This window comes from Nonomuraea sp. NPDC049607, from assembly GCF_040675375.1.
Lineage (GTDB): Bacteria > Actinomycetota > Actinomycetes > Streptosporangiales > Streptosporangiaceae > Nonomuraea.
In genome coordinates this window covers 112373-168374 of record NZ_JBFAOV010000019.1, presented here as the reverse complement: position 1 = coordinate 168374, position 56002 = coordinate 112373, and the positions used below count along the sequence as shown (strand labels likewise).

The following is a 56002-nucleotide window of genomic DNA, read 5'->3' as shown; positions in this document are numbered from 1 at the left end:
TCGGGGACGTGGCGTCCGCCGGGGCCATGTCCGCCTTGCGGAAGATGGAGCGGATACGGGCCGTGGCGTACTGCATGTAGGGGCCGGTGTTGCCGGTGAAGCCCAGCATGCGGTCGTAGTCGAAGACGTATTCGCTGTCGTGGCTGACCGACAGGTCGGCGTACTTCACCGCGCCCATGCCGACGGAGAGGGCGATCTCGTTCCGGGTGGCCTCGTCGTAGCCGCGTTCGGCGATGGCCGCCGTGGCCCGCTCGACGCCCTCCTGGAGGAGGTCCATCAGCTTGATGGACTCGCCCGACCTGGTCTTGAAGCGGCGGCCGTCCTTGCCCAGCATCATGCCGATCTGGACGTGTTCGGCCGAGACCGTGTCGGGCAGCCAGCCGGCCATCTGCGCGGAGGCGAAGACCATGCGGAAGTGCAGGGCCTGGTCGGCGCCCACGACGTAGAGGATGCGGTCGGCCTTCAGGTCGTGGACGCGGTAGCGGATCGCCGCCATGTCGGTGGAGGCGTAGCCGTAGCCGCCGTCGCTCTTCCTGATGATGAGCGGCAGGGGCTTGTCGTCGGAGCCGGTGAAGCCGGGCGGGAACAGGCAGAGCGCACCCTCGCTGTGGACGGCCACGCCCGACGACTCAAGATCGTCGCAGGTCCTCTCCAGCATGGGGTTGTACATGCTCTCGCCCGCCAGGTCGGCGTCGGTCAGCGTGACGCCGAGCAGGGAGTAGACCTTGTTGAAGTAGCGGACGGTGGCGTCCATGAAGACGTGCCACAGGCGCATGGTGGCGGGGTCGCCCGACTGGAGGGTGGTGACCCGGACCCGGGCACGCTGCTTGAAGCCCTCGTCGGCGTCGAACTTGGCCCGCGCCGCCTGGTAGAACTCGGTGCCCATGCCCGCTTCGAGCTGGGCGACCGCGGCCGGCTCGCCGATGTCGAGCAGGTGCTCGATGAGCATGCCGAACGGGGTGCCCCAGTCGCCGAGGTGGTTCTGCCTGATCACCTTGTTGCCGAGGTGTTCGTGCAGGCGGGCCAGCGAGTCGCCGACGATGGTGGTGCGCAGGTGGCCGACGTGCATCTCCTTGGCCGCGTTGGGCGCGGAGTAGTCGATCACCACCGTCTGCGCGGGCGTGATCGTGCCGACGCCGAGGCGACTGTCGTCGCGCATGCCCGCGGTCTGGGACTCGATCCAGGAGTCGGCGAGCGTGATGTTGAGGAAGCCGGGGCCGCTGACCTCGACCGTGCCGGGGAAGTCGGACAACTCTGCTCTGATCGCCTCGGCGACCTCCCGCGGGGCCCGTCGCAGGCGCTTGGCCAGGCTCAACGCGACGTTCGCCTGGAAGTCGGCGAACTGTGAGGGCCGGATCAGCGGGTCTGCGTCGGCGTGCTCGGCACCGAACGCGTTGGCCAGCGCCTGCTGGACGCGCTCGGTGAGCACTATCTGCGGGTCGGTCATGTTCTAAGGGTACCGGCGACCTTGACCGCGATGCTGATCGCCGCGGCAGCCACCAGGGCGATGCCGACGGCCGTCAGGTCGTTGCTTATGTCGCCGGGCGCGAGGGCGAAGAACTCCCTGACGGGAGGCAGCGCGAGGGCGAGTGCGAAGAGCCCCGCCATGGACGCCAGCAGCGCGATCCGCCACCAGTTGAGCGGCCTGGTGATCAGCACGAGCACCCACCACGTGGTGAGGAAGAGCGTGATCACCGCGGACGTCTGGTCCTCGGTCAGGGTGGAGGTGCCGCTGTGCGCGGCCCAGAACGACAGCAGCACCGCGACCGCGCACAACACCCCCGCCGGTACGGCGAAGCGCAGCACCCGCCGGACGAACCCCGGCCGCGCCCGTTCGAGCGTGGGCGCGAGCGCCAGGAAGAACGCCGGGATGCCGATGGTCAGCGCGTTGGTGAGGGTCGAGTGGCGGGGCGCGAACGGGAACATCACCCCGGCCACGCCGACGGCCAGCGACAGCACGATCGCGTAGAAGGTCTTGGTGAGGAAGAGGTTGGAGACGCGTTCGATGTTGGCCAGCACCCGGCGGCCCTCGCCGACGACGTGCGGGAGCGTGGCGAACCTGTTGTCCAGCAGCACCACCTGGGCCACCGCCTTGGTGGCCGGGCTGCCCGCGCCCATGGCGATGCCGAGGTCGGCGTCCTTGAGCGCGAGGACGTCGTTGACGCCGTCGCCGGTCATGGCCACGGTGTGCCCGCGGGCCTGCAGCGCGCCGACGAACTGCCGTTTCTGCTGCGGGCTGACCCGGCCGAACACGGTGTGGGAGTCGAGCAGCTCGCCGAGCTTGGCGGGGTCGTCCTGGGGGAGCGTCCTGGCGTCGACGGAACGGTCGCCGTCCGGGATCTTCAGGCTCATGGCGATGGCGGAGACCGCCTCGGGGTTGTCGCCGGAGATCACCTTGACGGTGACGCCCTGCTTGGCGAAGTAGCCGAGGGTCTTGAGGGCGTCGGGCCTGATCTTCTGCGCGAGGGTGACCAGCGCGACGGGCTCGACGGCCTCGCCGTTCTCGGCGGCCCGCAGGTCGTGCGTACGGCACAGGACGAGGACGCGGGTGCCGGTGGCGGCCAGCTCGGCGGCCTTGTCGTAGCCGTCGCCGTCGTGCAGCAGGACGTCGGGCGCGCCCAGCAGCCAGGCGCCGTGCCGGCCGAAGTCGGCGCCGCTCCACTTGCGGGCCGAGGAGAAGGGCACGGCCGAGGCCGCCGTCCAGCCGTCGGAGGGTGCGGGGTAGCGGGCCCGGATGGCCTGGGCGGTGGCGTTGGGGTGGGCGTCGAGGTGGGCCAGGGCGGCCAGCGCGGGCTCGACGGGGTGGCCGTCGCGCAGCGGGAGCACCTGGTCGAGGTCCATGCCGCCGGCGGTGAGGGTGCCGGTCTTGTCCAGGCAGAGCACGTCCACCCTGGCCAGCCCCTCGATCGCGGGCAGCTCCTGGACCAGGCACTTGCGCCGGCCGAGACGGATGACGCCGACGGCGAACGCGATCGAGGTCATCAGCACCAGGCCCTCGGGGATCATGGTGACGATGCCGGCGACCGCGCCGGTGATGGCGGTGCGGAAGTCGGCGGAGTTGTGCAGCTGGCTGTAGATCAGCAGGGCGCCGATCGGGATGACCAGCCAGGTGATGTACTTGATGAAGTTGGCCACGCCCTCGCGCAGCTCGGAGTGGGCCAGGTGGAATTTGCTGGCCTCCTCCGCCAGCCGCACGGCGTAGGCGTCGGTGCCGACGCGGGTGGCGACGTACGCGCCGGAGCCGGCCACCGCGAAGCTGCCCGACAGCACCTCGTCGCCGGGCTTCTTGTGCACCGGGTCGGCCTCGCCGGTCAGCAGCGACTCGTCGATCTCCAGGCCGTCGGAGGCGACGACCTCGCCGTCGACCAGGATTCGGTCGCCCGAGCCGAGCAGGATCAGGTCGCCGAGGACGATCCGGCGCGGCTCGACCTGCTGCTCCCGGCCGTCGCGGCGGACGCGGACCGGCGCCTCGTTGATCACGGCCAGCTTGTCGAGGGTGCGTTTGGCGCGCAGCTCCTGGACGATGCCGATCAGCGCGTTGGCCACGATCACCAGCCCGAACAGGCCGTCCTGCCACTCGCCGAAGATCAGGATCAGCGCCCAGAGCACGCCGATGACCAGGTTGAACAGGGTGAACACGTTCGCCCTGATGATCGCGCTGAGCGATCTGCTCGACCGCCGCGGCACCTCGTTGGTCTTCGCCCCCGCGACCTGTGCTGAGGTGAGGCCGTCCACATTTCCCCCGTTCCTGTGGATCGGTCTCACACACTACGGCGTCACCAGAGCCTGTGTGAGCGATGTGTGGCGGCGATCCTGTCGCCGATCCTGGAGACGATGCCGCCCGCGGAGAGGTCGGCGGCGACCTGGCAGGCGGCGCTGATCGCGGGCGCCCTGGAGGAGCCGTGGGCGATCACCACCGTCCCGTTCAGCCCGAGCAGGACGGCGCCGCCGTGGGCCTCGGCGTCGAGGCGTCTGCGCAGCTCGCGGAGGCGGCCGCGTTGCATGAGCGCGCCGAACTTGGCGATCCGGCTCTCGCCGATGGTCTCGGCCAGCTCGCCGAACGCGTACCGGACCGCGCCTTCCATGGTCTTGAGTGCCACGTTGCCGGTGAAGCCGTCCGTGGTGATGACGTCCACCTTGCCGGTGAGGAGGTCGGTGCCTTCGACGTTGCCGGTGAAGCGGATGCCGGGGGAGGCCTGGAGCAGCTCGTGGGCGCGTTTGACGAGCTTGTTGCCCTTCTCCGGCTCGCTGCCGATGGTGAGCAGGCCGATCCTGGGCTCGGGGATGTCGTAGGCCAGCTCGGCATAGGCCGCGCCGAGGTGGGCGAACTGCACCAGCATCTCCGGTTTGACCTCGGCGTTGGCGCCGGCGTCCACGAGCAGGGTGGGGGTGGGGAGCGTCGGGAGCGCCACGGCGATGGCCGGGCGCAGGACGCCCTGCTGGGCCTTGAGCCGCAGCCGGCCGGTGGCGACGATGCCCGCGGTCGAGCCGGCCGACACCACGGCCGAGGCGTCGCCGCGGCGGACGAGGTGGCAGGCGATGGCGATGCTGGACCTCGGGCGGCGCAGGCTGGCCAGGGCGCCTTCGTCCATGGCCAGGGCCTCCTCCGCCCGGACGATGGGGACCTCTTTGGTGGCGTCGTGGTCGGCCAGGGCCTCGTACAGGATGCGGGGTGAGCCGACGAGCACGACGGGGAGCCCGCGCTCCCGTACGGCGTGGACCGCGCCGGCCACGATCTCGTGGGGGGCGTGGTCGCCTCCCATGGCGTCGAGCGCGATGGGCCTGCTGTCGGACAATGGTCACCTCGTGGGGCAGGCGAGCCCGCCGTCGCCGGCCGGGCCGGTGCGCGGGCTCGTGTATGTCCGCATCGTAGGCAGGCCGGAGGTCACGTCAACCGGCGGGTGGACCTCCCTGCTTCCCCGGCGTGGCGCTTCCATTCACGGGGACGCCCGTCAGTGGAGGTTCCAGTCGTCCAGGCCGCGGGTCACGATGACCTTGGAGAACTTCGACGAGCCGGTGACCCGGATCAGCGGGCCGTCGCCGGCCGAGCCGCCGCTCACGTTCCGTTTGCCGAAGACGGAGCTGCCCTCGTCGATCACGTGGGCGTTCTCCGGCACCCGGACGATCATCTTGCTGAACTTGGCGTCGGTCTCGATCGTGATCTCCCGCCCGGGGAGCACGGCGTCGGACAGGTCGATGACGAGGGCGCCGAAGCGGGCCGACAGCTTGGTGCGCCGGGACGCGACCCAGCGCCCCTTACGCACGATCTTGCTGAACTTCGAGCTGATCACCTGGTGCTCGATGGCCTCGGGCAGGGCGGACGGGGTGGACACCTGGGGCAGGTCCCTGGTGAGGGGGACGAGCTCGCCGATCGTCTTCGCCGTGTAGGCGATCTCCAGACGGTCGGCATGCTCGACGCTGGTCAGTCTTCCGGTGGCGAGCGCGTCGCCCAGCAGGGCCGCCACGCGGTCGCGGTCGGCGTCGGAGGCGCGCAGGTCGAGATCCTCGGTCACGATAAATCAGTGTATGCGGGATCGCGATATGTCGCGAGTGTCGCGAACCTGCAAGGAAACTTGGAGCCCAGCGGAACCGGGGACGCGGCGCGTCGCGTCCGGATATTAAGGACCGTAGACGCGCGACAGGGTCGTGAGGTTTACCGGCGATCGAACAAAAAAGATGGGAAAGGCCTAGTGATCTTGAACCAGGCAGGCACCCGACGCTTCAAGGCGTACACGTCCAAGCACCTCGACGAGCTCCTGCGACGTGCGGGGCTGGACGACGAGGCGCGGCTGAAGGTCCGGGCCGTGGCCACGGTGCTGCCCTTCCGGACGAACGCCTACGTCGTGGATGAACTCATAGATTGGTCGGCGGCGCCCGACGATCCCATCTACCGCCTCGTCTTCCCGCAGGAGGACATGCTGCCCGCCGCGGACGTGGCCAGGCTGGCCGATCTGCTCAAGGCCGAGGCGCCCAACAGCGAGGTCCAGGCCGAGGCCAACCGCGTACGCGCCCAGCTCAACCCGCATCCCGCCGGTCAGAAGGAGCTCAACGTCCCGAGGATCGGCGACGAGCCCGTGCCGGGCATGCAGCACAAATATCCAGAGACAGTGCTCTTCTTCCCTAAACAGGGGCAGACCTGTCACGCCTACTGCACCTACTGCTTCCGGTGGGCGCAGTTCATCGGGGACGCGGACCTGAAGTTCGCCTCCGACGACATCGACCGGATGGTGTCCTACATCCGCCGGCATCCCGAGGTCACCAGCGTCCTGATCACCGGCGGCGACGCCATGATCATGGGCGAGCCGGTCATCCGGCGCTACATCGAGCCGCTGCTCGGCCTCGACCAGCTCGAATCGATCAGGATCGGCACCAAGGCGCTGGCCTACTGGCCGCAGCGCTTCACCACCGATCCCGACGCCGACGCCACGCTCGGCCTGTTCCAGGAGGTGGTGAAGGCCGGCAAGAACCTGGCGTTCATGGCCCACTTCTCGCATCCGCGGGAGCTGGAGTCGCCGCTGGTGGAGTCGGCGGTCGAACGCATCCTCGGCAGCGGGGCCACGATCAGGACCCAGGCGCCGCTGATCAGGTCCATCAACGACGATCCCGCCGTGTGGTCGTCGATGTGGCGGCGGCAGCTGCGGATGGGGCTGATTCCCTACTACATGTTCGTCGAGCGCGACACCGGGCCGCAGGACTACTTCGCGGTCCCGCTGGCCCGCGCGTACGAGATCTTCAGGGACGCGTACTCGACCGTCTCCGGGCTCTGCCGTACGGTCCGGGGGCCGTCCATGTCGGCCACGCCGGGCAAGGTGTGCGTGGACGGCGTCACCGAGATCGCCGGTGAGCGCGTCTTCGTGCTCCACCTCATCCAGGCCCGCGACCCCGAGCTGGTCGGGCGGCCGTTCTTCGCCCGGTACGACCCGTCGGCGGTCTGGCTGTCGGATCTGCGGCCGGCGTTCGCCGAGCGTTTTCCGTTCGAGCCGGCCGAAGCGCTGCTGCCCATCTGAGTGGTCGCGTTGTCGTACCACCACCGCTGAATTGTGCGCCCCCGGCCCGTGACATTTGTTAATGCGACCACTTGTTCGCGGGCCGTGCGGGCGCACGCCGTCGTCGCGGACCTGATCACGATCGGGTCCGCGCAGAATCCAAATCAAAACCGGGGTATTTCCCGTTTTGTCTCTCCGCTCAACGCTCCCCCTTTACTCGGTAACCGGGCTGCAAACCCTGCTACATGGGCTTTCCGGTCGCCTGCGGGCCATCACGGTGAGTGATACAACTGCTTCCGTAGCTCAGCCGTGACGGCACGCTTCGTGTGGTGCCCATAGCGTGTACGCCACGGCATTCGGGGGTTATCGATTCGCATTTCCACCGCATTCGAGAGCGATCGATCACGAGCCGGGAAGGCAATCATGAATCGAGTAGTCAAGGCGGCCGTTGCCGTCACAGCATTCGGCTTGGCGGCGGCTTTGGCCGTGCCAGCTCAAGCAGAAGTTCAATTCACTCACACCGCCAAGATCGTCCCGCTGGACGGCCTGGGCGGGGGCACCAGCGGAGGCCCGCTCGACCTGATCGGCGGCCTGCTCGGCGGCGGGCTGCTCAGCAGCCTGGGCGGCGGCCTCGGCGGTCTGACCGGCGGCAACAAGCCCAAGTCGGACGCCGCCGCCGAAGCGCACGCACGCGACATCGCCGACGAGAACCGGCGCGCCAGCCTGGCGATGACGCCGAACGCGGCCGAGGACGTCACCCGCTTCAGCGGCCCGCTGCCCGAGCTGTCGCCCATCCTCGGCGGCGCGTCGGTCGGCGGCGGCGGCAAGGGCCTGGCCAAGTCGCTGCCGCTGCTCGGCGGCGCCCGCATGGCGCAGCCGCTGGTCAAGGGCGCGCCGCAGAGCAACGGACAGCTCACCGGCGCGAGCGCCCCGCTGCGCGGCGCCATGGACACGATGACCGCCCTGGCCGGAGCCTCGGTCGGCGGCGCGATGGGCAAGGTGGGCGGCGGCGCGCTGCTGCCCGGCACGGGCGCCGGCACCGCCGGTACCACCGCCACGACGATGGCGGGCACCACCAAGGGGCTGCGCGACCTGTCCAGCGAGTCCGGCATGGGCGGGCTGACCCGTGCCGCCAGGATGGCCCTGCCGCACGCTTCGAGCGCCGAGCTGGCCCCGATGGTCGGGCACGTCGCCCCCGTCGAGGCCGCGCCGGTCGTCGAGGCGCTGCCGGGCACCACCCAGACCGCCTCCGTCGACGAGATCACCCCGCTCATGCAGGACACCGCGGGCTTCGTCTCGTCCAACGGCTCCAAGGCCGCCGGCTCCTACAGCGACATGATGTCCGCCCTGGGCTGGAGCACCGAGGCGCTGACGAGCTCGGTGCACGGCTCCGGGGTGCGCAACTGACGCGAGCGCGGCGCGTACCGGACGTGTTCAGGATGTGACCCGCGCGGGTGCGTCCCGGACATGCCGTGACGATGCGCGGACGCGGCCCGCCGAGGGCCGGTGCGACGGTTCGCCGGCGTCATAAGGTGCCGATGCTCGCGAACCGGCCGTGACGGCCGTGCGGCAGCCCGCGTTCATGCGCCAGGTGGTTGTTCACGACGGCGCGTTCCCGCTCTCCCCGGCGTCAGTGGACGCCCGCGGGACGAGGGGGCGCCGTCGCCCCGATGCGACAGGCCGATGGTGTGCGCTCACAAGGTGCCGAGCGCCCCGACGGCACTGCCGCGCGTCGGTCGCGGGTCCGCCGCCACGGGCGGACGGGCCCGCCACGGGTCTGGGCGGACGTGCCTCAGCCCGGGGTTCGCACACGCGTCCCGCCGCTGACTGCAGGGCAGCGGCGCCGCGCCGAGCCCGCCGCCGGCCCCGATCCGGGGTCGGCGGCCTTCTCTTTTCCCCACCCTCGTACGGCTCCGCGCCCGACCGGGCCGGCTAGGGCAGCCGGACGCCGGTGCGGCGGGCTATCTGGGCCTGCAGCCGGGCCATCTGCCAGTGAAGGTCGAGCAGCTGCTCGGCGAGCTGCATTCTGGGCATCTCGGCCACGTCCTCGATGGCCAGGTGGTCGATCGCGGCCGAAAGCTCTCCCATCGCGCGCCCCCACTCCATCAGCGTTCCTTGGTTCGAATCCGCGTTCGAATTCTATCGGAACGCCCGTCACGCTGTCAGCGTTTCGGCGCGCGAGTCACCCGCGTTTCGCACGGGTGATCGAAACGGGCTCAGCCCTTGTTGTAGGCGGAGATGACTTCCTTGGGGTCGCCGTCCATCCGGATCTTGCCCTTGTGCAGCCAGATGACCCGGTTGCAGGTCTCCTCGATGACCTTGAGGTCGTGGGCGACCAGGAAGACCGTGCCGGCCGACTCGCGGATCTGCCGGATGCGGGCCTCGCTCTTCTTGCGGAACTCGCGGTCACCCGTGGCCAGGGCCTCGTCGATGAGCAGGACGTCGTGGGTCTTGGCCGAGGAGATGGCGAAGCGCAACCGCGCGCCCATGCCCGACGAGTACGTGGACATGGGCAGCTGGACGAACTCGTCGATGCCGGAGAAGTCGACGATCTCCTGGTACTTCTCCTTGACCTCGGCCGGCGTCATGCCCATGGCGTAGCAGCCGAGGACGATGTTGCGCTCACCGGTCAGCTCGCGCATGAGCGCGGCGTTGACGCCGAGCAGCGAGGGCTGGCCGTCGGTGTAGACCGCGCCCTCGTGCGGCGGCAGGAGGCCGGCGATGGCGCGCAGCAACGTGGACTTGCCCGACCCGTTGCGGCCCACGATGCCGATGGCGTCGCCGTGGTAGGCCACGAAGGTCACGCCCTTGACGGCGTGGACCTCCTTCATCTGCGGACGGCCCTGGCGCTTCAGCAGGCGCGTGAGGGCGTTGACCGCGTTGCCCTTCTCGTTGTCGGTGGCCGTGCCGTAGACGCGGTAGACGATGTGCAGGTCGTCGACGATGACGGTCGGGGTGCCCGTGGGAACGTCGAGCGGACGCTTGCCCTGGGGCTCCGGGTTGGGGTGCACCCTCACGTCCTTGCCGGGGACGGCGGGCTCCTCGCCCTTCACCTGTGACAGCTCCTCGGTCAGTTCAGCCACGCCCGTACCTCTCCTCGGACCGCCAGAAGTACCAGAAGCCGAAGCCGAGTGAGAACACTGCCCAGAATACGCAAGACACCAACACCATAGTCGGGGGGTTGTGTCCGTTTTGAGTGTGGTGGGTCTTGATGAGGATGTCGCGCATCCACTCGATGTAGGAGGCCGTCGGATTCAGGTACATCACGTCGGCGACCCACTGCGGAAGCTTGGCGGAGCCGACCACCTTGTCCTGGATCGAGAAGAAGACGCCCGAGGCGTAGAGCCAGGTGCGGGTGATGAACGGCAGCAACTGGTTGAGGTCGCGCATCTGGGCGCCCAGTCGCGCGATCACCAGGCTGGCCCCGATGTTGAACATCGTCTGGAGCGCCAGCACCACCGGGATCATGAGCCAGAACCAGGTGGGCCACTCGCCGGTGGCCGTCACGATGACGAGGAGCACGCCCATGGAGATGGCGAGCTGCTGCAGCTCCTGGATCGTGTACGCCAGCGGCAGCGAGGCGCGCGGGAAGTGCAGGGCGCGGATCATCGACAGGTTGCCGGAGATCGACTTGGCGCCCGCGGTCACCACGCGCTGGGTGTAGGTGAAGACGAACATCCCGGTCAGCAGGAAGGCCGGGTAGTTCTCGATGCCGCCCCGGCCGCCCAGGATGACGCCGAACATCACGTAGTAGATGCCGGCGTTGAGGAGGGGGGTCAGCACCTGCCACAGCTGGCCCAGGGCCGAGCTGGAGTACTTCGAGACGTTGCGGGACGTCGCGTACGTCAGGATGAAGTGTCGCCGCTCCCAGAGCTGGCGCAGATAGACAGGGAACCTCGGCCGCGCGATGGCACGACGAAGTCCGTATCTCTCGGCGAGCTTGGCCAGCGGCTCCTGCCCGCTTCGGCCGCCCGCCTGGGCGTCCGCGACAGCGGATTCCGGCTGGCTCATGGCAAGGACTCTATTGGATCCCGGTCGGTGGGGTGCCTGCCGCGAGGGACGCGGCAGATGCTTGGACGGAGTCTTGGGGCGCCAGGTTCCAAGGTGCCGTCAAGACTCGCTCAACCGTAGCCCAGCGGGGCACGCCATGGCGGGAAGGGCGCGACCACGGTCCTGTAGGGGGTAATTTTCATCCGCTGTTCACGTCGAAGCTTGACCTGTTTGAGCATCCCTGGGCGGTTTGTATCCTTACGGGTGGAATGTCTGTGACGCTGGATTGGCGCACGTGTGACCGAACTGCAACGCGCCAGAGACTCGCTGGTGGCAAGTAGTAAGAGATAGTCGCGATCGACTGGCAGGGCGTCGGCTGGTTTGACCATGTCAGCCAAATCCGGGGGATACCAGGAACCCCCCGTCAGGCTGCTTACCATCACCGCAGCTCAGCGCTGTCGCCCACCTGTAGAGGGAGGATTTTTTTCACCATGCGTGTTACTAAGGGCGCACAGATCGTCGCCGGTACCGCGCTGCTCGCCCTCGCGGTTGCCGCGTGTGGCGGCGGTGCCTCGGACGGCGGCACTGCCGCGGGCGGCGGCGAAACGCCGGTCCGCATGGAGATCGGTGAGCCTCAGGAGCTCCTCAACCCGCTGAACACCACCGAGACCGAGGGCTCCGAAGTCCTCGCCGCGGTGTTCTCGCCGCTCGTCAAGTACGACGAGAACAAGCAGCCGGTTGAAGAGGCCGCTGAGTCGATCACCACCCAGGACAGCAAGGTCTGGACGATCAAGCTCAAGTCGGGCTACACCTGGCACGACGGCAAGCCGGTCACCGCGGCTGACTACGCGCGGGCCTGGAACTATGGCGCCAACCAGGACAACGCCATGAGCTCCTCCGCCTTCTTCTCCCGCATCGACGGCTTCGCCGACGTCCACCCGGGCGAGGGCAAGACGCCGACGTCCAAGGAGATGAAGGGCCTCAAGGCTGTCGACGACAGCACCCTTGAGGTGACGCTGTCCGCACCGTTCTCGCAGTTCAAGACGATGCTCGGGTACACCGCCTTCTACCCGCTGCCGGCCTCCGCGCTCGGCGCCGACGGCAAGGTGACCCAGGCCTACGGCGAGCAGCCGATCGGCCAGGGCCTCTTCAAGGTCGACAAGCCCTACAAGAAGGGCGGCGCGCAGACCATCGACATGACGGTCTACGACAAGTTCCCCGGCACCAAGCCGAAGAACTGGACCAAGCTGCAGTTCAAGATCTACAGCTCGGCCGAGACCGCCTTCCAGGACCTCCAGGCCGAGAACCTGGACGTGGACGACTCGCTGCCCGCCTCGGCGATCGCGACCGCCAAGTCCGTCCTCGGCGACCGTTACTTCGACGAGCCCGACGCCTCTGTGGGTTACATCGGCGTCCCGCTGAAGTACAACCCCGAGTTCAAGAACCCGGACGTGCGCAAGGCCATCTCCATGGCCATCGACCGCAAGACCATCACCGAGACGGTCTTCGCGGGCACCCGCGCCCCGGCCGACGACTTCATCAACCCGGCCATCCCCGGTTACCGTCAGGGCGCCTGCACGGCCTGCACGTACAACCCGGCCGAGGCGAAGAAGCTCTACGCCGACGCCAAGGGCCCGGCCAAGCTCGAACTCGGCTACAACGGCGACGGCGGCCACAAGGAGTGGATCGAGGCCGTCGCCAACAACCTCCGCGCCAACCTGGGCATCGAGGTCACGCCGAAGCCGTTCGAGAACTTCAAGGCCATCCTGGACGACCTGGACGCCAAGAAGTACAAGGGCCTGTTCCGTATGGGCTGGTCGATCGACTACCCGTCGGCCGAGAACTACCTGACGCCGATCTTCGGCACCCAGGCCATCTCGACCGGCTCCAACTACGGCGGCTACGAGAACAAGGAGTTCGACGACATCGTCGCCAAGGGTGACCAGGCCGCCGACGCTGCCGAGGGCCTCAAGCTCTACCAGCAGGCCGACGACATCCTGATCAAGGACATGCCGTACATCCCGGTGTACTTCTACCGGAGCAACTTCGGACACTCCCCCAAGGTCAAGGGCGTCAAGCTGAACCTGCTCAACCAGGTTCAGTGGGCCGACATCGAGAAGGCCTGACGTCATTCGCCGGGCGGACGGCTCTTGCCGTCCGCCCCTCGGAGGACTGAGCTTGGAGGCAGTCACTTGGGGCCGGGCAAACCGCGGCTACGAAGGTGACTGCCTCCACGCATGTACCGGAGGGCTTGAATGGGCCGTTATGTCATCAGGCGACTGCTGCAGGCGATACCCGTCCTGCTCGGCGCCACGCTACTCATCTTCGCGATCGTCTTCGCCCTGCCCGGCGACCCCATCCAGGCACTGGCGGGCGAGAAGCGCCTGGACCCGGCGGTGGCCGAGGTCCTGCGCGACCAATACCACCTGAATGACCCGCTGCTGCTGCAGTACTGGTACTACCTCAGCGGCGTGCTCCTGCACGGAGACTTCGGAACCACCTTCTCCAGGATCCCGGTCTCGCAGCTCATGGCCGGCAAGTTCCAGGTCACGCTGAACCTCGCGCTGACGGCTCTCGTCATGGAGGCCATCATCGGCGTCGGCCTCGGCCTGTGGGCGGCTCTGCGCCGCGGCAAGGCCTCCGACACCGCCATCCTCGCCTCGACGCTGCTGCTGATCTCCGTCCCCACTCTGGTGACGGGCTTCGTGCTCCAGCTCGTGCTCGGAGTCAAGCTCAAGCTGTGGACGGGGAGCGACATCTTCCCCGTGGCGGGCATCTCGGCCGGGTTCCGCAGCTATCTGCTGCCCGGTTTCGTGCTCGCCGGCACGTCGATCGCCTATCTCACCAGGTTGACGCGGACGAGCCTGGTGGAGACACTGCGCGCCGACTACATCCGCACGGCGACCGCCAAGGGCCTGTCCAAACGCCGCGTCATCGGCAGGCACGGACTCCGCAACGCGCTGATCCCGCTGGTCACCTACCTCGGCGCCGACCTCGGGAACCTGATGGGCGGCGCGGTCATCACGGAGACGATCTTCAACTTGCCGGGCATCGGCAACCAGCTGTTCCAATCGATCCTGCTGCGAGAACAACCGGTCGTCGTGGGCATCGTGACCGTGCTGGTGCTGATCTACATCCTGGCCAACCTGGTCGTCGACATGTTGTACGCAGTGCTCGACCCGAGGATCCGCTATGAGTAACGAAGCAAACGTCGGGCCCATGCTGCCGGAAGCGAAGTCGCTGGTCACGGAGGTCCCGGCGCCGCCGTCCCCCGAGAAGCAGGGCAGGCGCGGGAAGCAGAAGCAGGAGAAGCCCGCCAGCCTGTGGACCGACGCCTGGTACGACCTGCGTCGCCGGCCGATGTTCATCATCTCCGCGGTGCTGATCGCGATCCTGCTGGTCATGGCGTTCTGGCCGTCGTTGTTCACCTCGATCGACCCGACCAACGCCCAGACCTGCGACCTGTCCACCGCCCGGCAGCTCCCCAGCGTGGGACACCCGTTCGGCAAGGACAGCCAGGGCTGTGACGTGTTCGCCAGGACGATCTACGGCGCCCGCAACTCCATCGTGATCGGCGTGACGACCACGATCCTCACCATGATCGTGGGCGGTCTGCTCGGCCTCTTCGCCGGCTTCCGCGCCGGCGTGATCGACTCGGTCTCCTCCCGGGTCACCGAGATCTTCTTCGCCATCCCGCCGATCCTGGGCGCCCTGCTGATCGCCGCCACCTTCCGTGACAGTGGCATCAACAGCATCCTGCTGGTCATCGCGGCCCTGGCGGTGCTCGGATGGCCGATGGTGTTCCGCATCATGCGGGCCTCGGTGATCACGGCCAAGAGCCAGGACTTCGTGGTCGCCGCGCGGGCGGTGGGCGCGGGCCAGTGGCGGATCATGTTCAAGCACCTGCTGCCGAACTCGCTGGCGCCGGTGATCGTGGTCAGCACGATCAACCTCGGCGGCTACATCGCGGCGGAGGCGGCGCTGTCGTTCCTCGGGGTCGGCGTGCAGTCGCCGGACATCTCGTGGGGCCTCATGATCGCCGACGCCCGGCCGCGGTTCCTCGACGCGTCGCTGCCGCTGTTCTTCCCGGCCCTGTTCCTGAGCGTCACGGTGCTGGCGTTCATCATGCTGGGCGACGCCGTGCGCGACGCTCTCGATCCGAAGCTCAGGTAGAAGGGGGGATCAAGTGAAGAAGACGTCGACAGACGTGTTGCCCGCCGAGGGAGGGCTGGGCAACGAGCCGCTGCTCGCGGTGGACAACCTGCACGTGGAGTTCCGTACGCGTCAGGGCGTCGTGCGCGCGGTGAACGGCGTGAGCTACACGGTCAACCCCGGTGAGACGCTGGCGGTGCTCGGCGAGTCCGGTTCGGGCAAGTCCGTGACCGCTCAGGCGATCATGGGCATCCTGGACATGCCGCCGGCCGTCATCCCCAAGGGCGAGATCCGCTTCAAGGGCACCGACCTGCTCAAGCTCTCGGACGACGCCCGCACCCAGGTGCGCGGCCAGCGCATCGCGATGGTCTTCCAGGACGCCCTCTCGGCGCTCAACCCGGTGTTCACCGTGGGCTGGCAGATCAGCGAGATGTTCCGGGTCCACCGCGGCATGTCCAAGCGTGACGGCCTGAACAAGGCCGTCGAGCTGATGGACAAAGTCCGCATCCCGGCCGCCCGGCAGCGCGTCAACGACTATCCGCACCAGTTCTCGGGCGGCATGCGGCAGCGCATCATGATCGCGATGTCGATCGCACTCGACCCCGAGGTCCTGATCGCGGACGAGCCGACCACCGCGCTGGACGTGACGGTCCAGGCGCAGATCATGGAACTGCTGGCCGAGCTGCAGCGCGAGAGCCAGATGGGCATGATCCTGATCACCCACGACCTGGGGGTCGTGGCGGACGTGGCCGACAAGATCTCGGTCATGTACGCCGGCCGGATCGTGGAGAACGCCCCTGTGCACGACATCTACCGGGCGCCGGGGCACCCGTACACGAAGGGTCTGCTGGAGTCCATCCCCCGGGTTGACCTCAAGGGCCAGGAGCTGTACGCGATCAAGGGTCTGCCGCCCAACCTGCTCGACCTGCCGAGCGGATGCGCGTTCAACCCGCGGTGCCCGTACCGGCAGGACAACTGCGTGACCAGCGCCCCCCAGCTCTACGAGATCAGCGGCACGCGTGGCAGCGCCTGCCACTACTGGAGGGAGGTCCTCGATGGCGAGCAGCAGTGAGCGCATCCTCGAGGTTCGCGACCTGGTCAAGCACTTCCCCCTGACCCAGGGCATCGTCCTCAAGAAGCAGATCGGCGCGATCAAGGCCGTCGACGGCGTGTCGTTCGATCTGAACAGGGGCGAGACCCTGGGCATCGTGGGCGAGTCGGGCTGCGGCAAGTCCACGCTGGCCAAGGTGCTGATGGCGTTGGAGCGGCCGACCTCCGGGTCGGTGAAGATCAACGGCAAGGACATCGCCAAGGCCAGGGGCGGCGACCTGAAGCGCATGCGCCGCAACATCCAGATGGTGATGCAGGACCCGTACACCTCGCTGAACCCCCGGATGACCGTCGGTGACATCATCGGCGAGCCGTACGAGATCCACACGGAGGTGGCGCCCAAGGGCGACCGCCGCCGCAAGGTGCAGGAGCTGCTGGAGGTCGTCGGCCTCAACCCCGACCACATCAACCGCTACCCGCACCAGTTCTCGGGCGGCCAGCGGCAGCGCATCGGCATCGCCCGCGGCCTGGCGCTGCAGCCGGAGATCATCGTCTGCGACGAGCCCGTCTCGGCGCTGGACGTGTCGATCCAGGCCCAGGTGATCAACCTGCTGGAGCGGCTGCAGAACGAGTTCAACCTGGCCTACATCTTCATCGCCCACGACCTGTCGGTGGTCCGCCACATCTCCGACCGGGTGGGCGTGATGTACCTGGGCAAGTTCGTGGAGCTCGGCAAGGACGTCGAGATCTACGACAAGCCCGCTCATCCGTACACGCAGGCGCTGCTGTCGGCGGTGCCGGTTCCCGACCCCGAGGGCCGGGAGCAGCGTGAGCGGATCATCCTGCAGGGCGACCCGCCCTCGCCCGCCAACCCGCCGTCGGGGTGCCGCTTCCGCACCCGCTGCTGGAAGGCGCAGGAGATCTGCGCGGAGGAGGAGCCGTTGCTGCAGATCCGGACGGGGACCGGGCACGAGAGCGCCTGTCACTTCGCCGAGACGCACGACGTGGTCCACGCGGGATGACCTGAAGACCCTCCGGGAAAGCTCCCGGAGGGTCTTCTCACGTCGTGGCCACGATGGCCGAGCCGTGGCCGAACAACCCCTGGTTGACCGCGAGGCCGACGCGCGCGCCGGGCACCTGGCGCGCGCCCGCCGCCCCGCGCAGCTGGTTCGTCAGCTCGCAGAGTTGCGCGATCGCCTGGGCCGGGATCGCCTCGCCGAAGGAGGCCAGGCCGCCCGACGGATTGACCGGCACCCGGCCGCCGAGCGCGGTCTCGCCCGCCCGCAGGAGCTTGTCCGCCTCGCCCGGCGGGCACAGGCCGACGTCCTCGACCCAGTCCAGCTCCAGGGCGGTGGACAGGTCGTACACCTCGGCGAAGGAGACGTCCTCGGGGCCCAGACCGGCCTCCTCGTAGGCCGCGTGCGCGATCGCGGCCCTGAACGGCCTCTCCGGCGCGGGGACGGCGGCGCAGGAGTCGGTGGCGAAGTTCGGCAGCTCCAGGACAGCGTTGGGGAAGGTCGGCGTCACCGTGGAGACGGCCGCCAGGCGCACCGGGGCCGTCGCGCCGAGACGCCTGGCGTACGCCTCCGAGGCCAGGACGACCGCGGCGCCGCCGTCGGAGGTGGCGCAGATGTCCATCAGGCGCAGCGGGTCGGCCACCATGGGTGAGGCGAGCACCTCCTCCGCCGTGACCCGGGCGCGGTAGCGGGCCATGGGGTTGAGCGAGCCGGCGAGCGCGTTCTTGACCTTGACGGCGGCGAAGTCGTCGCTGGTGGAGCCGTACAGGGCCATGCGCCGGCGGGCGTAGAGGCCGAAGTAGGCGGGGTTGGCGGCGCCGAGGAGGCGGAAGCGCAACCAGTCGGGGTCGTCGTGCCGGTCGCCGCCGACGGGTTTGAAGAAGCCCTTGGGGGTGGAGTCGGCGCCCACCACGAGCGCCACGTCGCACAGCCCGGCCAGGATCCTGGTACGCGCGATGTCCACCGCCTGGGCCCCCGACGCGCAGGCCGCGTAGCAGGAGGCGATCCTGGCGCCCGTCCAGCCGAGCGCCTGGGCGTAGGTCGCGCCGGAGACGAAGCCCGGATAGCCGTTCCTGATCGTGTCGGCCCCCACAACGTACTGGACGTCGGTCCAGGCCACCCCGGCGTCGCGGAGGGCGGCGCGGGCCGCGGCGACGCCGTACTCGACGAAGGGGCGTCCCCACTTGCCCCATGGGTGCATGCCCGCGCCGAGCACCACCACCGCGCTCACGAGGCCCGCCCCCACATCCACACCAGCGGGCCGTCGGCCAGCGGCCCGTGGACGAGCTCCAGCTCCATGCCCACCTCCAGGTCGTTCACCGTGAGGTCCCTGACCTGGCCGAGCACCACCAGCCCCGCGCCGTCGAGCTCGACGGCGGCCAGCGTGACCGGCCGGTACGGCCGCGCCGCCACGTACGGCTCCGGCGGCGGGTAGCAGGCGTCGGTGTAGGACCAGACCCGCCCGCGCCGCGGCAGCCGGGTCTCGGCCGTCTCCTCGCCCTCGCAGCGCGGGTTGCGGCACAGGCCCCGCTGCGGCGGGAAGGCGACGGTCCCGCAGGTCAGGCAGGTGGTGCCGATGAGGTGGGTGGCGCCGTCCCCGTCGATGGCGAACCAGCCGTCGATCGCTAAGGTCATAGCCAGGAGTATCACACAAGCGCTTGCTAGGGTGAATCCCTCCGACGCCTCCGCCGGGTCGTGACCACCCGTGCCGACATGGCCGCCGCCAGCACCACCATCCCGGCCACCACCGGCGCCCTGGAGGCGGGCGGCGCGGCCGGCCCCCGCCCGAAGTACGGGCCGGGCCGGGCGGCCGGTGAGAGCGTCCCGTGCGCCAGCCGCCGGGCCTCCCGCAGGGCGAGCGGCGCGTCGGCCACCCCGTGCCCGTAGGCGCGGCTGTGGCCGCTCGTGGGCCGCCTCCTGGCGCCGCGCTCGATGGCCATGCGCACGTGGTACGGCGACAGCCCCGGATGGGCCGACCGCACCAGGGCCGCCACGCCCGCGACCATGGCCGCCGCCGAGCTCGTGCCGTCGCCCGCCACGTACCCCTCGGCGCCGTCGGCCGTGACGATGTCGGTGCCCGGCGCGACCACCGACAGATAGTCCTGGCGGTTGGAGAAGGGGGCCACCCTCAGCCGCCGGTCCACCGCGCCCACCGCGATGACGCCCGGGTAGGCGGCCGGGAAGTTCTTCCTGTTGGTCGTGTCGCCGTCGTTCCCGGCCGAGGCCACCAGGACCACGCCGCGGGCGATCGCGTACTGCACGGCCTCCTCCTCGGCCGCCGAGCCCTCCCACGCGCCGCTGCCGCCGCCGAGGGACATGCTGATCACGTCCGCGCCGTGGTCGACCGCGTACCTGATGCCCGCGGCCAGGGCGTCGCGGCGGCCGGCACGCCGTTCGGCGCGCAGCGGGTCGGTGTTCTCCAGCGTGACCCTGATCGACAGCACCCGCGCCGCGGGGGCGACGCCGACCACGCCCTCGGTGCGTCCCTCGCCGTGCCCGCGGCCGGCGATCAGGCCGGCCATGGCGGTGCCGTGGTGCCCCCACAGGCGCTTGGGCGCGCCGGTCAGGTCGGGGCCCTGGGTCACGACGCCCCGCAGGTCGGGGTGGCGGCCGTTCACCCCGGTGTCCAGCACGGCCACCAGCACGCCCGCGCCCCTGCTCTCCCGCCACGCCTCGGGCAGGCGCAGCGCCCGGAGCTGCCACTGCCGGGCCCGCGCGGCGGCGCCCACGCCGCCGGGGAGGCTCGGCGAGGCCGCCGTCCGCACGTCGTCGGTGGCGCTGGACGCCACGCCCGCGACCCCGGCCGCCAGGATCAGAGCCGGCAGCAGGGACGCGAGCACCCTCATCGGGTCAGCGCCCGGTGCAACGCCACGGCGAGCTGCCGCGCGGCGCCCCGCAGCCGCGGCGCGGCGCGTCCGCCCGGCCGGTACGCCCGCCCGTCGGCGTACCCCACGGCCGTCGCCACCAGGTAGGGGTCGCCGGAGCCGGCCAGCGCCCCGGCGAAGTACTGCCGCTCGCCGAACCGCTCGGCCGGGCCGCCGGGGAAGGCGACGGGCCGCACGGTGGCCGGGCGCACCCCGCCGTACGGGCGTGGGCACGGGCGTGGGCAGGGCGCGTCGAGCACGGCGATCCCGACGGTGGCCACGTACGTCTGGGTGCTGTCGGCGTACGTGGCCCGCAGCGCGGTCAGGCAGCCGGGCCGCACCGCGGCGGGCTGGAACGCCACCCGGCACGGCGCCTCGGGGGCCACCCCCGTCAGCACGTACGTCACCCTGGCCCCCGACGGGCTGACGCCGGGAACGGCCAGAGGGAAGATCCGCGCCACCGGCCAGGCGTGCCAGCGCTCCGGCACGGGCGCGTCTGCCTGCGGCCAGAACACGGACAGGATGGAGAGCAGCACAACGGACAGTTGGTACACGTCAACCTCGAACGGGAGAGGAGGGACGCCCGATCTGCCGTGCATTCTGGCACGTGGCCGGCGAGTCGTTCCGACGCTTCGGTAAACAGCCCGATACGCGGAGTAATTGTAGTTATGCGGTCATTCGCCCTGCGGTGTGGGCGAAAGTCGGACATGTGCCCCAGGGGGGAGCCCCAGCCGCTGCGCCGCGTCCCCGAAGTTGACCGCGATGGCGATCAGCCCCGCCGAGTCCGTGAACGCCACCAGCTCGCCCGGCGGCACCGCCGCGAACGACGTGCGGAAGGGCATCGCGAGCCGCCGCCGCCCGAGCCACACCCCCAGCGTGTCGCCCACCTGGACGCCCAGCGCGTCCAGGTCGCCCGCCGCGATCGACAACTGCGTGTTGCCGTGGCGGTCCACCGAGACGACCTCGCCCTCGACCGAGCCCTCCCGCAGCAGCGAGGTCGGCGCGGGCAGCGAGACCAGCCGCTCGACCGGCACCGGGGGGCCCAGCTCGGCCGGGTCCAGGCCGCCCGCCAGCCGCCCGGCGACCGGCGAGAAGACGTCCCGGCCGTGGAAGGTCGGCGACACCGGCCGCAGGAAGAGCTCCTCGTTGCTGAGCGCGTACGCGGCCCGCGCGCCGCCGCTGGCGTGCACCGCCCAGGACAGCAGGCCGTTGTCGGGGCCGACGAACACCCGGCCGCCCGCCTCGACCGCCACCGACCGCCGCGCGCCGCCCACGCCGGGGTCGACCGCGCCGATGTGCACGCCCGCCGGGAGGTAGGGGATGGTCTGGGCGAGGATGGCCGCGCCACGCCGTACGTCGCCGGACGGGACCAGGTGGCTCACGTCGATCACCCGCGCCTGGGGCGCGATCCCGGCGATCACTCCGTGGCAGGCGGCCACGAAGCCGTCTTCGAGCCCGTAGTCCGTGAGGAGCGTGATGACTGGGGTCACATTTCGTGACTGTACGTCCGGCAATCCGCCGTGAACAGCCGCACATCGCACATTACGATTGGCCACGGGCCGCGACGCGTGCGATGTGATCGTCGCACGCCCCTTCCCGAGGAGGACATCATGGGAGCACCGCTCAGCGGTGACAGTGCTGCCCAGGAACCGTCCAGACCACCCCTCACCGACCGCGATCTCGAACTCCTCGCCTTCGAACGCCAATGGTGGCGTCACGCGGGCGCCAAGGAGCAGGCCATCAAGGAGACCTTCGGGTTCTCGGCCACCCGCTACTACCAGTTGCTCGGCGAGCTGATCGACAGACCGGAGGCGCTGGAGCAGGACCCGATGCTGGTCAAACGGTTGCGAAGGTTGCGCTCCACCCGTCAGCGTGACCGTGCGGCGAGACGGCTCGGCATGCGCCCCTGACCGGCTGGGTACGGCAGCCGCGTGAGGAACATCCCTGGAATGGAAGCGATCCTTAAAGATCCGTCCGGCGCCGTGATCGGGCTCGACTTCGACGGAACCCTGTCGCCGATCGTGCCCGATCCCGCCTCCGCCCGGATCCACCCCGAGGCCCCCGCCGTACTCGCCGAGCTGGGCGCCCACGTCGGCGCCGTGGCCATCGTGACCGGCAGGCCGGCGGCCACCGCGCTCGAACTCGGGCCCGGCCTGGCCGACGTGCCCGGTCTCGTGGTGCTCGGCCACTACGGCTTCGAGCGGTGGGAGCACGGACGCGTCTCGGCGCCGCCGCCTCCGCCCGGCGTGCCCCGCGCCCGGGCCGAGCTGCCGCTGCTGCTCGACTCGCTCGGGCTGCACGGCGTGGTGATCGAGGACAAGGGCCGGGCGGTGGCCGTGCACACCAGGCGCGCCCCCGACCCCGAGGGCGCGCTGGCCGCGTTGCGCGAGCCGCTGGCCGGGCTGGCCGACAAGCACGGTCTGGTGATCGAGCCCGGACGCATGGTCCTGGAGCTGCGGCCGCCCGGCATGGACAAGGGCCACGCGCTCGGGCTGTTCCTGGCCGAGCGGGACGCCAGGTCCGTCATGTTCGTCGGCGACGACCTCGGCGACCTGGCCGCGTTCGAGGCCGTACGCGCCTCGGGGCTGCCCGGCGTGACCGTGTGCAGCGGCTCGGCGGAGGTGACCGCGCTGGCCGAACGGGCCGACATCGTGGTCGACGGGCCCGACGGCGTGGTGGCGTTGCTGCGGGAGCTGACGACGGCCTTCAGCCGTCCCTGAGTTCAGCCGTTCGTGAGCCGGCTCGCGGCCTTCGCCGTCTTCGAGCCGGCTCGCGGCTTTCAGTCGTTCGTGATTGGGCTGCAAGTGGCGGGTTCTACGTTGGTGCCCATGTCAAGACGATCTCTCGCTGTCGCCGCTTCGGTTGCGTCCCTGGCGGCCGTGCTCGCCGTGCCCGGGGCCGCCTCCGCCGCCCCCGCCCAGCAGCTCAAGTTGCGCGGCGGCCTGACGCTCTACATCCCGATCGAGTGGGTGGTCCACCGTCAGGGGGCCGACTATGTGCAGGTGGTCACCGGCCGTTGCGCCAAGCCGCGGGGCTGGGGCTCGCCCGAGTGCGACGCGTTCTACATCCTCGGCCCCGACGCGATCAAGCGGGGCGCGGAGGGCTTCGGACCCTACACGGGCAAGAACCCGTACTATCCGGCCAGTGACGTGCAGCCCTGCCCGTTCAACCGGAAGTGGGGCGAGGTCATCGGCCCCAAGGTCACCAGGGGCTACCGGCAGATGGGGGCCGGGCACAAGGCCGCCTACAACGCCTGGCAGGCCAAGTGCGTCAGCTACTCGGGCAACGGCGTGAAGGCCCGCTTCACGCAGCGCGAGTGGTACCTGCCGAAGAGCCGGATCCTCGTCGTGGACCAGTGGGACACGCCCGGCCTGGCCGACACGCTCAAGTACGCCGACTGGACATGAGCACCCCGGTCACCGCGACAGCGATGATCACCGGCACCAGCACGAACGCGGTCCCGGTGCCGTAGCCGTCGGCCAGCGAGCCGAGCAGCAGCGGGCCGACCGCCATGGCGGCGCCCGCCCACACGGGCGAGGCGGCCGCCGCCCGGTCCGCCCGGTCGCCGGAGGCGGCGATCAGCGAGCTCAGCGCGAGCGGGAACTGCAGCGACGCGCCCAGCCCGCTCAGCGCCAGCCCCACGTACGACAGCACCGGCGCGCCGCTCGTCCAGAACAGCAGCCAGCCGAGCGCCATCAGCCCCAGGGCGCCGACGAACAGCGGCGTGGCCGGCAGCCGCAGCGCGAGCTGCGCGCCCGCGAACCTGCCCGCCGCCATGCCGCTGACGAACGCCGTCAGCCCGGTCGCCGCGACGGCCGCCGTCACGCCCGTCCTGAGGGCGAACAGGTCGGCGGCCCACAGGTCGAACGAGAACTCCAGGGCCACGCAGCAGAACAGCACGGCCCCGGCCAGATGGAAGCGCCACCGGCCGCCCTCCCGCGCCTGGACGCCGCCCAGGGCGACCACGTCGTCCTCCCCTTCCACGCCCTGCCGGGGCGCGGGCCAGGAGCGGCCCAGCGCCAGTGCGAGCAGGACGCTGACCGCCGGGGTGATCAGCAGGGCGGCCCGCCAGCCGAGCGCGCTCTGCGCCACCTGGCTGAGCACGAACGTCGCCACGATCCCCACCAGCACGCCCACGGCGTTGGCCTCGCTGAGCGCGGCCGGTCCCGCGGGCCCGTGGTGGTCGCTGAGCTCGGCCATCGCCGCGTAGAGCATGACCGAGCCGAAGCCGCCGGCCACGCCGTAGCCCAGCAGCGTCAGGGGCAGCGCGGAGGTGGCCATGACCAGCAGCACGCCGGCGTTCATCCCGGCCAGGCCGACCCAGCACGTCACGCGTCGGCCGAGGAGCCTGGTGAGCAGGGGCAGGGTGAGGCCGGCGCCGACCGTGCCGAGCGCCATGGCGGTGCCGTGCAGCCCGGCGACGGTGGCCGTGGTGCGCTGGTCGGCGCGCAGGAGCGGCAGGGCGGCGCTGAGGCCGTACATGAAGGTGGCGAACGCGCCGAGCAGGAGATAGATCAGCCAGGTCGGACGGTCCCGGACGAGTCGGATGGGCACTGAGACCGTCGACACCCGGCAGCCTCCGTCATTGGCAGTGAATCCGACTTCTCATGTTAAAGCAGGGCATCGAGCTGGGATTCCAGCCACTTGTGCGGCGGCAGCGCGGTGGCCGCCTCGTACAGCCGGTCGCGGCGGCGCCTGCGCTCGTCCTCGGGCATCACCAGGGCCTCGTGCAGCGCGGCCGCCGTGCCGCTCACGTCGTAGGGGTTGACCACCAGCGCGTACGGCCCCAGCTCGGCCGCCGCCCCCGCCTCGCGCGAGAGCACCAGGGCGCAGCGCGGCGACAGGACGGGCCCCTCCTTGGCCACCAGGTTCATGCCGTCGCGGATGGGGTTGACCAGCAGCACGTCCGCCAGGCGGTAGGCGGCCAGCGAGCGCGGGTAGTCGTCGTTGACGTTGAGGATGACCGGGTCCCAGTCCTCGGTGGCGTACTCGTCCTCGATCTCGCGCGCGCAGCGCTGCACCGACGCGGTGTACTCGCGGTATTCGGGCAGGTCGTGCCGGCTCGGGTAGGCGAAGGCCAGGTGGACCACCTTGCCGTGCCACTCCGGATGGGCGGCCAGGAACTCCCGGTAGGCCAGCAGCCCGCGCACGATGTTCTTGGACAGCTCGGTGCGGTCGATGCGGACGATCAGCCGCCGCCCGGCCACCTGCTCGGCGAGCGCGGCCATGTGCGACTCGACGTCGGGCTCGCAGGCCCGCGCCCACAGCGCAGCGCCGTCCACGCCCAGGCTGTGCACGCCGACGCGCGTCTTCCTGCCCTCGTGGGTGACCGTGCGGGCCGCGCGGTCCACCCGCGCGCCCAGCAGCGCCTCGCAGCAGTCCATGAACGCCGCCGCCCACCGCGCGGTGAGGAAGCCCGCGTGGTCGGCCCCCAGGATGCCGTCCAGGACCTCCCTGGTCACCGCGTCGGGCAGCAGGGAGAAGTACTCCGGGGGCGCCCACGGCGTGTGGCTGAAATGGGCGATGCGCAGGTCGGGGCGCTCGGCGCGGAGCATCGCCGGGGTGAGCGTCAGGTGGTAGTCCTGGACCATCACGCGCGCGCCGTGCCCGGCCTCCTCGGCCAGCGCCAGCGCGAACGCGCCGTTGTAGTCGCGGTAGGACTCCCACTCGCGCCGGAACTTGGTGCCGAAGCTGGGGGAGTTGGGGATGTCGTACAGCAGGTGGTTGACGAACCACAGGGTCGAGTTGGCCACGGCGTTGTAGGCGCGGTGGAAGGTGGCCGCGGGGATGTCGAGCATCCGCAACGCGCCCGTGTCGTAGCCCGTCCGGTCGAGCCGGCCCCCCGGAGCGAGGCGTACGGCGCTGCGGTCGCCGTCGGACAGCGCGGCGCACACCCACAGCACGCCGTGCTCCTTGGCCACCCCCGACAGGCCCGAGACCAGGCCCCCACCACCGCGTTTCATGGTCAGCTCACCGTCGTCGTCGACGGTGAAGGAGACCGGCCCGCGGTTGGACGCCACGAGAACGCTGTTCATTTGGGCTCCCTTCGCCCATAGGATCCCAGCTATGGCGCTAGATGAGCTAACCGAGGAACTCGCCCGCTCGGCCGCGGCCGGAGACCATCGCGCGCTCGGCGAGCTCCTGGCCAGGATCGAGCCTGACGTGATGCGCCACTGCGCCCGGATCCTGCCCTATCACCAGGACGCGGAAGAAGCCTCGCAGGACACACTGCTGGCCGTGGCGCGCAACATCGGGCGGTTCGAGGGGCGGGCCAGGTTCAGCACCTGGCTGCACATCGTGACCGCCAACTGCGCGCGCACCACGTACCGGTCGCTGAAGCGCAGGGCCGCCGAGCAGACGTCGGAGGAGCTGCCGATGCAGAAGCCGGACGCGCGGCGGGTCAGCGTGATCGCCGGCTCGCGGCTCGACCTGCTCGACGCGATGGAGGCGCTGGAGGCCGACAAGCCCGACCTGGCCCAGGCGCTGGTGCTGCGCGACATCGTCCAGCTCGACTACAACGAGGTGGCCGAGCAGCTCAACATCCCGCTCGGTACCGCCAAGTCCCGCATCCACCAGGCCCGCAAGTACGTGCAGGGAGTCCTCGGGGAGGACTATCGGTGAGACAAGCTTTCTCACCTTCTGAGATGGGTGGCCGTTTCGGCCACTTGAGAAGGTAGAGTCCCTTTCGACAACTGAATATTGCTCATCCAGAGGGGTGGAGGGACCGGCCCTGCGAAGCCCCGGCAACCCTCCCGGCTTGTACTCGCGACCTGGCGAGGCCGACCGGGACAAGGTGCCAATTCCGGTTCGCGGTCAAGGTGGCCGCGGGCGAAGATGAGGGAAGGCCTCGCTTCATGTCGCTCGACTTTGGTCCTGCCGTCGCTCTGTCCTGCCGCGAGTGCGGCACGCGCTACCCCCTGGGCCCCAGCTTCGCCTGCCTGGAGTGTTTCGGGCCGCTCGAAGCGGCCTACTCCTTCGGCCAGGTGACCCGCGCGGACATCGAGTCCGGCCCCGCCAACATCTGGCGCTACCGTTCCCTGCTTCCGGTCCCCGCCGACGTGGCGAGCAAGCCCAACATGAACCCGGGCTGGACGAAGCTGGTCAAGGCCGGCAACCTCGGCAAGGCGCTCGGCCTCCGGTCCCTGTTCGTGAAGGACGACTCGGGCAACCCCACCCACTCCTTCAAGGACCGCGTGGTCGCCATCGCCGTCGAGGCGGCCAGGAACTTCGGGTTCCACACGCTCTCCTGCTCCTCCACGGGCAACCTCGCCGGCGCGGTCACCGCCGCCGCCGCGCGGGCCGGCCTCGACGCGTGCGTGTTCATCCCGGCCGACCTCGAAGCGGCCAAGATCGCCATGGCCCGGGTGTTCGGCGGCCGGCTGGTCGGGATCGAGGGCACCTACGACGAGGTCAACCGGTTCTGTTCCGAGCTGATCGGTGACCCGCTGGGCGAGAGGTGGGGGTTCGTCAACGTCAACCTGCGGCCGTACTACGCCGAGGGGTCCAAGACGCTCGCGTACGAGATCGCCGAGCAGCTCGGCTGGCGGCTGCCGGAGCAGATCGTCATCCCCATCGCCTCGGGCTCCCAGCTCACGAAGATCGACAAGGGGTTCAAGGAGCTGATCGCGCTCGGGCTGGTCGAGGACACGCCGTACAAGGTGTTCGGGGCGCAGGCGGCCGGGTGCTCGCCGGTCTCGACGGCGTACAAGGCGGGGCACGACGTGGTCCAGCCGGTCAAGCCGGACACGATCGCCAAGTCGCTGGCCATCGGCAACCCCGCCGACGGGCCGTACGTGCTGGACATCGCCCGGCGTACCGGCGGGGGCGTCGAGGACGTCACCGACCCGGAGATCGTCGCCGCGATCAAGCTCCTGGCCTCCACCGAGGGCATCTTCGCCGAGACCGCGGGCGGCGTCACGGTGGGCGTGCTGAAGAAGCTCGTCGAGACGGGCAGGCTCGACCCCGAGGCCGAGACCGTGGTCCTGAACACCGGCGACGGCCTCAAGACGCTCGACGCGATCAGCGACGACGCGCGGCCCACCGCCGTGATCCGGCCCTCTCTCGACGCGTTCCGCGCGACTGTCTGACAATCCAGGAAAGGCAACAAAAACCATGAGCGTTTCTGTGCGGATTCCCACCATTCTGCGCACTTACACCGGGGGTAACGCCGAAGTGAGTGGCGAAGGGGCGACTCTTCGTGACGTTCTCGCCAAGCTCGACTCCGACTACCCGGGGATCGGCGCGAGAATTCTGGATGAATCGGGCAAGATTCGTCGTTTTGTCAACGTTTACGTTGGCGAAGAGGATGTCCGTTTCGTCGAAGGCTTGGACACTCCCGCCCCCGAAGGCACACAGATCTCCATCATCCCCGCCGTCGCGGGCGGCTGACCGCCGGACCCCCCGACTCTTGAAGGCGCCCCTTGTGGGCGCCTTCTTGTTTTAGAACCCAATTCAACTCGAACGACTCAGCCTTCGATGAAATTAGCGGTTTGTCGATTGACTCTGTTGCCAAACCCCGTGCCACAGGTATGGTCGAGGGCGATCGTATGGCTGATTTTCCCAAAAGTCAGGCGATTACAGGTCTCGCGGAGGAATGGGCGAGATCTGCGAGCCCAGTAAGAGGAGTCGGAAGTGGCGCAGGGCACCGTCAAGTGGTTCAACGCGGACAAGGGCTACGGCTTCATCGCGGTAGACGGTGGTAAGGATGTATTCGTCCATTACTCAGCGATCATGATGGACGGGTACCGATCTCTCGAACAGGGTCAGCGCGTCGAGTTCGAGATCACGCAGGGCCAGAAGGGGCCGCAGGCGGAGTCCGTCCGCGCGGTCTGACCCACCGTCGCCGGTGTGAACCGGGCGGCACGCGCGGCAGCGCAGTCCGCGTGAGCCCGCCACTGTTTCCTCCGTCGGCTTCGCACGGCGGGCCGCACCTCCTGGGGCGGCTCGCCGTACGAACCGGTGTGCCCGATGACCTGCCCGATGACCTGGGGCAGGGGGCCCGTGGCTTGCACTCGGCAGGGTAGAGTGCTAAACAGTTCGTTGGCACTCTGTATGGCAGAGTGCCAACAACCCGGATCGAGACGATGGGGTCTGCCGAACGGAGATGCAGACCCATGCCGTCGCGGGCGTCGGCTCGGTCCAGCACACGCCACCCTGCATCTGGGAGGTCTAGCCTTATGGCAGCCAAGATGATCGCGTTTGACGAGGACGCCCGGCGCGGTCTCGAGCGCGGTATGAACCAGCTCGCCGACGCCGTCAAGGTGACCCTTGGTCCCAAGGGGCGCAACGTCGTGCTGGAGAAGAAGTGGGGCGCTCCCACGATCACCAACGACGGCGTCTCCATCGCCAAGGAGATCGAGCTCGAGGACCCGTGGGAGAAGATCGGCGCCGAGCTGGTCAAGGAAGTCGCCAAGAAGACTGACGACGTCGCCGGCGACGGCACCACCACGGCCACCGTGCTCGCCCAGGCGCTGGTGCGCGAAGGTCTGCGCAACGTCGCCGCCGGCGCCAACCCGATGGCACTGAAGAAGGGCATCGAGGCCGCCGTCGAGCGCGTCAGCGAGGAGCTCTCCAAGCTGGCCAAGGACGTGGAGACCAAGGAGCAGATCGCCTCCACCGCCTCCATCTCCGCCGCCGACCCCGAGATCGGCTCGCTCATCGCCGAGGCGATGGACAAGGTCGGCAAGGAAGGCGTCATCACCGTCGAGGAGAGCAACACCTTCGGTCTCGAGCTTGAGCTCACCGAGGGCATGCGCTTCGACAAGGGCATGACGTCGATGTACTTCGTGACCGACTCCGACCGTATGGAGGCCGTGCTCGAAGACCCGTACATCCTGATCGTCAACAGCAAGGTCTCGGCCAACAAGGACCTGCTGCCGCTGCTCGACAAGGTCGTGCAGTCCGGCAAGCCGCTGCTGATCATCGCCGAGGACGTCGACGGCGAGGCTCTGGCGACCCTGGTGGTCAACAAGATCCGCGGCCTGTTCCGCTCCGTGGCCGTCAAGGCCCCGGGCTTCGGCGACCGCCGCAAGGCCATGCTGGGCGACATCGCGATCCTGACCGGTGGTCAGGTCATCGCCGAGGAGGTCGGCCTCAAGCTGGAGACCGCCACCCTCGACCTGCTCGGCCGCGCCCGCAAGGTCGTGGTGACCAAGGACGAGACCACCATCGTCGACGGCGCCGGTGACGCCGAGGCGATCTCCGGCCGGGTCAACGAGATCCGCGCCGAGATCGAGCGCACCGACTCCGACTACGACCGTGAGAAGCTGCAGGAGCGCCTGGCCAAGCTGGCCGGTGGCGTGGCGGTCATCAAGGCCGGCGCGGCGACCGAGGTCGAGCTCAAGGAGCGCAAGCACCGCATCGAGGACGCCGTGCGCAACGCCAAGGCGGCCGTCGAGGAGGGCATCGTCCCCGGCGGTGGCGTGGCGCTGCTGCAGGCCGGCGCCAAGGCGTTCGACAAGCTCGAGCTCAACGGCGACGAGGCCACCGGCGCGGCGATCGTGAAGAAGGCTCTGGAGGAGCCGCTCAAGCAGATCGCGGTCAACGCCGGTCTCGAGGGTGGCGTCGTCGTGGAGAAGGTGCGCAACCTGACCCCGGGCGAGGGCCTCAACGCCGCTTCCGGCGAGTACGTCAACATGTTCGAGTCCGGGATCATCGACCCGGCCAAGGTGACGCGCTCCGCGCTGCAGAACGCCGCCTCCATCGCGGCGCTCTTCCTGACCACCGAGGCCGTCATCGCGGAGAAGCCCGAGAAGACCCCTGCTGCTCCGGCCGGCATGCCCGGCGGCGGCGACATGGACTTCTAGGCTTCGCCTGGTCGCTGACGCATCAGAAGGCGGTTCGGATCTCCAAGGATCCGGCCGCCTTTTGTTGTGTCCAGTGCGGTCACGTTTAGTAGTTATTGACTACGGAAAGTAACGACACGAAGTGACATTCACCGCACAAAAGGAGTAGTTACATGAATTCCCGCACCGCGCGCGTTCTCGGGCTCGGCGCCGTCATGCTGGCCGCCGCTGCCGCCATGACCATGCCGGCCGAGGCCGACGACCACGGTTACCTGGACGAGTCGCTGGAGTACGTGGACGTACCCTACTGCGCGGGCTACCTGGAGCTGTACGACCGCGACTACTGCGCCTCGCCGTCGAGGTGGACGTCGTCGGACCAGCGTGAGGACCTGTCGGACGCCTTCGAGGACGAGTCGTCCGACGATCGCGCGGACGTGTCGGACGAGAGCGAGGACACGTCGGCGAACGAGGGCGCGGACGTGTCGGACGAGAGCGAGGACGCCTCGGCGAACGAGGGCGCCGACGAGGGCGCCGACGAGGGTTCCGACGAGGGCGAGGACATGTCGGCGGACGAGCGTGAGGACACCTCGACCGACGCTCCCGGGGACATCACGTTCGCGGACGGCACCGTGCAGGACGACTGAACCCGTCTGGGTGACGCGGGGGCGTACGAGACCCGACGCGGCACCACGGCGAAGGCGCTCCGTATGCGAACGGGGCGCCTTCGCCGCGGTGTTGTGCCGAACTCGGCCCCCGAACCCGGGCCCAGAACTCGGACGCTGAACCCGGACGCTGAACTCAGACGCTGAACTCAGATGCTGAACTCAGATGCCGAAGTGCGCGATGACGTGACCGCGGGCCAGCGTGTTGGCGGTGATGTTGAAGCCGACCACGGCCGGGCTCGCGTCGCTGCCGACGCCCAGCTTGTCGACCCCGAGCGCGTGCACCGTGAAGACGTAGCGGTGGGGGTCGCCGGGCGGGGGAGCGGCGCCGCCGTAGTCTTTGGTGCCGTAGTCGTTGCGGGCGTGGACCGCGCCGGCGGGCAGGCCCTTGAAGTCGGGGCCGGTGCCCGCGCCCCTGGGGAGCTCGGCGGTGTCGCCGGGAAGGTCGAACAGCACCCAGTGCCAGAAGCCGCTGCCGGTGGGGGCGTCGGGGTCGTGGCAGGTGACGGCGTAGCCGCGGGTGCCCTCCGGGGCGCCGGACCAGCGCAGCTGCGGCGAGACGTTCCCGCCGGTCATCCCCCAGTCGTTGAAGACGTGGAGGTCGTTCAGCCGCTCGCCGTCCTGGATGTCGTCGCTCTCCACCACGAGCGCGGGGACGGAGGGCAGGTGTTCATGCGGAAGCGGTGCGGGCACGGCATCCTCCTAGGTTGACAGCTCCTTCAGGCCATCCTAGAAGCGGCCGCGCCCGCCCTCCGTCAGGCGCCGAGCTGCGCCGGGAGCGGCTTGTCGTGCAGGACCGTGAGCGAGGTGACCGCTCGGGTCAGGACCACGTACAGGCGGGCCAGGCCGCGGGGCTCGGCCTCGACGATGTCGGCGGGCTCGACGACGATCACGTGGTCGTACTCCAGGCCCTTGGCGAGCGTGGCGGGCACGATCAGCAGGCGGTGCTCCTGCGCCGAGTCGGGGTCGAGCACCGCGTGCGGCAGGCCGGACAGCGCCTCGGAGACCGCGGCGACCATCGCGTCGGGGACGATGACGCCGATCGAGCCCTCCCTGGCCAGCACCTCCCGGGTGGCCTCGGCGACCGTGCCGCCCTGCCGGACCGTGAGCGAGCCCGCGCCCGGACGCAGCGACCGCGGGGCGGCCAGTGCCGGGGCGATCGAGGGCAGTAGGCGGGCCGCGTAGTCGAGCACCTCGCGCGGCACGCGGAAGCCGAGCGTCAGCTCGGTCACCTCGCCCTCGTCCTGGCCGAGGTGCTTCAGCACGGTCTCCCACGAGCTGGTGGACCACGGAGTGGTGCCCTGGGCCAGGTCGCCGAGCACGGTGGCCGAGCCGTTGCGGCAGCGCCGGCCGAGCGCCCGCAGCTGCATCTCCGACAGGTCCTGGGCCTCGTCCACGACGAGGTGGCCCAGGGACGGCGTGCGTTCCATGAGGTCGTTCAGCTCGTCGAGGAGCGCGCCGTCGGCGGCCGACCATTTGGCCGACTTCCAGCTCCGATAAGGCTTCCGCCAAAGCAGCATTTCCTGCTCGTCGGGCGACAAATCGGTTTTGGCGGCTTTAGTGAGGAATTCTGGGTCTGACAGCAGGCGGTGAAGGACCTGTTCGGGCGTCAGTTTCGGCCACACGGCCTCGACGAGCTGCTTGACCGGCTTGGACCTGGCCACCGCGTCCTGGACCCGGTCGTCGGGCGACTCGCCGCGCTGCTCCATGCGTACGAGCACCTGGTGGGCCAGGCGCTGGGCCAGCGCGGCCCGCCCCGGCAGGTAGCGGGTGGTGCCGCGCAGGGACGCCACCATCTCGCGCACCTCGTGATCGGCGACCCGGTAGCGGTAGGCGCCCTTCGTGAAGACCAGGCCGTCCTCGGGCTTCACGATGTGCATCCAGAGCGCCCGTTCGAGCACCGCGGCCATCCTGGCGTCGCCCTTGACCGCGGAGACCGCCGGGTCCTCCTGGGCGGCGTGCTCGCCGAGCAGCCCGGCCACCGTGGTCTGGTCGACCTTGACCTCGCCCAGCGCGGGCAGGACGGAGGAGATGTAGGACAGGAACGCCCGGTTCGGTCCGACGATCATCACGCCCGACCTGGCCAGCCGCTCGCGATGGGTGAACAGCAGGTACGCGGCCCGGTGGAGGCCCACGGCGGTCTTCCCGGTGCCGGGGGCGCCCTGGACGCACACGGTCTGGGCCAGCGTCGCGCGGACGATCTCGTCCTGGTCGGGCTGGATGGTGGCCACGATGTCGCGCATCGGGCCGGTGCGCGGGCGTTCGATCTCCTCGGTAAGGATCTTCGAGGGGCCGACCTCGCCGCCCTCGCCGAGCGGCTCGTCCTCGAACGCGGTCAGCGCGCCGCCGTGGTACCCGAAGCGGCGGCGGCGTACGACGCCCATGGGTTCGGCGGGGCTGGCCTGGTAGAACGCGCGGGACACCGGCGCGCGCCAGTCGATGACCAGCGGCCGGCTGGTGCCGTCGTGCACGTGGCGGCGGCCGACGTAGATGGTGACCGGCAGGTCGTCGCCGCCCTCGCGGTCGAGCCGGCCGAAGAACAGCGGCGTGTCCGGATGGTCGGCCAGGGCGGCCACGCGCTGGTCCAGCAGCGACTGGAGGATCTGCTGCGAGACCCAGTCGCCGGCCGCGTCGGCCGACAACGACTGGGCATGGGCCCGCATCGCCGTGAGCGCGGCCCTGGACTCGGCCAGGTGGGCCTGCTCGGCGGAGAGCACGTCGGAGGGTATGTCGGGGGCCAGTTGATGTGCGGGCACGCGGAAGCGCCTCCCAAGGTCGGAAACGGAGGTGGTCAAGGCAGCGAATCGACCAGTTTAGCGGCGGCCTTCCGGTGGCTCCAAAGCATTTACCTGTCCCCGGCGGGGTAAGGAGGGAAGGTGGCGCGGCTTCGCCTCGGCTTCTCGCCGATGATCCCCACGGTCGCGAGCTTCCTGCTGGCGGCGCTCTGGGGCCTGTCGGTCTTCGCCGGCTGGGGGCTGGAGGCGTTCTGCGCGGGCGGCGGGCCCTCGTCGGCGTGCTCCCAGCGCCTCGGCACGGTCTCCACGGTGTCGGGGGTGTTCGCCGCGGTGGCCGCCTGCTCCACGCTGGCCGCCTGGCTGGTCCCCGCGTCGCGACACGACCCGCGCACGTTCGGCCGCCTCATGGGGACGGGCGTCGCCACGTGGATCGTCGCCGGAGGGGTGCTGTTCCTCGGCGGCCTGCTCGCCAGGTAGGTCCTGGCGTCAGCTGGACGCCAGGGCCACTGTGGGAGGCAGGTGGGAGGCCCTGATCGCCGGGTAGATCCCGGCGATCGCGCCGACGGCCAGCGTGGCGGCGAAGGCGCCGGCCAGCACCCACGCGGGCACCGTGGGGGGCCAGCCCTGCCACAGGGCGTACCCGGCGGTCACCAGTCCGCCGAGTGCGAGCCCTGCCACTCCGCCGAGCACCGACAGCAGCAGCGACTCTGTCAGGAACTGGATTCTGATCTGCCCACGTGTGGCGCCCAGCGCGCGACGTAGCCCGATCTCTTTGCGGCGCTCCAGCACCGAGATCACCATCGTGTTGGCCACGCCCACGCCGCCGACGAGCAGTGCGACTGCGCCAAGTCCGAGCAGCAGGTTGGTGAAGGTGCCCGCGGTGGCCGCGCGGGCGACCAGCGCGTCCGACGGGCGGGAGACCGCGATCTCGTGCGGTCGCTCCGGGCTGACCGTCCGCGCAAGCATGCCTCTGACCTGCTCCACCGATTCCTCACTCGACCGCTCGTACACGGTGGTGGGGTGACCGTCGAATCCGAGCCGCTCCTGCGCGACCGGGAAACCGATCAGCGCGGCACGGTCGATCTCCGGCGCGAGCGGCACCGGGGCGAGGATCCCGGTCACGGCGAACCACCGGTCGCCCACCCACACCTGGACTCCGGTACGGCTGACACCGAGCCGCTGGGCGGCGACCGAGCCGAGGACGACGGCCGGCTGGCGGGCGATCGCCTCGTCGAACCAGCGTCCGGTGCCCACGCGTCCATCGAGTGTGCTCAGCAGGTCCAGGGAGGTGGCCTGAACGGTCAGCCCGCCTGTGTCCTCCTTGGGGATGCGGTCGGTCCTGCGGACGCTCGCGTCCACGGTGCCGGTGACACTGGCGTCGGTGACGCCGGAGATCCTGCGTACCATGAGGGCGGCGTCCGGATGCAGCTTGACCGGATCGCCCATGAGCGCCTTGCCGGGTTCCACCCGCAGCAGGTTGGTGCCAAGCTGATCGAGCTGACGCAGCAGCTGCTCCTGGCCGGACGCCGAGATGCCGATCACCGAGATCATCGTCGCGATGCCGATGGCGATACCGAGCGCGGACATCACCACGCGCGATGTTCTGGCCCGCAGGCCCGCGGCGCCGACCCTGGCCACGTCGCGTGGCCGTAGGCGGACGGGTGCGAGTGAGGTCATGCGTCCTCCCCGATGCTGCCGTCCTGGATGCGGACCCGTCTCGGGCACCACTGAGCGATGTCCATGTCGTGAGTGATCATGACGATGGTGGTGCCCGCGGTGTGAAGCTCGCGCAGAACGGCGAGCACCTGCCGGCCCGAGGCGGAGTCGAGGTTGCCGGTGGGTTCGTCGGCGAGCAGCAGCGGCGGGTCGCCGACGACGGCTCGGGCGATCGCCACGCGCTGCTGTTCGCCCCCGGACAGCTGGTGCGGACGGTGGTCCAGCCGGTGAGCGAGGCCGACGCGTTCCAGCGCCGTCCGGGCGCGTTCGCGGCGTTCGGTCAGCGGACGTCCCGCGTAGAGGAGGCCGTCAGCCACGTTGTCGAGGATCGGGACCCCGGCGGCCAGGTGAAACTGCTGAAAGACGAAGCCCAGGTGGAGCGCGCGCAGGACGGACAGCTGGCGATCGGTCAGCGTGCTGACGTCGTGCCCAGCGATGCGGACGGTGCCAGACGTGGGGCGATCCAGGGTACCCAGGAGGTTGAGCAGCGTCGACTTGCCCGATCCGGATGGGCCGATGATGGCCAGCAGCTCTCCTTCGGCGACCTTCAGGTTCACGCCGCGCAGCGCCTCGACAGTGTCGTTGTGGCGTTTCCTGACGTTCTCGACCTCAATGATCATGTAGCCGGCACCCCGACCTTCATGCCCGCTTCCAGCCCAGGGCCGAAGATCTCGACACGCCCTCCGCCATACGCACCGGTCTTGACGGAGACCACGCGCCCACCGATCTCCACCCCGTAACCACCGTCGGCGGTGGCCAGCAGCGCCTCGACAGGGACGCTCAGGACGTCGCGCCTGCTGATGCTCTCCAGCAGCACGGTGACGGGCGTCTGGTCAGCGAGCCCACTCTTGAGCTTGGCGAGCCGGACGCCGACGTCGATGGTGGCGTCGCCCTCGCGCGACTTGGCCACCGCGCCGACCGTGACCAACGTCCCGGCGACCGTGCCGCCGCCGGGCAGCTCCACCTTCACCATGGCGCCCTTCCTGGCCAGCGCAAGGTCGGCGACGTCAAGGTCGAGGTGGACGAGGCGGTCGGTGCCGGTCGCTGCGAACACCTGGCGGCCAGGGGAGATGCTGTCACCGACTGCCACGTCCGCCTTCGCGATTCTGATCTTCGATGGCAGGAACACGACCTGCTCGGCGTCCACGACTCCGGTCTGCGGGAGGCCGGCGCGCTTCTGCCACGCCCGTACGGCGCGAGCGGTGGCCCGCGAGAACCGGTCGTCGATGGTGACGTCCTTGCCGTAGCCGAGCGCCTTCAGTGCCTTCTCCAGCTGGCGAACGTCGGGCCCGCCCTTGGCTCCCTGGCGGAGCGGCCGGTAGAGCGGCAGCTTGCCGTACATCAGCACGACGGGCTTGCGGTCCACGCGATAGAGCACCTGGCCCTGACGCAGGATCCGGCCAGGGGCGGCCACCGCTGTGATCGTCCCGGCGATGTGACCGCGCACGGCTTGCTCTCCCGTGAAGATGATCTTGCCGGAGAGCGAGGTCGTGTCGGTCAGGTCACCGCGGACGACGTCCGCCGTGGCCTGTGGTGGCGGCGAAATGGCGGCCGTGTCGCTCTCGCCGCCCATGGACAGGGCGGCGGCGGTTCCCGTCACCACAGCCGCAGCGGCGGCCAGGCCGACGAGCATGCGTTTCATCTCTGTTCCTTTCATCGAGGCAGCAGGTGACGGCACTCGTTCTGCGCCTTCTCGAAGGCCGCGCGGTCCTTGTCGTCGACGTCGACCTGGTAGTTGCCGGTCTTGGGGTCGGGGTCGTGAACCTTCATGCCGCGCTCTCGCATGCACTTGGCGAATGCGGTCACGGCGTCGATGTAGGCGGCGTCGACCTTCTTGGCCAGCCCCCCGGCCTCCCTCCACTTGGCGCAGGTCTGCTGGGCCTTGTCGAAGGCGGCGAGGTCCTTGATGGCGTAGCCCTCATCGCCGACGGTGTCCGGAAAGTCGTCGATGCCGTTGTCGCGCACGCACTGGGCGAACTTCACCTCGGCATCGGAGGCGTAGAGCGACTGCTGGGCCTGGGGCGAGGCCTGCGTGCCGCCTCCAGAGCACGCGGTGGCCAAGGCGAGCAGGAGCAGGGCGGTGAGCTTCTTCATGGATCCCCTCGATCCGGCTGGTGGTGGATGCGAGTCGAGTAGATCCGGATCGCCCTAACATCGCAGTTACGCGATCGTGTTATGTCGGGGTTATGCCGCGTTCGGCAGGTTTGGCATCTTCAGGTGAAGGAGGGACTTCCTTGCGCGTGTTGATCGTCGAGGACGAGGAGATGCTCGCGGATTCGATCGCCGAAGGGCTGCGTGCCGAGGCGATGGCCGTGGATGTCGCCTATGACGGGGAGAGCGCGCTCGAACGACTCGGCGTCCACGACTATGACGTGCTCGTCCTGGACCGTGACCTGCCTGGCGTGCACGGTGACGACGTCGCCAGGACAGTGGTCGGATCTGAATGCGCTGTGCGCGTTCTCATGCTCACTGCCGCCTCGGACGTGCCGTCCAGGGTCTCGGGGCTGTCGCTGGGCGCCGACGACTACCTCACCAAGCCGTTCGCCTTCGAAGAGCTGCTGGCCCGCATCCACGCACTGGGCCGACGCGCTTCGCGTGCCGACCCGCCGCAGCTGGAACGCTCCGGGATCCGGCTCGACCAGGCCCGCCGCGAGGTCTACCGCGACGGGCGCTACGTCGCGATGGCCCGCAAGGAGTTCGCCGTGCTCGCCGAGCTGCTGAAGGCAGGTGGCACCGTCGTGTCCGCCGAGCAACTGCTGGAGAAGGCCTGGGACGAGAACGCCGACCCCTTCACCAACACCGTGCGGGTGACGATGATGCGCCTGCGCCGCAAGCTGGGCGAGCCTCAGGTCATCGAGACCGTCCAGGGAGTGGGGTACCGGATCCTGTGAAGCTGTCCGTCCGCCTGCGGCTCACGCTGCTGTACAGCGGAATCTTCTTCATCTCCGGCGTGCTGGTGCTGGGCATCAGCTTCCTGATCGTCCGGGGAATCCTGGACGACACCCGCCTCAGGCTGCAGGCCGCCCCCGAGTTCTTGCCCAGCCATGCCGTCCTGGAGCCGAGCGGGAAGGTGGTGCTGGTCAAGGTCTCCAAGCGGGACGTGCTCAACGGCCAGCAGAACTACGAGCAGGCGACGATGACCCGCTTCCTCCTCCAGGCCGGGCTGGTCGTCGTCCTGCTGGGGGCGCTCGCCACGATTGCGGGCTGGATGGTGAGCGGGCGCGTCCTCAAGCCCCTCTACCAGGTCACCGATACCGCGCGGCGGGTCGCCCACGGCCACAATCTCGCCGAGCGCATCGCCTACACCGGCTCCAACCATGACGTGAAGGACCTGGCCGACACCTTCGATTTGATGCTCGCCCGCCTGGCGCACGCCTTCGACGTGCAGAAACGTTTCATCGCCAACGCCTCGCACGAGCTGCGCACACCCCTGGCGATCAACCGGACGCTGGTGGACGTGGCTCTGCGCAGGCCCGACGCCACCCCTGACACCCAGCGGCTCGGCGAATCACTGCTGGTCGTCAACACTCGGCACGAGCGTCTCATCGACGGCCTGCTCGCGCTGGCCGAGAGCGACAGGCCCGTCCTGGAACGCCATCAGCCCGTGGACCTGTCCGAGGTCGCCTCCCACGTCGTCGACCACGCCGGTGAGGAGGCCGACGCCAAGAGCATCGTCCTGCACCAGGCGCTGACGCCCGCGCCGACCAAGGGCGACCCCGTCCTGCTCGAACGGCTGGCGCAGAATCTCGTGGAGAACGCCATCAGGCACAACGTCCAGGGCGGCGAGGTCTGGGTGACGACCAGGCTGAGCGACGGCGAAGCGGAGCTGTCCGTGGCCAACAGCGGCCCGATCGTGCCCGCCTACGACCTGGAAACGATCTTTGAGCCGTTCCGCCGCCTGCGAGCCGACCGGGTGCGCTCCGACCGCGGCACCGGGCTGGGCCTGTCCATCGTGCGTGCTACCGCCCGAGCCCATGGAGGCACGGTGGTGGCCGAACCACGCGAGGAAGGCGGGCTGACGGTGACCGTGCGCCTGCCCTCATCGCCCCCGCTGTGACGCCGTTGCCCACATGACCCGCACCGGGCTGAGCGGTGTCGGTGTGCTACCCGGCGGTGGCGGCATAGCTGCGGAGGAAGGCCTGCACGCCCGCGGTGACGAGCCGGGTGATCTCCTCCGTGGAAAGCGGTATGGCGCCGTAGAAGGTCTGCTGGTTCACGTCGGTGACGGTCAGCAGGGTGAGGTGGGCGGCGGCAACGTCGGCGTCGTCGATCCGTAGCAGGCCGCGCTCGGCGATCCGGCGCAGGTACGGCGCCAGGCGCAGGTGCCCGGTCTGCGGGCCGGCCGCGACCCATGCCTTGAGGATCGGCGGTGGGATGTGGGCCGCCTCCGCCTCGATGGCCCGCACCAGCGCGAAGTGGTCGGGGAAGGCGGTGACCGCGGCGACCCGGTCGAGGGAGAAGTCGATCAGGTCCTGCTCCAGATCCACGATCTTGTGCAGGTGTCGGTCCATGATCTGTGCGATCGCTGCGGTGACCTCGTCCGCGCCTTCCAGCGCGACGGTCAGGAACAGTTGCTCCTTGTCGGTGAAGTGCCGGTAGATGGTCCGTTTGGACACCCCCGCCGCCGCGGCGATCGCGTCCACGCTGGCCCGGGTGTAGCCGTCGCGGCCGAACACGCGACGGGCGGCACGGGTGATCGCCTGGCGCTTTTCCGGTCGGCCGTACGGCTCGGCCTGGCGCAGGGTCATCAACGTCCTTCCCGCTGGAAACTCCTCGGTGCAGTGTAGGGGCGTCCGGGGCTCTGGCGGGCCTTGCGGGCCAGGGCGTCGAGCAGTTCGCGCAGCAGGTCGGTGGTGTCGGGGTCGGTCAGTCGGCGGTCGTGCGTGAAGCGGGTGTCGCAGTGGAAGACCGTCACCTCCGGCTTGACGACGACTTCCGCTCCCACCGAGGCCAGGATCTGGCGAAGGGCGAGCTGGGCGCGTACCGAGCCGAACGGTCCAGGCGAGGCGCCGGCGATGGCCACGGGCTTGCCCCGCAGCAGCCCTTCGGGGGCCGTGCTGGCCCAGTCGATGGCGTTCTTCAGCGCGGCCGGAACGGAGGCGTTGTGCTCCGGCGTCGCGATCAGCAAGGCGTCGGCCGCGGCGATGCGGGCGCGCAGCGTCGTGACCGACGCCGGTGGCGTGCCGGTGTCCAGGTCCTGGTTGTAGAGAGGCAGCCGGCCCAGGTCGTGATCGATGTCGATGACGAACCCGCCGGGTTCGAGCGCGCGGGCCGCGTGCAGCAGGGCCGTGTTGTGGGAGTCCGCGCGCAGGCTGCCGGACAAGGCCAGGACGGTGAGCTCGGGCATGTCTCTCCTCGGGAGTTCAGGCAACGCGACCAAAGTACACTAGTCAGTGTCAATCGGAAACCGGTTGGTGTACTTTGAGGCGGGTGACCCCCGCAATCGCGCAGAAGAGACACATCGCCGTCCTTTACCTCGCTCTCCTGGCCACGCCGACCTCACTCAGCGCCAACAGCACCATCACCGTCATCCCCGAGCTGGCCCGTGCCATGGGCGTCTCAGCCGCCGAAGCCACCTGGGCCGCCACCGCCTTCGGCTGGGGCGGCGTCCTCGGCGCTCCGCTCACCGCCGCGCTGCTGCGCACCCGCGGCATGCGCGCCGCCACACTCGTCAATGCCACCCTCATACTTCTCGGCACACTTCTGGTGGCCGGCGCACCCGCGCTGCCGGTGTTGCTCGCCGGCCGCGCCGCCCAGGCCGCCGGCGGAGGAGGCCTGGTCTCCATCGCCATCACCTTGGCCGGGACCGCCTCGCGAGCAGGCGCCATCACCGCCGGGGTCGGATTGGTCGGCGCGTTCGGCCCGCTGGCCGGCTCGACCTTGTCGGTGATCTCCTGGCGGGTGCCGCTGCTGCTGTCCCTGCCCGCGCTGCTGGCCGTCCCCGCCGTCCTCCGCCACGCCGCGCATCACGGCAGCCGGGGAGCCACCGCCGCCCGCACCGACGTCATCGGGGTCCTGCTGGTGGTGATGCTGGTCAGCGCCTTGGTCCTGATCCCGCGTCTGGAACTGACGGCGGCTGCCGCCGCCGCCGTGACCGGCCTGCTGCTGACCCTGCGCGTCCGCAGGAAGCCCGCGGGGTTCGTCCCTCGGCCGGTCATCCGCTCCCGGGCGTTCGTCACCGCGGCAGCGGCGGCCGGCACGCTGTCCACCTCCTACTTCGCCCTGCTCTACACCGTGCCCCGGCTGCTGGAACACCATTGGACGACCGAGCGGATCGGGCTGATGACGCTCATGATGTTGACCGCCGGCTCGATCGCCTCACTGTGGTTCAGCCGGTGGACCTCCCGGCTCGGTGCGGCCGTCACCCGACCTGTCTTGCTGACCACGGGCGCCGTGGCTGTCGCCCTGCCGCTGCTCTCCCCTTGGCCGGTGCTCGTCGTGGCGTCCACCGCGTTCGCGGTGTTCGCCGCCACAGCGGCGATGGCCTGGTACGCGGCCCGCGTCGGCGAGGTCGTGCCGCACGAGCACCGGGCCACCGCCGTGAGCCTGTTCACCCTCTGCTACCAGCTGGGCGGCGCCTTCGGCCCGGCACTGGCCACACTCCTGCTCGCGTGAACCGACCCGGCGTCAGAGCCGAACTCTCGATCAGCCCATTGGCGACTGGCTGGAGCCGTAGGAGTTCCGGGGCCAGGTAGCGAACCCGGCAAAGAACGTATCTCTGAGCGAACGTGGGAATACCGAAAAAGTCGGGCATTTCAGGTGCGTTTGTCGGATCATGAGGGTATGTCGCAGGCGGCGTGATAGTACGCAGGTGAGGGGGGTGGTTCGATGTCGACGACCCGTGGAGTCTCGTGGACGTGACATAAACGCCGTGCCTGGCCGCTCAGGCAACGAGCGGCCGGGCCTTCAACCCCGTCACACCTCGTCGTGCACGTCGTCGGCGTCGATGATCTGGTACGCGTACCCCTGCTCGGCCAGGAAGCGCTGCCGGTGGGCGGCGAACTCCTGGTCGACCGTGTCCCTGCTGACCACCGTGTAGAACCGGGCGCCACCGCCGTCGGCCTTGGGCCGCAGCACCCGTCCGAGCCGCTGCGCCTCCTCCTGCCGTGACCCGAACGTGCCCGACACCTGGATCGCGACGGCCGCCTCGGGCAGGTCGATGGAGAAGTTCGCCACCTTCGACACCACCAGCACCTGGATCTCCTTGTCGCGGAACGCCTGGTAGAGGCGCTCACGCTCCTTGACCCTGGTCTCGCCCTTGATGACCGGCGCGTTGAGGTGCTCGCCGAGCTCGTCGAGCTGGTCGATGTACTGGCCGATGACCAGCACCTGCTCGCCCAGATGCCGCCGGACCAGCGCCTCGGTCACGTACGTCTTGGACGGCGTGGTGGCGCAGAAGCGGTAGCGCTCCTCGGCCTCGGCCATCGCGTACGCCAGCCGCTCCTCGTCGGTCAGCGTGACCCGCACCTCGACGCAGTCGGCGGGCGCGATCCAGCCCTGGTTCTCCATCTCCTTCCACGGCGCGTCGTAGCGCTTGGGGCCGATGAGGGAGAACACGTCGCCCTCGCGGCCGTCCTCGCGCACGAGCGTCGCGGTCAGGCCCACCCGGCGGCGGGCCTGGAGGTCGGCGGTCATCCTGAAGATCGGCGCGGGCAGCAGGTGGACCTCGTCGTAGACGATCAGGCCCCAGTCGCGCGCGTCGAACAGCTCCAGGTGGCTGTAGACGCCCTTCCGCCTGGTGGTCATCACCTGGTACGTGGCGATGGTGACCGGGCGGATCTCCTTCTTGTTGCCGGAGTACTCGCCGATCTCGTCCTCGGTCAGCGTGGTGCGCTTGAGCAGCTCGGTCTTCCACTGGTGGGCGCTGACCGTGTTGGTCACCATGATCAGCGTGGTGGCCTGCGCGTGGGCCATGGCCGCCGCGCCCACGATGGTCTTGCCCGCGCCGCAGGGCAGCACGACCACGCCGGAGCCGCCGTGCCAGAAGGCGTCGGCCGCCTCGCGCTGGTAGGGGCGCAGCTCCCAGCCGTCCTGGAGCAGCTTGATGGGGTGGTGCTCGCCGTCGACGTAGCCGGCCAGGTCTTCGGCGGGCCAGCCCAGCTTGAGCAGCGCCTGCTTGACGTTGCCGCGGTCGCTCGGGTGCACGATGACCGAGTCGGCGCCGAGACGATCGCCCAGCATCGGCTGGATCTTCTTCGAGCGCAGCACCTCTTCGAGCACCGCGCGGTCGGTCGAGGTCAGGACCAGGCCGTTGACCGGGTCCTTCTCCAGGCGCAGGCGGCCGTAACGGGCCATGGTCTCGGCGATGTCGACGAGCAGCGCGTGCGGCACCGGGTAGCGGCTGAAGCCGATCAGCGCGTCGACGACCTGCTCGGCGTCGTGGCCGGCGGCACGCGCGTTCCACAGGGCCAGCGGCGTGACGCGGTAGGTGTGGACGTGTTCGGGCGCGCGTTCGAGCTCGGCGAACGGCGCGATCGCCTTGCGGCACGCGTCGGCCTTCTCGTGGTCGACTTCGAGCAGCAGCGTTTTGTCCGACTGGACGATGAGCGGGCCGTCGTTCACGGACATCCCTTCCTACGGTTGACCCTTATCCAACACACACGACGGCAGGAACAGTCCCGGAACGGGTAATCGATCAGTCGTCCAGGCGGCCGGTGAGGCCCAGGAAGAGGAAGAGCGCGACGTTCAGCACGAGACCGGTGCCGAACAGCACCCAGCTCCAGAGCAGCAGCGAACGGGCGCTCCCGGGCTGCTCGCGGGCCCGCGTCAGCGCCACGGCGGCGAGGATGCCGCCGGGCAGCCCGAGCACGTTGAGGCAGGAGGCCAGGGACAGGAAGTTGAGCACGACGGCGACGATGGCGCCGGCCTGCGGGCCCTCGTCGCGCCGCGGCGGGACGCCGTAGCCGTAGCCGTACTGCGGAGGTGGTTGCCCGCCGTAGGGCGCCCCGTAGGGCAGGTACGGGTAGCCGGACGGATCTTCTTGACTCACGTTCACCTCCAGACACGTCAACGTTTATCACGGAATACGGACGCGCCTGGCCCGGTGTGCGCGGAAGGTCAGAACCGGCCGCGCAGGGCCTTCCTGTCGAGCTTGAGCACGCTGGTGACCGGGATCGACTCGACGAACCGCACCTCGCGCGGGTACTTCACCCGTCCGACCCGGTCGCGCGCCCACTCGATCAGCTCCTCGGCGCTCTCCTCGGCCCCCGGCCTGAGCTGCACGAACGCCACGACCTCCTCGCCCAGCCGCGGGTCGGGGCGGCCGACGACGCCCGACATGACCACATCGGGATGCTGGTTGAGCGCGTCCTCGACGTCGCGGGGGAAGACGTTGAAGCCGCCGCGGATGATCAGGTCCTTCTTGCGGTCGACGATGTAGAGGTAGCCGTCGTCGTCCACGCAGCCGAGGTCGCCGGTGCGCAGCTCGTCGCCGTCCAGTGCGGTGCCCTCGGGGTCGGGCTCGTGCTCGCCCCAGTAGCCGAGCATCAGCGAGTCGCCGCTGACGCAGATCTCGCCGACGTCGCCGCACTCCACCGCCTCTCCGGCGGAGTCGCGGACGGTGATCGTGTAGCCCGCCAGCGGCAGGCCGACGCTGCCGGGCCGTCGCCTGCCCGGCGGGTTGAAGGTGGTGACGGCGCTGGTCTCGGTCAGGCCGTAGCCCTCCAGGATCTGCGTGCCCGGCATCCGGCGCTCGAACTCCTGCAGCGCCTCCCGGCCCAGCGGCGCCGCGCCGCAGGTGAGGTAGGCCAGGTCGGGGAGCGGGTGGGCCTCCAGCGGCTCGGCGAGCAGCATGTGGATCATCGCGGGGACGACGGTGCCGTACTGGACGTGCTGCTCGGCGGCCAGGCTCAGGAACGCCTTCGGCTCGAACCAGCGCATGAGCACGGCCTGCTGGGGTTCGGTCGCGTGCAGCCCGGCCACGGTGATGATCAACCCGTACGCGTGCGAGAGCGGCACAGGCACAATCGCACGATTTTTCCCCTCTTGGTGGGAAATTTCGTATGCGTCCTTGGCGACCTTCCACAACCCGCGATGGCTCAGCATGACGCCCTTGGCGACGCCCGTGGTGCCGCCGGTGTACATGAGCGCGGCCAGGTCGCCGGGGTCCCTGCGCACCCGTTCGTGCTCGGCGGCGGTCTCCAGCTCGGCCGTGTCCACATATATGGGGACGTCCACCGCGGTGGCCCGTACGGTCTCGGCCAGCTCGGGCGAGGTGACGACCGCGGACGCGCCGCTGTCGAGCAGGATGTGCCGCAGTTCCTCGGCCCCAACCAGGAAGACCACGGGCGTCACCACCGCGCCCGCCGCCCACAACGCCTGGTAGACGATCGGGACCTCGGGGGAGGTCGCCATCATCACGACCACCCGGTCACCCGGCCGGATCCCGGCCTCGACGAACCCGCCGCACATCCGCCGCGCACGTTCGGCGAGCGCATGGCTGCGGTGCCAGACCCCGTCGTAGAACACCGAGTCGTGGTCGTCGAACCGGTTCCATGACTCCTCGGCCAGCTGGCCCAGCGTTTGCTCGGTCACATGCACAACCTGATGGGACGGCCCGTGCGCAGTCAACCCTGATCGTCCTCGTGTTCGCCCTTGACTGACGATTGTGGATGATGCTCTCATGCCGAGTAAATGTCCAATATCGGCCTAGAGGGTCATTCGAGTTTTCGGGTGGCGCTAGATCGTGTATTGGTGAGATAAGTAGGGATCCGTGCTACCAGATGGCACCTACTTCGGTTTTGTCACCGGCCCGTCGCCCAGAGCAATGGAGGACATGATCGACATGCGCGCGCCGGCGGCCGTGGCCGCGAGCTTCGCGAGGAACGCCTGGTCGGAACGGCGGCAGCCAGGCGGCGCACGCTCAATCCATAAGCCGGGGAAACAACTTGCCGGACAAAAAGTTTCGGGAAAAACTTTTTCCGTAGACAACTTTCCCGTCAGGCCCGAGGGGACTTCGTGATCGACACGCCTGAACCAGGCGGGACCGACCTCGACGACAAAACGCTCACCCAGAGCGTGATCGCCATCATCGAGCAGCTCGGGCCCCTGGTCGTCCCGGTGGCCCGCGACCTCGACCGGCGCGCGGCCGACACCCTGCTGCGTTCGTACCTGGAGCCCGCCGGCTTCGCCGACGCGGTGCGCCGGCTGTCCATGCGCCACCTGCTCGTGCTGGTGGGGGAGGCGGACATGGGCAAGCGGCTCGGCGCCATCGCCCTGCTGTCGCGCATGTCGCTGGCCGAGGGCAGGATCACCGTGCTCTCACCCGCCGGCAGCGCCGCCGACCTGCTCTCCAGGACCGAGTACGGGCCGGGGCGGGCGTACCTGCTGCACGACTGGATCGCCGGCAGCACCGACCGGATCGAGCTGCTCAACCTGGCCCGCAAGCTCGCCGAGCTGGGGTCGTACCTGGTAATCACCAGGAACGGCGACCCGTCGCAGGCGGTCGAGGTGGAGCAGCCGTGGGGCGCCCCCGACTCCGGTGACCTGTTCGACCTGTACCTGAGCGCGTTCGGCGGCCGGAACGCGCCCGCCGGGGCCGCCACCGCCCGGGTCCGCGCGCTGGCGCTGCCCACGCCCGCCGAGGTCGTCCGCCTGGCCACGCGCCTGGTGCGGGACGACGAACCCGCGGGTGAGGAGGTGGCCGCCTGGTTCGACACCAAGCCGCCGATGCACGAGGTACGCGCGGTGGCGGCGCTCGCGTTCGCGCACGGGCTGCCCGAGCCGGAGTTCGCCCGCCGGTCGGCCGGGTTCGAGCGGACCAGGGAGGCCCACGAGGCGGGGCCGCGGCCGGCCGGGGCGCCGCATCCGCTGATCGCCGTGCACGACGGCCGCGTCGTCTTCCGCGTCCCGGACCACCGCGCGCAGGTGCTCGGGGAGCTGGTCGCCCGGTACGGCTTCTGGTTGTGGCAGCCGCTGCGCGAATGGGCGCGCTCGCTGGCCGGCGAGCTGGACGACGTACGGGCGCGGGCGGCCGAGGGGGTGGCGCTGCTGGCCGCCTGCTCGCTCAAGGAGGCGCAGCAGGAGTTCCTGGAGGTGTGGGCCCAGGGGCGGGCGGCCGAACGGCTGGCGGCGGGCGAGGCGCTGTCGTACATGTGCGCCGACGACGCCCTCGCCCCCGAGGCCCTGCGGCTCGCGCTCACCTGGGCCGGCGACCCGGCCGATCCACGGGCGGTCGCGGCGGTCGTGGGGCTGTGCGGCGGGCTGTCCCTGCGCTACCCGGCCGACGCGGCGACCCACCTGCGACGCCTGTCCACCGCCGAGGGTCCCACAGGGCGGCTCGCCGCCCACGCGCTCACCCTCGGGCAGGCTTGACCCCGGCCCAGCGCGTACGCCGTCAGAGGCCGGCGACGCCGGTGATGCGGTGGAGGGCGAAGCGGTGGACGGCCGCCCTGGTCTCGTCGTACGCCGTCAGGTAGCCGCCCTCCATCCGGGCCGGCTCCAGGATGCGTGAGGTGGCGTTGCCCTGCGAGTCGAGGTACCCGATCCACACCCGTACGCCCTGCTTGATGGCGTCCTGGAGGGCCGAGATCGTGGCCGTGGCGGGGCCCCGGGGCACCGCGCCGCCCGGGGCGTCGACCGGCTCGCGCCGCGCCAGGTGGGCCGCGTCGCCCGCGCGCAGCGCGCGTACGGCCGCCGAGGCCACCTCGGGATCGAGCCCGTTGACCGAGGCCACGGCGCGTACGGGCGCCACCCCCTCGGTACGCCTGCTGTCGAGCTGAGAGATGATCACGTCGCCGTCGAGCGACTCGGCGACCGGCGCGTACCCCATGGCCCGCAGCGAGTCCACCAGCGCCGCCCTGGACGAGCGCGAGGCGATCACGGTGGGGGCCAGCCGGCGCAGGCGGAGCGCGGCGGCGCGGCGGTCGGCGGTGATCTGGTCGAGCAGCGCCGGATCGTCGCACCGGACGTAGGCGCTCGCCGTGCCCACCCGGATGCGCCCGTGCCGCCGGGCCACGTCCGTCACCAGGTACGACAGGGCCTGCGGCACCGGCGTGGCCGAATGGCGGGACAGCATGGCCAGCAGCTCCTCGCCGCCGTGCCCCGCGTCGAGCGCCCGCCGGATCGAGCTCTCGCCGAAGCGGTAGACGGTCGCCCCGCCCTTGGACTCGACGTCGGCGGTGAGCGTCATCCAGCGGTTGAGCTCGCTGGTCAGCGGCCCGGGGGCGACGGCGGTGAGGTCGGCCTGCAGCAACACGTGATCGACGGGCTCGGGCAGCAGCGGGGCGAGCAACCGGGCCGCGTCGCCGCCTTCGAGCAGCGCCCGCCCGTGGCCGGACAGCGCGCCGAGCCCGGTCACGCCGATCTGCTCGGCCTCGCGCAGCGCGAACTCGGTGAGCTGCTCGCGCAGCGGCCCGCGGCGGCGCGGCTGCTCCCAGGCGAGGCGTTCGAGCACCGAGTCGCGGTCGGGCGCGAGGCCCGGCGCGGCGGCCAGCACGCCGAGGGCGGCCTTGCGCACCCCCGGCGCGGAGGCGCGGCGCAGGTCGGTGTGCAGGGCGTTGAGCGGCCGGTCACGCTCGTCGCGCTCGCCGACCAGGCCGGGCACGCGGTCCATGTGCAGCCAGGTCGCGGCGAGCGTCACCCAGCGGTCGGCGGTGGCCCTGACCCGCCACAGGTCGTAGCCGGAGGTCGGCAGCCACTCGCCGTCGACGCCGCCGCCCGCGGCGACCAGCCCCGCCGCGTGCGCCACCTCGACGACCAGCGCCACCGCCCATTCGGGCAGGTCGAGGTCGGTCGAGGTGCGCTTCATGTCGCGTACGCCGAGCCCGCCGGTGCGCAGCACCCCCGGCGGATCGACGCTCCACCGCTCGCACAGCTCCTCCACGGACCTGACGAACGAGAACGCCTGGCCCGCCGCCGTGCGGTCGGCCAGCTCCCGGTCGCGCGCGGCCCCGTCGAGCGCGGGCGGCACGGCGAGCAGGTCACGGTGGACGCGCCCGCCGCGCAGGTGGAGGCCCACCTCGCGGGGCAGCGTCACGCTCTCCTCGCCGGTGGCCGCGAGCAGCCCGCGCGCCAGCAGCTCCTCGATGGGCGAACGCGCCGAGGCCACGCGCACCTCGCGCCTGGCGTTGGGCACCCGCCCGGTCGGCGGCCCCCACACGAGCTGGTCGAGCGCGCCCCTGGCCTCGGGCGAGACCGCTTCCACCAGGGCCTCGGGGCTGGCCAGCACGGCGGCCAGCCGCTCCTTGCCGGGGCCGTCGGTGCCGGGGGCGATGTCGTCGGCCATCTCGTCGAGCTGCTCGGGCGGGTGGTGCCGGAACACGTCGGCGGCCCTGGGGCCGAGCCCGGCGGGCTCCTCCAGCACCTTGCGCACGCCCGGCCCGAGGTCGAGCGCGTTGTCGGGGCCGAAGACCAGCGCCAGGTCACGCAGCCGGTCGAGGGCCGCGGTGAGCGCGGGCTCGGGCCGGCCCGCCGCCAGCGCCCGTCCGACCAGGCCGCGCAGCGCCGCCTTCGTCACCGGCCCGTCCTGTACGGCCAGCGTCTCGACGACGGCCAGCGTGAACCGGTCGAGCCGGTCGAGCACCCTGCCGATCGCCGAAGGGCTGGCGGCCCGCGCGGCCAGCCCCTCCAGATGCGCGGGCACCGGAGTGATCAACTCGGGACGCGCGGAGACGAGCGCCCGAAGCTGTTCGTCGGTGCGCCCCCTGATCCACTCCGTGAACTCCATCGTTGCCATGGTATGTCCCCCCTGATCGGGGGCAGCATTGCCGGACGTGACAGAGCGTGCGGACCAAATGGTGCTGAACTACGTCAGCAAGGCGGCCGACGCCGCCCACGGCGTGCTCAGGCCCGACCAGCGGCTCGACTTCGCCCGGCGGCTGCGGGCCGACATCGAGGCGGAGCGCCGGGGGAGCCCGAACGCCCGGGACGTCGCGAAGGTGCTGGCACGCTTCGGCGACCCGGCGGCCCTGGCGGAACGCGAGGCCCACCGCCTGGCCCAACCACCAGCGGCCCCCGCCACCGGCTCACCGAGAACGCCTGCGGGCGCGCGGTCCACCCTGCGTCTCCCGGCCGTCACGGCCGCGACCGGCCCGGTGGCCGCCCGTGGAAGGGCCCTCAGGGAACGTCCGCGGGACGTCGCCGCCATCGTGATGCTGGTGCTGGCCGCGTCGCTGGTGCCGTTCGGGCTGCCGGCCGTGGCGATCTTCCAGGTTCCGGTGCTGGTCTGGGCGGCGGGGGCGGCGGCCGTGCTGTTCAGCGACACGTGGACGGTGGGCGACAAGCTGGCCGGTGCCGGGGCGCCGCTGTTCGGCTACACGGTCGGCGGCGTGCTCGTCGCCGGATTGCAGGTGGCCGAGCCGGGCCTGGAGGCGTTCGTCGCCCGGTTCTTCGAGGTCAGCGGGGTCATGTTCATGATCGGTACGGCCCTGGGCGCCGCCTGGCTGGGCTACCGGCTGCTCGACGTCAGCTGACCGGCGCGGGGCTGGGGAGCAGGCCGACGGCCAGGCGTACCCAGGCGGTGACGAACTGGTCCTTCTCCGCGTGGCCCGGCATCTCGCCCACGGTCTCCTGGAACAGCCGGTAGTGGACCACCGAGCCGCCGAGCACGGCCGCGATGCCCGTCCAGTCGACGTCGGTGTCGGCGTACTCGGGCTGGGCGCGGAACCAGGTGGTGATCGCGTCGAACATGGGCTGGAGCAGGCCCTCGCGGACCACCGCGACCAGCTCGGGGAACTGGCTCAGGTCGCGGAAGAACACCCGGGTCAGCTCGGACTCCTCCCGCACCTTGGCCAGGCCCGCCCGGCACAGCAGCGACAGGCGCTCCTCCAGGCCGGCGGCGGCCTCCATGGTGCTCAGCTCGGCCAGGCTCTCGGCGACCTGGCTCCTGGTGCGGGTGGCATGCTCGTTGATCGCGGCCGCGAGCACCTCGTACTTGGACTTGAAGTGCCTGTAGAGCCCTCCGGCGCCGGGGGAGAGCCCTGAGGCGGCCTCGATCTCGGCCACGGAGGTGGCGGAGTAGCCACGCTCGGCGAACAGCCGCAGGGCCTCGTCGATGATCCGCTCACGGGTCGATCTGGTCATGTCTGTGCAGATACCTCCGTAATGAGAGTAGTCGTTAGGCCGCCGCGCGCCTGACGAGGCCCGCGACCGCCGAACCGGCCATGAGCCACACCACCGCGGCCAGGCCGTCGTTGACGAACGTGGTCCAGCGCGGGTCGGCGAGCTGGAACAGGTCGGCCAGCCCCAGCGACACCCCCGAGGCCAGCGACTCGACGAGCTGGTACCAGGGGTTGGCCGGGTTGGCCCGGAACACCGTGAAGAGCGCGTGGAACACCAAGGAGAGCGCCGCCGCCCTGGACGCCAGCCGCACCACGTACGCCGCCATCGCCACGACCCGCTGCCAGACCGTCGCCGGCGTGCCGCGCGGCCGGGCGGGCCGATGGGGGCGGGGAGCGGCGGCGGCGAGCCGGTCCTCCGTGCCGGTCGTGCGGGGGGTCTCGGACACGGTCACTCCTCTCCGATAAGTAATTCCTTTCTGCCCATTCCCAGAGTCCCACAACGAGTCTCACAACGAGTCCTACAACAAGGGCCGTTACCGACGTCGATGCGGCGTTTGGCATCCTGCACGGGTGACTACCTCAGTGGGTTTCGACCTGGACATGACATTGGCCGACACGCGATCAGGCATCGCGGCTGTTTACGACGAGCTGTCAAGCCGTTTGGGTGTGCGCATCGACAGCGGGGAGATCGTCACCCGGCTGGGGCCGCCGCTTGAGTACGAGCTGGCCAACTGGATGCCCGCGGAGGCCATTCCCGCGGCCGCCGAGCTGTTCCGCGAGATCTATCCCGCGGTGGGCGTTCCGGTGCACACCGCGATGGCGGGCGCGTACGAGGCCATCGCCGCCGTACGGGCCCGCGGCGGCCGGGTGATCGTGGTGACGGGCAAGAACCCGCGCGACGCCGCCGGCACCGTCGAACTGCTCGGGCTGGCCGTGGACGAAGTGGTCGGATCGGTGTTCGGCGCAGCCAAGGGATCGGCACTCGCGCGCTTCGGCGCGGCGGCTTATGTTGGTGACCATGTCGCCGACATCGAGGCGGCACGCGCGGGCGGCGCCATGAGCGTCACCGTCGCGACGGGCCCTTACACAGTGGGAGAGCTGCGTGAGCACGGAGCCGATGTGGCGCTCGGCGACCTGACCGAATTCGCCGACTGGTTCGCCGGTTGGCGTGCCCGCGACGAACTACGGTAATTGCCCCGCATTTTCCCGGTCGCCTCCGCGCGCTTCGGGGCATAACCTACATCCATTCATCCTTTTCGACTGTTTGAACGAGGTCCTCCTGTGCCGAGTGGCAAGGTCAAGTGGTACGACGCCGACAAGGGTTTCGGCTTCCTCACCCGTGACGACGGCGGTGAGGTCTTCGTGCATTCCTCCGCGCTTCCCACAAACGCCGGCCCGCTCAAGCCAGGCCAGAAGGTGGAGTTCGGCGTGGCCGAGGGACGCCGGGGCCAGCAGGCGCTGTCGGTCAGGATCCTGGAGCAGCCGCCGACCCTGGCCAAGACGAAGCCCAAGACCAAGCGGAAGACGCCCGACGAGATGGTCGTCATCGTCGAAGACCTGATCAAACTGCTCGACGACGTCTCCACCTCCTACCAGCGCGGCAAGCACCCCGAGGCGGCGCACGCCAAGAAGATCGCCCAGGTGCTCAGGGCCGTCGCGGACGACCTCGACGCCTAACCGTTGGGGTTCGTCAGGGGTTTGGTGCGGTCGAGGGTCTCGGTCCGTTGCTGATCGGGGGCCTCGGCCCGCTGCCTGGCCAGCTTGGCGTCGGCCGCCCGCACCCGCCCGCGCCTGGTGACCAGCAGCCAGCCCAGCACGCCGGTCAGCACGACCGCCGGCGCGACGAACCCGGCCAGGGCGCTGCGGGCCAGCGACAGCACGAGCCCGAGCAGGCCGCCGAACACCCAGGCGAACTGCAGCACCGCCTCGACCACCCCGAAGGTGGACGAGCGCACCTCCTCGCCGATCTCCCGCTGCACGATCGCGTCGAGCGCGAGCTTGCCCAGCTCCTGCGCGAACGCGGTGACCAGCGAGACCGCCAGCGCCGTCCACAGGTCGAAGAAGACGGCCGTGGCGATCGTGGTCGCGGCCGTCACCGCCAGCGTGACCAGCACGATCACCTGGGGGGCGTGGTTGCGCGTCCAGTTGGCGACCGCGGCGCCGACCAGGCCGCCCAGCCCGGCGGCGAGGGCGAGCAGCGCGATCGTCTTCGGCACGTCGAAGAACGAGGTGGCCGCCGCCGGCCGGGCCAGCCACGGCACCGCCTGGTCCTGGACCAGGAAGAGCAGGAAGAACACCAGGAAGCCGGAGAAGACCCGCAGCGCCACGTTGGCCCAGACCGCCTCGGCCACCGCCGGGCCCACCTTGAGCAGGGTGCGCCAGCGCGGCGCCACGCCCTCCTCCTCCTGGTCGGGCGAGTCGACGTGTCGCGGCAGGCGTACGGCGGCGACGCCGAGCAGCAGGAACGCCGGCATGGCCACGCGCAGCACCACGGCGCTGCCCAGCCACGCGGTCAGGCCCGCGCCGACCGGCACCGCCACCCCGGCCGCCACCAGCGTGAACAGCGCCACCCGCGCGTTGGCCGAGACCAACGTGATGTCGGCGGGCAGCACGCTCGGCATGATCGCCGCCCTGGACACGTTGTACGCCTTCGACAACACCAGCACGCCCAGCGCGCCGATGAACAGCGTCGGCAGGTCGCCCGCCCCCACCGCGGCGGCCATGGCGAAGCAGAGCAGCCCCCGGCCGAACAGCGTGCCCGCCATCACGTAGCGGCGCCCCGACCTGAACCGGTCGAGGATCGGCCCCACGAACGGCGCCAGCAGCCCGAACGGCAACATCGTGATGACCAGGTAGAGCGCCACCGACCCGCGCGCCTCGCCGACCGGCACGCCGAAGAACACCGTGCTGGCCAGGGCGACGGTGACCAGCGCGTCGGCGGCGCTGTTGCCGGCCGACAGCTCGATCAGCCGCCCGAGCCCGGTACGGCCCGCGCCGCCCGCGTAGGTGAGCTTCCTGGTCGCCCTGCCGACCTGGTGGGCGCCCCTGGCCGTGGCGCGGCCGGCCCGGACGGTGCCGCTCGCGGTGGCCCGGCCCGCGCGCACGCCGACACGACCCGCGCCGCCGATGGCATGACCCACCCGCCGCGAGATCTCCCGAGCCTGCTCCCAGCCGCCCCCCACGTCTACCAGTCTTACCCGATTCACCCCTGTTCTCAGCCTCGGATCGGCGGTTGTGGGCCTGCCCGGTCCGGCCATGGGTGAGAATGAAGTGTGAGCGAACAGCACCTTCAGGCGGAGGCGGCCCGATGAGCCGCACCCGGGCCCGCGTCCCCGCTCCCGACCAGGCCTGTGTCGCCGCAGTCGATCTGGCGCGCGCCGCGGCGCAGGAGCTGGCGCACCCGGGCGAGGCCGGCGAGCACCTCGGCTTCGAGAGCGAGGGCGACCGGATCGTCACCCACTACTTCGCCTGCCTCGACCGGGCCTATCGCGGCTGGCGGTGGGCCGTCACGGTCACCCGTGCCTCGCGCGCGAAGAAGGTCACGGTCAGCGAGGCCGTGCTGCTGCCCGGCTCGGGCGCGCTGCTCGCCCCCGAGTGGCTGCCGTGGAGCGAGCGGCTGCGGCCGGGCGACCTGGGCGTCGGCGACCTGCTGCCGTCCCCGGAAGACGACGACAGGCTGGCGCCCGGTTTCACCGAGCTCGACGAAGATGCCGACCGCCAGATGGTTTTCGAGTACGGCCTGGGCCGAGCCCGTGTGCTCTCGGCCATCGGCAGGGACCGGGCTGCCAGACGCTGGCACGCGGGCGAGCACGGGCCGCACACTCCGATCGCACACGCCGCGCCCGCGCAGTGTTCCACCTGCGGGTTCTACTGGCTGCTCTCCGGTGAGCTGCGGCTGTCGTTCGGCGTCTGCACCAACGAGTACGCCCCCGACGACGGCAAGGTCGTCGCCGCCGACCACGGCTGCGGCGCCCACTCGGAGGCGGCCGTGCTGCCCCCGCCGGTCGAGCAGGCCAGCCCGATCCTCGACGACCTGGGTTACGACCTGA

General features: G+C 70.4%; 55 protein-coding genes and 1 riboswitch (2 of these 56 cut by a window edge). Of the genes, 26 read left to right on the top strand and 29 right to left on the bottom strand.

What is annotated here, in order from left to right:
• The 4 genes from argS to AB0J97_RS31950 form a co-directional block, all read right to left on the bottom strand.
• Positions 1-1447 carry the 5' portion of an arginine--tRNA ligase gene (gene argS / locus AB0J97_RS31965; RefSeq protein WP_364095505.1) on the bottom strand. It extends 281 nt beyond the left edge of the window, so only the first 1447 of its 1728 coding nucleotides appear in the window; the start codon lies at positions 1445-1447; its stop codon lies off the left edge, out of view.
• On the bottom strand, positions 1444-3735 hold the full coding sequence (locus AB0J97_RS31960; protein ID WP_364095502.1) for an HAD-IC family P-type ATPase: 2292 nt from the start codon (positions 3733-3735) through the stop codon (positions 1444-1446). The genes argS and AB0J97_RS31960 overlap by 4 nt, the downstream gene beginning before the upstream one ends.
• A 41-nt stretch (positions 3736-3776) precedes the next feature.
• On the bottom strand, positions 3777-4796 hold the full coding sequence (plsX, locus tag AB0J97_RS31955) for a phosphate acyltransferase PlsX (protein ID WP_357710798.1): 1020 nt from the start codon (positions 4794-4796) through the stop codon (positions 3777-3779).
• A 156-nt stretch (positions 4797-4952) separates the two neighbouring features.
• Positions 4953-5513, bottom strand: coding sequence for a DUF1707 domain-containing protein (locus AB0J97_RS31950; protein WP_357710801.1), 561 nt, complete (start codon positions 5511-5513; stop codon positions 4953-4955).
• Positions 5514-5690: 177 nt separating this feature from the next.
• Here AB0J97_RS31950 and AB0J97_RS31945 point away from each other — a divergent pair, with 177 nt between their 5' ends.
• Positions 5691-7007, top strand: coding sequence for a lysine 2,3-aminomutase (locus tag AB0J97_RS31945; RefSeq protein WP_364095497.1), 1317 nt, complete (start codon positions 5691-5693; stop codon positions 7005-7007).
• 465 nt (positions 7008-7472) lie between these two features.
• Positions 7473-8393, top strand: coding sequence for a hypothetical protein (locus tag AB0J97_RS31940; RefSeq protein WP_364095494.1), 921 nt, complete (start codon positions 7473-7475; stop codon positions 8391-8393).
• A gap of 525 nt (positions 8394-8918) precedes the next feature.
• Here the strand turns inward: AB0J97_RS31940 and AB0J97_RS31935 are convergent.
• From AB0J97_RS31935 to AB0J97_RS31925, 3 genes are all read right to left on the bottom strand, one after another.
• Positions 8919-9074 (bottom strand): hypothetical protein, encoded by a 156-nt coding sequence (locus tag AB0J97_RS31935; protein WP_357710873.1) that lies wholly within the window; start codon positions 9072-9074, stop codon positions 8919-8921.
• A 128-nt stretch (positions 9075-9202) separates the two neighbouring features.
• Positions 9203-10069, bottom strand: coding sequence for an ABC transporter ATP-binding protein (locus tag AB0J97_RS31930; RefSeq protein ID WP_357710875.1), 867 nt, complete (start codon positions 10067-10069; stop codon positions 9203-9205).
• Positions 10062-10997, bottom strand: a complete 936-nt coding sequence (locus AB0J97_RS31925; RefSeq protein WP_357710877.1) for an ABC transporter permease — start codon at positions 10995-10997, stop codon at positions 10062-10064. The genes AB0J97_RS31930 and AB0J97_RS31925 overlap by 8 nt, the downstream gene beginning before the upstream one ends.
• Before the next feature lie 470 nt (positions 10998-11467).
• Here AB0J97_RS31925 and AB0J97_RS31920 point away from each other — a divergent pair, with 470 nt between their 5' ends.
• The 5 genes from AB0J97_RS31920 (at position 11468) to AB0J97_RS31900 (ending at position 17200) form a co-directional block, all read left to right on the top strand.
• Entirely contained in the window at positions 11468-13102 is a 1635-nt protein-coding gene (locus tag AB0J97_RS31920; protein WP_364095489.1) for an ABC transporter substrate-binding protein, read from the top strand.
• A 129-nt stretch (positions 13103-13231) separates the two neighbouring features.
• On the top strand, positions 13232-14176 hold the full coding sequence (locus AB0J97_RS31915; protein WP_364095486.1) for an ABC transporter permease: 945 nt from the start codon (positions 13232-13234) through the stop codon (positions 14174-14176).
• Positions 14169-15149, top strand: coding sequence for an ABC transporter permease (locus AB0J97_RS31910; RefSeq protein ID WP_357710886.1), 981 nt, complete (start codon positions 14169-14171; stop codon positions 15147-15149). Before AB0J97_RS31915 ends, AB0J97_RS31910 begins: the two co-directional genes overlap by 8 nt.
• 13 nt (positions 15150-15162) lie before the next feature.
• On the top strand, positions 15163-16200 hold the full coding sequence (locus AB0J97_RS31905; protein WP_357710888.1) for an ABC transporter ATP-binding protein: 1038 nt from the start codon (positions 15163-15165) through the stop codon (positions 16198-16200).
• Positions 16184-17200, top strand: coding sequence for a dipeptide ABC transporter ATP-binding protein (locus AB0J97_RS31900; protein ID WP_357710891.1), 1017 nt, complete (start codon positions 16184-16186; stop codon positions 17198-17200). Before AB0J97_RS31905 ends, AB0J97_RS31900 begins: the two co-directional genes overlap by 17 nt.
• Before the next feature lie 37 nt (positions 17201-17237).
• Here AB0J97_RS31900 and AB0J97_RS31895 read toward each other — a convergent pair whose 3' ends face one another.
• From AB0J97_RS31895 to AB0J97_RS31875, 5 genes are all read right to left on the bottom strand, one after another.
• Positions 17238-18425 (bottom strand): lipid-transfer protein, encoded by a 1188-nt coding sequence (locus AB0J97_RS31895; RefSeq protein ID WP_364095481.1) that lies wholly within the window; start codon positions 18423-18425, stop codon positions 17238-17240.
• Positions 18422-18829, bottom strand: a complete 408-nt coding sequence (locus tag AB0J97_RS31890) for an OB-fold domain-containing protein (protein WP_364095478.1) — start codon at positions 18827-18829, stop codon at positions 18422-18424. Before AB0J97_RS31890 ends, AB0J97_RS31895 begins: the two co-directional genes overlap by 4 nt.
• Positions 18830-18855: 26 nt before the next feature.
• Positions 18856-20040, bottom strand: coding sequence for a S8 family serine peptidase (locus tag AB0J97_RS31885; protein WP_364095475.1), 1185 nt, complete (start codon positions 20038-20040; stop codon positions 18856-18858).
• Positions 20037-20612 (bottom strand): hypothetical protein, encoded by a 576-nt coding sequence (locus AB0J97_RS31880; RefSeq protein WP_364095472.1) that lies wholly within the window; start codon positions 20610-20612, stop codon positions 20037-20039. The genes AB0J97_RS31885 and AB0J97_RS31880 overlap by 4 nt, the downstream gene beginning before the upstream one ends.
• A 120-nt stretch (positions 20613-20732) precedes the next feature.
• Positions 20733-21548, bottom strand: coding sequence for an SAM-dependent chlorinase/fluorinase (locus tag AB0J97_RS31875; protein ID WP_357696654.1), 816 nt, complete (start codon positions 21546-21548; stop codon positions 20733-20735).
• A gap of 120 nt (positions 21549-21668) precedes the next feature.
• Here AB0J97_RS31875 and AB0J97_RS31870 point away from each other — a divergent pair, with 120 nt between their 5' ends.
• The 3 genes from AB0J97_RS31870 (at position 21669) to AB0J97_RS31860 (ending at position 23465) form a co-directional block, all read left to right on the top strand.
• Positions 21669-21968: a DUF3263 domain-containing protein gene (locus AB0J97_RS31870; RefSeq protein ID WP_357696652.1), complete on the top strand. Its 300-nt coding sequence runs from the start codon at positions 21669-21671 to the stop codon at positions 21966-21968.
• Between the two features lie 39 nt (positions 21969-22007).
• The gene (gene otsB, locus AB0J97_RS31865; protein ID WP_357696650.1) at positions 22008-22778 is read left to right on the top strand and encodes a trehalose-phosphatase; all 771 of its coding nucleotides are present in this window, start codon (positions 22008-22010) and stop codon (positions 22776-22778) included.
• Between the two features lie 108 nt (positions 22779-22886).
• Positions 22887-23465 carry a hypothetical protein gene (locus tag AB0J97_RS31860; RefSeq protein ID WP_364095467.1) on the top strand — a complete coding sequence of 193 codons (579 nt, stop codon included), beginning with the start codon at positions 22887-22889 and terminating at the stop codon, positions 23463-23465.
• On the opposite strand, the gene AB0J97_RS31855 is transcribed toward AB0J97_RS31860, so the two are convergent.
• Entirely contained in the window at positions 23443-24627 is a 1185-nt protein-coding gene (locus AB0J97_RS31855) for a hypothetical protein (RefSeq protein ID WP_364095464.1), read from the bottom strand. The genes AB0J97_RS31860 and AB0J97_RS31855 overlap by 23 nt on opposite strands.
• 41 nt (positions 24628-24668) lie before the next feature.
• The gene (locus AB0J97_RS31850; RefSeq protein WP_357696644.1) at positions 24669-26093 is read right to left on the bottom strand and encodes a trehalose-6-phosphate synthase; all 1425 of its coding nucleotides are present in this window, start codon (positions 26091-26093) and stop codon (positions 24669-24671) included.
• Between the two features lie 31 nt (positions 26094-26124).
• Here AB0J97_RS31850 and AB0J97_RS31845 point away from each other — a divergent pair, with 31 nt between their 5' ends.
• From AB0J97_RS31845 to AB0J97_RS31820, 6 genes are all read left to right on the top strand, one after another.
• Positions 26125-26679 (top strand): RNA polymerase sigma factor, encoded by a 555-nt coding sequence (locus tag AB0J97_RS31845; protein ID WP_189654051.1) that lies wholly within the window; start codon positions 26125-26127, stop codon positions 26677-26679.
• Between the two features lie 79 nt (positions 26680-26758).
• Positions 26759-26899, top strand: a riboswitch (SAM riboswitch).
• A gap of 13 nt (positions 26900-26912) precedes the next feature.
• Positions 26913-28145 (top strand): threonine synthase, encoded by a 1233-nt coding sequence (thrC, locus tag AB0J97_RS31840; RefSeq protein ID WP_357696642.1) that lies wholly within the window; start codon positions 26913-26915, stop codon positions 28143-28145.
• A gap of 25 nt (positions 28146-28170) precedes the next feature.
• Positions 28171-28446 (top strand): MoaD/ThiS family protein, encoded by a 276-nt coding sequence (locus AB0J97_RS31835; protein WP_364095458.1) that lies wholly within the window; start codon positions 28171-28173, stop codon positions 28444-28446.
• A 243-nt stretch (positions 28447-28689) separates the two neighbouring features.
• Positions 28690-28890 carry a cold-shock protein gene (locus AB0J97_RS31830; RefSeq protein ID WP_068927743.1) on the top strand — a complete coding sequence of 67 codons (201 nt, stop codon included), beginning with the start codon at positions 28690-28692 and terminating at the stop codon, positions 28888-28890.
• Positions 28891-29234: 344 nt separating this feature from the next.
• Entirely contained in the window at positions 29235-30863 is a 1629-nt protein-coding gene (gene groL, locus AB0J97_RS31825; RefSeq protein ID WP_357696638.1) for a chaperonin GroEL, read from the top strand.
• Between the two features lie 152 nt (positions 30864-31015).
• The gene (locus AB0J97_RS31820; RefSeq protein ID WP_364095455.1) at positions 31016-31486 is read left to right on the top strand and encodes a hypothetical protein; all 471 of its coding nucleotides are present in this window, start codon (positions 31016-31018) and stop codon (positions 31484-31486) included.
• 180 nt (positions 31487-31666) lie between these two features.
• On the opposite strand, the gene AB0J97_RS31815 is transcribed toward AB0J97_RS31820, so the two are convergent.
• Together AB0J97_RS31815 and AB0J97_RS31810 are read right to left on the bottom strand one after the other, a co-directional pair.
• The gene (locus AB0J97_RS31815) at positions 31667-32197 is read right to left on the bottom strand and encodes a YbhB/YbcL family Raf kinase inhibitor-like protein (protein WP_357696634.1); all 531 of its coding nucleotides are present in this window, start codon (positions 32195-32197) and stop codon (positions 31667-31669) included.
• A gap of 62 nt (positions 32198-32259) precedes the next feature.
• On the bottom strand, positions 32260-34260 hold the full coding sequence (locus AB0J97_RS31810) for an AAA family ATPase (RefSeq protein WP_364095451.1): 2001 nt from the start codon (positions 34258-34260) through the stop codon (positions 32260-32262).
• 120 nt (positions 34261-34380) lie between these two features.
• Here AB0J97_RS31810 and AB0J97_RS31805 point away from each other — a divergent pair, with 120 nt between their 5' ends.
• A complete protein-coding gene (locus AB0J97_RS31805; protein ID WP_357696630.1) occupies positions 34381-34716 on the top strand; it encodes a hypothetical protein in 336 nt (111 codons plus the stop codon).
• 9 nt (positions 34717-34725) lie between these two features.
• Here AB0J97_RS31805 and AB0J97_RS31800 read toward each other — a convergent pair whose 3' ends face one another.
• From AB0J97_RS31800 to AB0J97_RS31785, 4 genes are read right to left on the bottom strand one after another with little or no spacing between them, the layout of a single operon-like run.
• On the bottom strand, positions 34726-35916 hold the full coding sequence (locus AB0J97_RS31800; protein WP_364095448.1) for an ABC transporter permease: 1191 nt from the start codon (positions 35914-35916) through the stop codon (positions 34726-34728).
• Positions 35913-36575 (bottom strand): ABC transporter ATP-binding protein, encoded by a 663-nt coding sequence (locus AB0J97_RS31795; RefSeq protein WP_364095445.1) that lies wholly within the window; start codon positions 36573-36575, stop codon positions 35913-35915. The genes AB0J97_RS31800 and AB0J97_RS31795 overlap by 4 nt, the downstream gene beginning before the upstream one ends.
• Entirely contained in the window at positions 36572-37597 is a 1026-nt protein-coding gene (locus AB0J97_RS31790) for a peptidoglycan-binding protein (protein ID WP_364095442.1), read from the bottom strand. The genes AB0J97_RS31795 and AB0J97_RS31790 overlap by 4 nt, the downstream gene beginning before the upstream one ends.
• An 11-nt stretch (positions 37598-37608) precedes the next feature.
• Positions 37609-38049: a hypothetical protein gene (locus AB0J97_RS31785; RefSeq protein ID WP_364095439.1), complete on the bottom strand. Its 441-nt coding sequence runs from the start codon at positions 38047-38049 to the stop codon at positions 37609-37611.
• Positions 38050-38189: 140 nt separating this feature from the next.
• Here AB0J97_RS31785 and AB0J97_RS31780 point away from each other — a divergent pair, with 140 nt between their 5' ends.
• Both AB0J97_RS31780 and AB0J97_RS31775 read left to right on the top strand, forming a co-directional pair.
• Entirely contained in the window at positions 38190-38846 is a 657-nt protein-coding gene (locus tag AB0J97_RS31780; RefSeq protein WP_364095436.1) for a response regulator transcription factor, read from the top strand.
• Positions 38843-40012 carry a HAMP domain-containing sensor histidine kinase gene (locus AB0J97_RS31775; RefSeq protein WP_364095433.1) on the top strand — a complete coding sequence of 390 codons (1170 nt, stop codon included), beginning with the start codon at positions 38843-38845 and terminating at the stop codon, positions 40010-40012. Before AB0J97_RS31780 ends, AB0J97_RS31775 begins: the two co-directional genes overlap by 4 nt.
• A 46-nt stretch (positions 40013-40058) precedes the next feature.
• Here AB0J97_RS31775 and AB0J97_RS31770 read toward each other — a convergent pair whose 3' ends face one another.
• Together AB0J97_RS31770 and AB0J97_RS31765 are read right to left on the bottom strand one after the other, a co-directional pair.
• Entirely contained in the window at positions 40059-40703 is a 645-nt protein-coding gene (locus tag AB0J97_RS31770; RefSeq protein ID WP_364095430.1) for a TetR/AcrR family transcriptional regulator, read from the bottom strand.
• Positions 40703-41302: an NADPH-dependent FMN reductase gene (locus tag AB0J97_RS31765; RefSeq protein WP_364095427.1), complete on the bottom strand. Its 600-nt coding sequence runs from the start codon at positions 41300-41302 to the stop codon at positions 40703-40705. Before AB0J97_RS31765 ends, AB0J97_RS31770 begins: the two co-directional genes overlap by 1 nt.
• Positions 41303-41385: 83 nt before the next feature.
• Here AB0J97_RS31765 and AB0J97_RS31760 point away from each other — a divergent pair, with 83 nt between their 5' ends.
• A complete protein-coding gene (locus AB0J97_RS31760) occupies positions 41386-42570 on the top strand; it encodes an MFS transporter (protein WP_364095424.1) in 1185 nt (394 codons plus the stop codon).
• 300 nt (positions 42571-42870) lie between these two features.
• Here AB0J97_RS31760 and AB0J97_RS31755 read toward each other — a convergent pair whose 3' ends face one another.
• The 3 genes from AB0J97_RS31755 to AB0J97_RS31745 form a co-directional block, all read right to left on the bottom strand.
• On the bottom strand, positions 42871-44523 hold the full coding sequence (locus AB0J97_RS31755) for a DNA repair helicase XPB (protein ID WP_357696610.1): 1653 nt from the start codon (positions 44521-44523) through the stop codon (positions 42871-42873).
• A 67-nt stretch (positions 44524-44590) separates the two neighbouring features.
• Positions 44591-44944, bottom strand: coding sequence for a hypothetical protein (locus AB0J97_RS31750; RefSeq protein WP_364095421.1), 354 nt, complete (start codon positions 44942-44944; stop codon positions 44591-44593).
• 68 nt (positions 44945-45012) lie between these two features.
• Entirely contained in the window at positions 45013-46488 is a 1476-nt protein-coding gene (locus AB0J97_RS31745) for an AMP-binding protein (RefSeq protein WP_357696606.1), read from the bottom strand.
• A 241-nt stretch (positions 46489-46729) separates the two neighbouring features.
• Here AB0J97_RS31745 and AB0J97_RS31740 point away from each other — a divergent pair, with 241 nt between their 5' ends.
• Both AB0J97_RS31740 and AB0J97_RS31735 read left to right on the top strand, forming a co-directional pair.
• Positions 46730-46915: a hypothetical protein gene (locus AB0J97_RS31740; protein WP_357696604.1), complete on the top strand. Its 186-nt coding sequence runs from the start codon at positions 46730-46732 to the stop codon at positions 46913-46915.
• Positions 46912-48267 (top strand): hypothetical protein, encoded by a 1356-nt coding sequence (locus AB0J97_RS31735; RefSeq protein WP_364095416.1) that lies wholly within the window; start codon positions 46912-46914, stop codon positions 48265-48267. Before AB0J97_RS31740 ends, AB0J97_RS31735 begins: the two co-directional genes overlap by 4 nt.
• Before the next feature lie 22 nt (positions 48268-48289).
• On the opposite strand, the gene AB0J97_RS31730 is transcribed toward AB0J97_RS31735, so the two are convergent.
• Positions 48290-50620, bottom strand: a complete 2331-nt coding sequence (locus AB0J97_RS31730; protein WP_364095413.1) for a helicase-associated domain-containing protein — start codon at positions 50618-50620, stop codon at positions 48290-48292.
• 46 nt (positions 50621-50666) lie between these two features.
• On the opposite strand from AB0J97_RS31730, the gene AB0J97_RS31725 reads away from it, so the two are divergent.
• Complete coding sequence (locus AB0J97_RS31725) at positions 50667-51365, top strand: hypothetical protein (RefSeq protein WP_364095410.1); 699 nt, start codon at positions 50667-50669, stop codon at positions 51363-51365.
• Here the strand turns inward: AB0J97_RS31725 and AB0J97_RS31720 are convergent.
• Together AB0J97_RS31720 and AB0J97_RS31715 are read right to left on the bottom strand one after the other, a co-directional pair.
• Positions 51358-51975 (bottom strand): helix-turn-helix domain-containing protein, encoded by a 618-nt coding sequence (locus tag AB0J97_RS31720; RefSeq protein WP_357696596.1) that lies wholly within the window; start codon positions 51973-51975, stop codon positions 51358-51360. The two genes, AB0J97_RS31725 and AB0J97_RS31720, sit on opposite strands and share 8 nt — an antisense overlap.
• Positions 51976-52009: 34 nt before the next feature.
• The gene (locus tag AB0J97_RS31715) at positions 52010-52399 is read right to left on the bottom strand and encodes a hypothetical protein (protein ID WP_357696594.1); all 390 of its coding nucleotides are present in this window, start codon (positions 52397-52399) and stop codon (positions 52010-52012) included.
• Between the two features lie 136 nt (positions 52400-52535).
• Between AB0J97_RS31715 and AB0J97_RS31710 the strand changes: the two genes are divergently transcribed.
• Both AB0J97_RS31710 and AB0J97_RS31705 read left to right on the top strand, forming a co-directional pair.
• Entirely contained in the window at positions 52536-53144 is a 609-nt protein-coding gene (locus AB0J97_RS31710; RefSeq protein ID WP_357696592.1) for a haloacid dehalogenase-like hydrolase, read from the top strand.
• 90 nt (positions 53145-53234) lie between these two features.
• Positions 53235-53630 (top strand): cold-shock protein, encoded by a 396-nt coding sequence (locus AB0J97_RS31705; protein WP_357696590.1) that lies wholly within the window; start codon positions 53235-53237, stop codon positions 53628-53630.
• Here AB0J97_RS31705 and AB0J97_RS31700 read toward each other — a convergent pair.
• Positions 53627-55135: an MFS transporter gene (locus tag AB0J97_RS31700; RefSeq protein ID WP_364095403.1), complete on the bottom strand. Its 1509-nt coding sequence runs from the start codon at positions 55133-55135 to the stop codon at positions 53627-53629. The genes AB0J97_RS31705 and AB0J97_RS31700 overlap by 4 nt on opposite strands.
• A gap of 125 nt (positions 55136-55260) precedes the next feature.
• Between AB0J97_RS31700 and AB0J97_RS31695 the strand changes: the two genes are divergently transcribed.
• A protein-coding gene (locus tag AB0J97_RS31695; RefSeq protein WP_357696587.1) for a DUF3027 domain-containing protein crosses the window boundary here: on the top strand, positions 55261-56002 show its 5' portion. 59 nt of this gene lie beyond the right edge of the window; only the first 742 of its 801 coding nucleotides appear in the window; its start codon is at positions 55261-55263; the stop codon falls past the right edge of the window.

What these genes read in the sequence shown, in the direction of transcription:
- AB0J97_RS31935 (WP_357710873.1), bottom strand. Translation starts at nt 9,074, where the DNA reads ATGGGAGAGCTTTCGGCCGCGATCGACCACCTGGCCATCGAGGACGTG.
- AB0J97_RS31925 (WP_357710877.1), bottom strand. Translation starts at nt 10,997, where the DNA reads ATGAGCCAGCCGGAATCCGCTGTCGCGGACGCCCAGGCGGGCGGCCGA.
- AB0J97_RS31920 (WP_364095489.1), top strand. Translation starts at nt 11,468, where the DNA reads ATGCGTGTTACTAAGGGCGCACAGATCGTCGCCGGTACCGCGCTGCTC.
- AB0J97_RS31915 (WP_364095486.1), top strand. Translation starts at nt 13,232, where the DNA reads ATGGGCCGTTATGTCATCAGGCGACTGCTGCAGGCGATACCCGTCCTG.
- AB0J97_RS31910 (WP_357710886.1), top strand. Translation starts at nt 14,169, where the DNA reads ATGAGTAACGAAGCAAACGTCGGGCCCATGCTGCCGGAAGCGAAGTCG.
- AB0J97_RS31900 (WP_357710891.1), top strand. Translation starts at nt 16,184, where the DNA reads ATGGCGAGCAGCAGTGAGCGCATCCTCGAGGTTCGCGACCTGGTCAAG.
- AB0J97_RS31890 (WP_364095478.1), bottom strand. Translation starts at nt 18,829, where the DNA reads ATGACCTTAGCGATCGACGGCTGGTTCGCCATCGACGGGGACGGCGCC.
- AB0J97_RS31885 (WP_364095475.1), bottom strand. Translation starts at nt 20,040, where the DNA reads ATGAGGGTGCTCGCGTCCCTGCTGCCGGCTCTGATCCTGGCGGCCGGG.
- AB0J97_RS31870 (WP_357696652.1), top strand. Translation starts at nt 21,669, where the DNA reads ATGGGAGCACCGCTCAGCGGTGACAGTGCTGCCCAGGAACCGTCCAGA.
- otsB (WP_357696650.1), top strand. Translation starts at nt 22,008, where the DNA reads ATGGAAGCGATCCTTAAAGATCCGTCCGGCGCCGTGATCGGGCTCGAC.
- AB0J97_RS31860 (WP_364095467.1), top strand. Translation starts at nt 22,887, where the DNA reads ATGTCAAGACGATCTCTCGCTGTCGCCGCTTCGGTTGCGTCCCTGGCG.
- AB0J97_RS31850 (WP_357696644.1), bottom strand. Translation starts at nt 26,093, where the DNA reads ATGAACAGCGTTCTCGTGGCGTCCAACCGCGGGCCGGTCTCCTTCACC.
- AB0J97_RS31845 (WP_189654051.1), top strand. Translation starts at nt 26,125, where the DNA reads ATGGCGCTAGATGAGCTAACCGAGGAACTCGCCCGCTCGGCCGCGGCC.
- thrC (WP_357696642.1), top strand. Translation starts at nt 26,913, where the DNA reads ATGTCGCTCGACTTTGGTCCTGCCGTCGCTCTGTCCTGCCGCGAGTGC.
- AB0J97_RS31835 (WP_364095458.1), top strand. Translation starts at nt 28,171, where the DNA reads ATGAGCGTTTCTGTGCGGATTCCCACCATTCTGCGCACTTACACCGGG.
- groL (WP_357696638.1), top strand. Translation starts at nt 29,235, where the DNA reads ATGGCAGCCAAGATGATCGCGTTTGACGAGGACGCCCGGCGCGGTCTC.
- AB0J97_RS31820 (WP_364095455.1), top strand. Translation starts at nt 31,016, where the DNA reads ATGAATTCCCGCACCGCGCGCGTTCTCGGGCTCGGCGCCGTCATGCTG.
- AB0J97_RS31800 (WP_364095448.1), bottom strand. Translation starts at nt 35,916, where the DNA reads ATGACCTCACTCGCACCCGTCCGCCTACGGCCACGCGACGTGGCCAGG.
- AB0J97_RS31795 (WP_364095445.1), bottom strand. Translation starts at nt 36,575, where the DNA reads ATGATCATTGAGGTCGAGAACGTCAGGAAACGCCACAACGACACTGTC.
- AB0J97_RS31790 (WP_364095442.1), bottom strand. Translation starts at nt 37,597, where the DNA reads ATGAAACGCATGCTCGTCGGCCTGGCCGCCGCTGCGGCTGTGGTGACG.
- AB0J97_RS31785 (WP_364095439.1), bottom strand. Translation starts at nt 38,049, where the DNA reads ATGAAGAAGCTCACCGCCCTGCTCCTGCTCGCCTTGGCCACCGCGTGC.
- AB0J97_RS31770 (WP_364095430.1), bottom strand. Translation starts at nt 40,703, where the DNA reads ATGACCCTGCGCCAGGCCGAGCCGTACGGCCGACCGGAAAAGCGCCAG.
- AB0J97_RS31765 (WP_364095427.1), bottom strand. Translation starts at nt 41,302, where the DNA reads ATGCCCGAGCTCACCGTCCTGGCCTTGTCCGGCAGCCTGCGCGCGGAC.
- AB0J97_RS31755 (WP_357696610.1), bottom strand. Translation starts at nt 44,523, where the DNA reads ATGTCCGTGAACGACGGCCCGCTCATCGTCCAGTCGGACAAAACGCTG.
- AB0J97_RS31740 (WP_357696604.1), top strand. Translation starts at nt 46,730, where the DNA reads ATGATCGACATGCGCGCGCCGGCGGCCGTGGCCGCGAGCTTCGCGAGG.
- AB0J97_RS31730 (WP_364095413.1), bottom strand. Translation starts at nt 50,620, where the DNA reads ATGGAGTTCACGGAGTGGATCAGGGGGCGCACCGACGAACAGCTTCGG.
- AB0J97_RS31720 (WP_357696596.1), bottom strand. Translation starts at nt 51,975, where the DNA reads ATGACCAGATCGACCCGTGAGCGGATCATCGACGAGGCCCTGCGGCTG.